Below are 57671 nucleotides of genomic sequence, written 5' to 3'. Positions count from 1 at the left end.
TGTCGGAGCAAGTATAACCGCCGTACAATCAGTTAAATCAGATAAAATTATAGCATTTTTTTCTAAATAGTTATCCTCTGAAACATAATCACCGCTTATAAGTTCCTTTAATTTTTCATTATCATTATTAGTAAGCTCATATTCTTTCTTTATATAATCTACATAATAACGATAACCTTTTTCCGACGGAACACGCCCTGATGAAATATGTGTTTTCTTTATCAACCCTTCTTTCTCAAGTTTGCTCATATCGTTTCTGATAGTCGCCGAACTAAAATCGATATTCTCAGCTAGTTGCTTAGATCCAACAGGTTGATTAGTAGTTATAAAATTTTCTACTATAGATTGAAGAATAAGTACTTGTCTGTCTATTAACATTTTCATCACCTATCTTCATTTGTGATTTTAGCACTCAAGACACTCAAGTGCTAATCACATTATTAATATATCATTTTAGTCAAAAAAAGTCAATAGATTTTCGAAAAGTTTTTTTGACTTTTTTTGACTTTTGTTTTTTATGCAACAAACACTTGAAATAACTGTTCTTGTAATTTTAATTTATATTATTAAATTAAAGTTAAAAAGTAAATTAACGTTTTAACTTATTATTTTCACTTATTATTTTCACTTATTATTTTAGTGTGATATAATGGATACTAATACAATAGAATAAGAGGTGTTATAATGAAAAAAATATTTAAATTCTGTGCCTTACTTTTATCTGTTGCACTATTATTAACAGCTTGTGGTAGCAAGGAAAAGACAAAAGTTTATACAGAAACAAGTAATAATCAAGAACATGTATCTACTATTTATTATAAGGGCGATACGGTAAATAAAGTCATTACTGTTTCAACTCTAAATAATAATGTTTCAAACCTAGATAGCGCTCTAGAAACAGTCAAAAAATCTTTTTTAAAGAAACCAAATTTCGATGGATATACGCGCTCTGCTGAAATTAAAGATGGAAAAATTGTTCTTACTACTGAAACTGACTACAATAAACTAGATTTTGAAACATATAGAGGAAGAATCCATCTATCAGGTTCTGCTACACTTGAAAATGAAAGAAAGTTAAGTAATGTAGAAAATAACCTTAAAAAAGAAGGCGCTACTGAGAAAAAATAATACAAATTATATTGAGGTGAAAAAATGAAAAAAATATTAAAATTAATTACACCATTACTTGCAACACTATTCTTGCTTACAGCATGTTCTAGCGAAAAAACAAAAGTATATACTACAACTTTTGGAAATGGTCAAGAAAATGAAACAACTATTATTTATAAAGGAGATGTCGTAAACAAGATAAAAACTATATCTAATATTAAAGATCTTGGTGCGGATAGTAATTTTGCTTTTGAATCTATCAAAAAATCAATTGATGAAAAAAATAAAGATATCAAAGGTCTTACGTATAATGTAGAGAAAAAAGACGACAAAGTAGTAATTACATGGGATTTAGATTTTGATAAAGTAGATTTTGATAAAGATAAAGATCGTCTACATCTTAAAGGTTCTTCTTTAGGTGAAGAAAGAAAATTATGCTACGTTGAGGAAAATATCAAAAAAGCTGGTGGCGTAGAGAAAAAATAACAATTTATTAGCGTTTGAAAAGTTAGAATTAATAGTCTAATTTTTTGAACGTTTTTTATTATATAAGTAAAAATGGTTTTTATTCTCAGCTTTCTTGTATATTCAGAGAAATTCTTGTATAATATTAAACGAAATACAGTGAGGTAAACAAATTTGGAACTTATAGAACTTAAAAAAGAATTGGAAGAAGTAAATAAACAAATATCAGAGTTCAAAACTTCATTAAAGATAGAAGAAAAAGAGCAAAGAGTAGCTGAAATAGAAAATATGATGCTTGATGCTGATTTTTGGAATGATAGCGAGACTGCTAGTACATTAGTTACTGAATCAAAAAGTATAAAAAAAGAACTTGACGAATTTAGCACAATGCTTGACTATCTAAATCACTCCGAAGAAATGATAGAATTTTTAAATGATGAAGATGATGAAGAAATTTATCAAGAACTTATAGAAACTGTTCGAGACTTGAAACAACAGGTAGAAGATTTTAGCTTTAGACTATTATTCGCTGAAGAATATGATAACAATACTGCCATCTTAGAAATTCATGCAGGAGCTGGCGGAACTGACGCTACAGACTGGGCAGAAATTATGCTTCGTATGTATGAACGATTTTTCTCAAAACAAGGACTTACATACAGTTATCTAAACTATCAATCTGGTGATATTACTGGTGTTAAGTCTGCCACATTAAAAATAGAAGGTGATTTTGCCTATGGTTTATTAAAAGGAGAAAAAGGAGTTCACCGTGTAGTACGTATTTCTCCTTTCGATCCATCAGGCAAACGTCATACATCATTCGCCTCAATCGATGTTATTCCAGAATTCTCTGATGAAGAAGCAAATATTGAAATTAATATAGAAGATTTAAAAATAGATACCTATCGTGCACAAGGCGCTGGAGGCCAGCATATCAACACGACAGACTCTGCTGTCCGTATTACTCACCTACCTACTGGTATTGTAGTTCAATCTCAAGCAGAACGTAGCCAAATAAAAAACCGTGACTTTGCGATGAAAAACTTAAAATCAAAATTACATCAACTGGAATTAGAAGAAAAAGAACGCGAGCTTGCATCTATCCGTGGTGAACAAAAAGATATTGGTTGGGGCTCGCAAATACGTTCTTATGTATTTACCCCATATACGATGGTTAAAGATCATAGAACTAACTATGAAGTATCTACCATAGATAAAGTAATGGATGGAGAAATTATCGATTTTATTGATGCTTATCTTCACTACAATATGAAACAAAAGGAAATATTATAAAAGTATAGACCTCTCTGATATTGAGAGGTCTATACTTTTATTTTTTCTCAGTGAACCCTTGTTGCTTAAGCAGTTCTTCTGATTTTTTCATACTTACATCTTGGCCATCTTCTGCTTCTATAGTTATACCAGGTATTCCTTTTAATTGACTTAACTTAGCTTTTGTATAATCTATAGTTAAATTCTCTACTACTTGAGTCTCTTGGAAATCTAGCTTATCCTCTAAGCCTTCTATTCCTTGATATTTTTTAGCAACTGGATCTAATTGTTTTTTCACCTGCTCTTTAGTTAGACCTAAATCAGCATAAACAATAGTATTTTTTGAAGTTTGTTTTACCACTTTATCACCTTTGTAATAAAATGTTAATTCCATCGTTACACCTTTTTGTTGTTTAGTGTAGACTTTTGTTTCTTCTTTAGTTCCAGAGCATCCTACTAAAAACGCAAGTAACAAAATAGAAATTGCCTTTAATATTCTTTTCATGAGTAAATCCCCTTCCTTGTGTTATATATATTTTAAGTATAACACTCTTTTTTGAAAAAGACAATTACCACAAGAAATTTTACATAAAAGAAGAACAATATAAAGTAACTTCTTTATATCGTCCTTTAATATTTATTATAGTTTTTCGTATTCTGCTGGTACGTCAAATGGATTTTCTTTGTTAATATGATCATAAAACATTATACCATTTAAATGGTCTATTTCATGTTGGAAACAAATTGATGGTAAATCAGTTAATGTTAAAGTTATTTTTTCATCATTTTCATTATAACCAACAACCTTAATTTTAGAATATCTTGGTACATATCCTTGTATTTCCTTATCTACCGATAGACATCCTTCCCCTCCTGCTAAATAACATTTAGCTACAGAATTTGAGATAATTTTCGGGTTATACAAAGCATAAGATACTGTATTTTCTGGATTTTCATCATCTGGAATATGAACAGCAATCATACGCTTAGAAACATTAATTTGAGGTGCAGCTAACCCTATTCCTGGTTTCAACCCTAATTTTTCCGCTTTTTCATCATCTTGAGAAGCAATAACATACTCCAATAAACCTCTCAGAGTCGCTTTATCTTCGTCTGAAATAGGCGCTTTTACTTCTTCAGCTCTTGCACGCAAAGTATCATGTGGATCTATAATTATATCTTTTGTTGTAATCAAAATTTTTCTCCTTTATTTCTTTTTACTATACTAAATACTTCTTTATATCATAGTACAATTATTTCATAAATAACAATGAATGTCAAAAGGCAAAGATTTCATTATTAGGTTGCTGCTAATAATGAAAAGTTGGAACATTACTTTCGACTACTTCAAAATCAAAAATATAATTCCAACTATAAAACTTACTTTATATACTTTTCTACCCTGAAAATTCATTATCCTAATTATTATTAATATCTAAATCTTCTGCATTAAAAATAGCATATCCCACATAATAATAACTCGTATTTAATCCTTTTATAAAAATTTTCCTACTATATTACAAAAAAAATTAACTACTCATTATTCTTTATGGTATTACTTATTATTTATAAATCTCCTGAAAGCTATTTTTGTGTTTTTTCACCTTTCATGGTATCATAATAATATTGATAATTAATAAATTAATTTAGGAGGTTGATTATGACTTTTGAAAATTACCAATATACTAGACCTAATGTAGAAGACGTAAAAGTTCAATTATCTAATCTTATAGCTCGTCTTATCTCAGCTAATAGTACAAAAGAAACTTTAGAAATTTTTTATGAATACAATAAACTTCGTGAACACCTAGAAACTATGTCGACATTAGTAGAAATTCGTGCTACTATTGATACAACTGATAAATTCTATGAGGGAGAAAGAGAATTTTGGGACGAATTCTCTCCTGAACTATCATCTCTACAGAGTAAATTCAATAAAGAAATGTATAATTCTAAATTTAAAGATGAATTAAAAAAAGAAATTGGTGAACATTACTTTAATCTTATTGAAACTACATTAAAAGTATTTAGTGATGAAATCATCGATGATTTAAAAGAAGAAAATAAACTTTCATCAGAATATACAAAACTTACATCAAGTGCAAGAATCCCGTTCGATAATGGTGAACATAATCTAAGCGCAATGGCTAAATATACACAAGATGCTAATCGTGAAGTTCGCCATGCAGCAGCAAAAGCAGTTGCTAAATTTTTCAAAGACAACTTAGAACAATACGATAGTATTTATGATCGCATGATTAAAGTTCGTACACGAATCGCTAAAAAACTTGGTTTTGATAACTTCGTTGAAGTAGCTTACCTACGCCTACGTCGCACTGACTATAACGCCAAAGATGTTGCTAATTATAGAAAGCAAATTTTTGAAGAAATAGTTCCGTTAGTAGAAAAAATCAAAAAAGACCAAGCTAAGCGTTTAGGTTTAGAAAGTTTATCATTTCATGATGAAGGTGTTAACTTCAAATCAGGCAATCCTACTCCAAAAGGAGACCGCCCTTACTTAGTTAATGCCGCAAAAACAATGTATAAAGAATTATCACCAGAAACTGATGAATTCTTTACATTTATGACCGAAAACAATTTATTAGACCTTGATACTAAACCTGGAAAAGCAGGTGGTGGTTACTGTACCTTCCTTGCAGATTATAAAGCACCATTTATTTTTGCAAACTTCAATGGTACTCCACATGATGCAGAAGTATTAACTCATGAAGCAGGACATGCATTCCAAGTTTATGAAAGTCGCAACTATATGCCAGATTACATTTGGCCAACATTCGAAGCATGTGAAATTCATTCTATGAGTATGGAATATTTAACTTGGCCTTGGATGGACTTATTCTTCAAAGAAGACACAGAAAAATTCAAGTACTATCACCTTACAGGTTCTCTTAAATTCCTACCTTACGGTGTAACAGTAGACGAATTCCAACATATAATTTATGAAAATCCAGAGCTTTCTCCATTAGAACGTCGTAAGAAATGGTTAGAAATAGAGAAAAAATATCTTCCTTCTCGTTACTATGAAGATATTCCAGAACTTGATGAAGGATTATTCTTCTATCGCCAAGGACATTTATTTGGTATGCCATTTTACTACATTGATTATACACTTGCACAAGTTTGCGCCTTCCAATTTTGGAAAAAAGCAAACGACAATCGTGAGAAAGCATGGAAAGAATACTTACACCTATGTAGACTTGGTGGTACAAAACCATTTACAGAACTTGTAAAAGAAGCAAACTTAGAAAATCCATTCGAAAGTGGCACAATCTCAAATATCGTTCCAGAGCTTAAAAAATATATTGACTCTGTCGATACATCAAAATTCTAAAATAAACATGGGGGATGGTATTAACCTTGCCATTCCCTTAACTATAATTAAATTAACTGAAATAAAATAGAAAATATAAAAAGTTAGCACTTGATATATTTAAAACTTTTTATTAAGGAGATGAAAATATGAATGATAAAAAAATAGCTGCTTTCTTCGATATAGATGGTACGTTGTATAGGGATTCGTTAATGACTGAACATTTTAAAAAATTAATCAAATATGAAGCAGTCGATGAACGTTACTGGATAAACGGAGTTAAAGATACTTATATTAACTGGGATAAGCGCTTTGAAGACTACGACAACTATCTGTTTGACGTGTCAAAAGCGTATGTAGAAGCCATAACCGGACTAGATAAAAAATATATCGACTTTGCCACTGAACAAGTGATAAAACTAAAAGCTGACCGCGTTTACAAATATACACGAAGTGTCATAGAAAAACATAAAAAAGAAGGATATCTGATTATCTTTATTTCAGGAAGTCCCGACTACCTTGTAGAAGCAATGGGGAAAAAACATCATGCTTTCTTAGCCATCGGTAGCACATATATAATGAAAAATAATAAATTTACTGGCGAAGTAATTCCAATGTGGGATTCAGACAGTAAAAATAAAATGATTAATGAACTAGTTAATAAATATAATATCGACCTTGACCAATCCTTTGCGTATGGAGACACAAACGGGGATTACAATATGCTTAGAAGAGTTGGAAATCCAGTCGCTATGAATCCTAGTCATGAACTTCTTAACAAAATAAAAGATAATGAAGAACTATCAAAAAAAGTTACTATTTTAATAGAAAGAAAAGATGTAATCTATAAATCAAAAGCTGATATAGAAATATTAGAAGTATAAAAAATAACCTCGAGAAAAAATTCTCGAGGTTTTCTTTATGTTCTATATAATAATTCTGAACCTTCACTGCTTGACACACGAACAGCTGTTACAAGTCTATCTTTTACTCTTGCATAAAGCTGTGCCTGAGCTGTGAATTTTACTGATTTTCCATTTGCTTTTATAAGTCTAAATGATTTCCCAGAGGAATCCCATTCTATAGAATTACCATCATATTTTCTTAATAAATATCCTTGATAACGATTAACCATCTCTTTATTCAACTTAATAATTCCTGCTTCATCAATAGCTCCACCTATTCCTTTTGCATCAGCTGGTAATGAATTGCTATCATTTAATAGATCTGGATTAGGTCCGCCTAACTCAACATCTGATTTTTTCTTTTTAGCTTCTTCTGCGGCTCTTTCGGCAGCTTCTTTTTCTTTTTTAGCTTTCTCATCAGCTTTTTCTTGAATCTTGTTTCCAAGTTCTTTTAACGCTTGTTCTAGCGAATTATAGTTAAACTTATATTTTTCTAAAATTTGATTAACATTTTTACTAAAGTTAGAATCTTGTTTTAAATTATTTATTTCATCTTCAGCTTTTTTATAATTATCGATATCACTACGCAACCATTTCTCAGCATCAGCGAATGTCTTAGATGTGTCTATTTTTTCCACTCTATCCAAACTTTCTTTCGCATCATCGACCTTTTTATCTTCTAGGCTAATAGATGTATTTTTTAATTCTTTAGCTGCTTTTATATCTGATTTTATAGTTGGAATTAATTTATTAGCGGTGTCTGTTGTCATCTTATCCAGACCTTTGCTTCCAGCATCAAAATTATGATTTATATTAATCATATCAACATATTTTTGATACTCTTCCTTAACTTTTTTGTCACTACCTCCACCGAACATGAAGTAATAACCAATAGCACAGGCGATTAAAAAGACTGCTAGCACTGAAATTTTTCCTATCGTTGCCTTTTTCATAAAAACCTCCTTAAGAGTGATTTTTTCTTAACTAACAACAATATTATCTCATAAATTAAAAAAATTTACTAGAGGAATATTTTAGCTATTCTTTAATATATGAATATAAAACTTTCGCTAATAAATTATATGCTTCATGTGATGAAATGAACTTAGACTTTTTCTTTCCTTACTTTCCTAACTCTCTTAGATTATATGGAGTCTGTTGATATACCTGATTTAACCAGTTATGATAAAATAAATAAGCTATCCCTCTCCATCTATTTTTAGGCATTTTTGTATCATCATTTCCCGGATAATAATTTGCAGGGATTCCTATAGGCAAGTTACTACTTTTATCTCGTATATATTCATTATGAAGTGTATCCGCATCATACTCGATATGGCCTGTTACAAATATTTTTCTTAAATCTTTAGTTGCTAAAAGAAACGTTCCAACATCTTCTGACTTAGCTAATATATCTAACTCAGAGATATTAGGTAATTTCTCTTCTTCTATTTTTGTATGTCTAGAATGCGGCGCTAAAAAAGTATCCGTAAATCCTCGTGTTAAAACATGATTTTCAATAAGAACATCATGTTCAAATACTCCAAACACTTTATCTTCAACCTGCTCTTTTTTTATCCCAAAGTGATAATATAAACTAGCTTGTGCCGCCCAACAAATATTTATTGTTGAAAATACATGCATTTTACTCCATTCAAAAACCTCATTCAACTCAGCCCAATAATTCACCTCTTCAAACTCTAAATGTTCTATAGGTGCACCTGTAATAATAAGTCCATCATAATACTTATCTCTCACTTCATCAAAAGTATTGTAAAACTTTTTCAAGTATGATTGAGTTGTATTTTTCGCAATATGGCTGGTCATATGTAAGAATTCTACAGTTATTTGAAGCGGAGAATTTCCTAAAAGTCTTAGTAATTGACGTTCAGTTTCTTCTTTTTTAGGCATTAAATTTAAAATCAATATTTTTAAAGGCCTAATATCTTGATTTTTAGCCCTATTTTCCTCTATTACTACTACTCCCTCTTCTAATAATTTATTTTTTACTGGCAATTCATTTTGTATACATATTGGCATTTTTTCGTTCTCCTTAACTTTTCTAAAATAAAAAACTCGTCCCTATTACAATTAATTGCAATAGGGACGAGTCTATCGTGTTACCACCCATGTTTATGAATATAAATTCACCTTATTCGATACTAATTCATATCGTTGTGCTATATCGTGCACCTACGTAATTATCTATTAGATAACTATTGCTCTAAGACCATTTTCAATTATATCTTTTCTTACTTTCTTACACCAGCCGAAAGTTCTCTGTTTTGAATAAATAATAACTTACTTATCTCTTCAATGCTTTTTGATATTAATTTACTTAATAGTATAAAGAATCTAATAATATTTGTCAACAGAGATTCTTTTTAAAATTGTAATTTTATGCGACGTGATTTTTAAAAGCATGCTTATATAATTTTCAAAATAACAAAAATCTTATAAAATTTTATTATTTATTAAATTCTATAAGTTCAAACTTATCCCCATCATATTCAAGAACACTAACTGAAGTATTTATAATCACTCCACGTCCTACTTTTTTAATTCCTTTTTCTGTTAAAAATGAACGAATTAGTCCACCATGACACACAGCCAATATAGTCTTATCAGGGTTCTCTCTATATTTTTCTTTGAAAAATTCTTCTACTCTATCCGCCGCATCAGCATCTAACTCCATTCCACGTGTTTCTCCATTTTCTAATCCTGCTGCATATTCAGTAAATGATATTCCCTCATAGTCTCCATATGATTTTTCTATTAAACGTTTATCTTTTATGACGTCTAATGCTTTATTTACCTTGTTATTAGAATTATCCAACATATATCTAGCAGTATCAAAAGCACGCCCCAATGTACTGCTATAGGCTACATCTATATTGTAATCCGTTATTTTCTTCCCCGCTTCTTTCCCCTGTTTTATTCCTTCTTCATTTAACGGTATATCGCTATGACCTTGTACCTTTTTGTTTTTATTATAATCCGTTTCTCCATGTCGTGCTAAAATTATACGCATATTAATTTCTCCTTCTATAATTAACTATACACCTTATTATAAAATATTCATTTTTAAAAATAAAGCTTAATCTGTTTATATTTATAATTATCGTTAAATATAGATTTCAGTATAAATTTTTATTACCGAAAAATAATAAGAGATACTTGTAATTTATAAAGTATCTCTTATTTATTATATTATAAACATTATTGATTTTTAGTTTCTACGTCTAGCAATCAACAGTGTTCCTAACAACACTAATACTCCAACTATTAAACTTAAAGCCCCTGATGTAAGCCCTGTTTTAGGCAATATACCAAAATTATTTTTTGAAATATTATTATTTTGATTTAAATTATTGTTTTTGTTATTATCAAAATTATTATTTCCACCGTTGTTAGGTTTATTATTGTTATTATTGTTATTATTATTGTTGTTATTGTTGTTATTGTTGTTATTAATTTTAGATTTTACAATAGTAAATGTACTAAAGTGATTTGTAAAGAATGTTAATTTCCCATCTTTATAAGCGCTCGGTATAAATTCTAGAGCATTGTTATTAACATAGTAAACTTCTACTTTTTCATCATCACTTTTCTCAACATCTAGAGTAACTGCTCGTGTATCCCCATTTTTTGCAATTCCATTATTATTTTTATCAACAAGATGAATATCAAAAGTATTAATGATTGTTGCCTGCGCTGATACCTTACTTGCAACAAGTTTTTTTACTTTATCAACAATATCTACACTTGAATTTTTCACTACAACTTCGTTAGCTTTAATAACTGAATTATCAAGTGATGCTGTAATATCCTTATTATCCAGTTTTGCAGAAAGTTCATCTTTAGAAGTTGCTTTTTCTATTATATCTATCAACCTTGCTTTCTCTTCTATAGAAATGTCCTGTTTATTAGCAACCTCTGTTTTTGCTATTTTTTTCAACTCGTTAAGCTTCTCTAATTTTTCTCGTTGACGCGCATCTTCTTCATCACTAGGAACTTCTGGACGTTCTATTTTTGTTGAAATAACTAATTTGGCTTCCGGTCTAGCTGTTCCCATACCATCATTGGCAACTCGGATATTATAAGTATTTTTAACATCTTTTTCCAACTCCACCAATAGTTTTTTCTTAAAGTTTGTTATTTCTCCAGTTAATGAACTGATGTCATCATATTTATTTACCACATGATAAGGTAATTTTTCTTTATCAATTTCACCTTTAAATACATCTAAATCAAGTAAGTGTGCATGTATTTTCCCAAAAAGCATAGTTTTTAAATCAATATCTAAGTATGTTTTATTTGGTGTATAAATAAGTTTTGCTTTATTAACAAATACATTATTCGCCATAGATGTATCTTCTGGATTATAGAATTTTTTCACCGAAAATTCTACATCTTGTGTAGGATACTTGTATTCAAGGTTATTAAGTTCATTTTGCAATTCTTTTATATTCTTAGCTAGTTGTTCACCATCATTGTAAGAAGAATTTACTTTGTTTTTTAAATTTTCAAGCTTCGCAAGTTTTTTTGATGTCAATAAAGAATGTAAAACATCAGAGTTTACGATACCGATAAGTGATTTGGCATTATCTTGTAGATATTTTAGATTAGCTGTCTTATTCGATTTTATAGCTTTAAGATTAGTATCTAAAACTTCCAGATGCATAATAATCGTATTTAAGTTTGGTTTTGGTCGTTTAAGTGTTTTTTCAATCTTCACTAACTCTGCTTCTAAATTCGATTTCGCAACAGAAACATCTGAAGTTTCTGAAATAACTTTTTTCACTTCACTAACTTTATTTTTTAGTTCGCCTATTTTTTCTTTTGTAAGTGTTTCGGTATTTTTTTGCGCTATAATAAAGTACGCTTCATCACTATTAACATTAAATTCATAATCAGAATTACTTGTGTTAGATGGTATTAATCTCAAACGACCATTTTCGTAAATGTATGTATGTGTATTTTTGTCGGCTGAAAAATTAGATAATTTTAACTTAAATATTGGATTTTCTGAAATATTCCATCCTTCTTTGTCAATAGGAGTAAACTTAGAACCATCTTTTTTAGTAATATTTAGTTTAAATGTTTTGGCATTAGAAAGCCCCAAATCCATAATTTGACTTTCTAATATTTTATTTAAGCTTTCTTCATCAATATTAGAAGTTTTTACACTAACATTATCATCTAATAAGAATTTTTTGTTAGATGAAAGTGTTGCATTATACTCTTTCTCTGATATTGTAATCTTAGAATTAACGTTATCTAAAGTCATCTTATCAAAAGGAAGCTTATATGTTTTAGTTTCGCTAGAAATACTACCATCCGCATTGAAACTTTTCACTTTAAGAGTTAGTTCCCCACCTTCCGCGGGCACTTTTGATTCGTCAGAAAATGGATTTATCGTTAAACTATAATAAAATTCTGGTTTATACGGATCTGCATTAGCAAATCTTATTGTAGCATCTTTAGAAGAAAACGTCGGTTCACTTCCATCAAGGGTATATTTAATATGACGTGTTTGTGTATTAATAAGATTTTTTCTCTCAAAAGCAACATCTATATTAAAGAAATAATTATCAGCTAACTTAAATTTATCACCATTGATACCATTATATGGTGAATAAGAAATTCCATTTTTAGAAAAATCAAGCGGTTGTTTCTTATCTCCTGCTTTCTTAATGGTAACCCCTCGTAAAACTGGTTTAATAGCTACTAAGTTTGGAGCGTCAACAGTTGTATCTTTTTGAACAATATTTTCTTTATCACTCCAAGTAATTGTCCCGTATTGTGTCACCATTCTTGCTGGATACTGAAAATCCCCAAATATAATCACTTGTTTTTTCCCTGTTACAGGTATTTTAGCCTCAGAAATTTCATAAACAGTATCATTTTCTCCTTTGGCAACAACTGTTTCTAAGACTTTTGTTTCAGGCGTTTTTCTGTCACCCTGGCTAGCATTTTCAGAGAAAGCATATTTTATATTCTGCAATCCATCATTATTTCGACCTTCCCCAACTTTACTATAATATTTTAACAACAAGTATTGTTCATTATCTTTTGTAACTAATTGTCCAATAGTATCAACATTTTTACGTACTTTAGGTGTTGTTACTGTATCATCCTTAACCTTTATTTCTACATATTTACTTTTTTCAGTATTTGGTACACTAGGTTTCTCATCTAACTGTATAGTTTTAAGATTATTAAAATCGTATGTAAGAGTAACGTTTTGTGTCCCTGAGCCAAGAAATTCCATAACAGGTACAAAAACTTGTCCATATGTAGTCAATTTCTTATTGTTATCAATTTTCCCTTTATCTACTTGATACTCAATAGTTTTTGGATAAGCTGTACGATCTGGATATTTTTTCTTGTATGTTTCAAAAAATTCATCCTTTTTATCTGCAGAATAATATTCCTTTATTGTCGTCTCTTTAAATTCATCATCACGAATATCATCTAAAGGATTTTGATGCTTTCCTCCTGTTTTATCTCCATAATAATACTTAAGATTACCCAAATATCCAGTAAGATTGTTTAATGTAATAGGTTTAAAATTTAAACTAACTGTATACTTTCCATCTTTCACAGTTAACGTTGCACTTTCTGAAACTGCGGCATTAGCCATAGAAGGTCCCCCTGTGTAAAAATTCGTCAAATTCACAGGTACAGAGTATTTTCCGTTTTTAAGATTTTTTACGTCTACTTCGCCCGTTTCTACTTTTTCAACATTATTATCCAATAATGTTTCCGAGCTAGCTGCAGCTGAAGATTCTAGATTTGTTTTTTGAGCAAATGCTATATTATGATTAGAAATAGACTGTGGCATCGATGTAATAATAACTCCAGCAAATATCATGAGTAATATATTATTCTTTTTCATGTTTTCACCTCTTATAAATTATTTGAAAAGACTATTTAGCAACCCTTTATATCCCTGATAACAATAAAAATTTAATTGATAAAGATAACTATTATCAATGTAAAAGGCTAAAAAAAATTGCTATAGGCTCCCTTCTATTCTATCATATTATAAAGGTAGTCGCAACAAAAAACAAAAATTAGTTAATATAGTACGCTTTATCCGTACTATTACAACAAAAAAAAGCTCTAATGCAATATATTACAGAATAATATATTGTTTAGAACTTTTTATTTATATCAATTTTAGATATTAAACTTTTCTAATACAAAGTGACTTCCATCAAATCGTAAAATATTCAATGCCGTATTTTTTATAAGCTCTCTTGTTTCAGGATATAAACCTAATTCTCGTAGAAAAATACGTATCAAAGCTCCATGACAGACTACAAGTATCGTTTTATTATTGTAATCTTCATACTTATCTAAAAAGAAAGAATGTGCTCTCTTATAGACATTTTCTTCTTGTTCAATTGTTTCTAAGTTTGAACCTGTATCTAGCGCTTTGAAATATTCATCGAATGTTGAACCTTCAAAATCTCCAAAATACTTTTCAATTAACCTTGAATCAGTTACTAAATCTAGACTTTCATTTTGGCTATTGTTAGAATTGTCAAGCATAAGACGTGCTGTTTCCAGCGCTCTTTTTAGCGGACTACTAAAGACTGCATCAATATCAAAGTCGGTGATTTTTTGCCCAGCATTTATAGCCTGCTCTTTCCCCGTTTCATTTAAAACAATATCACTATGACCTTGAATAAGTTTATTTTTATTAAAGTCGGTCTCACCGTGCCTTACTAATAATATTTTCATAAGTACGATCTAATTATTCGAAAATAAAATCTTCGTCTTCGATTGACTCAACGTTCATACTAACTACATATCCGTCTCCTTTAACACTAAAGAAGTCGTGGTTTTTAGTAGATGTATTCATAGCATTTTCGATAATTGGGTTGATTTCTTTGTCTTCAAAGTATCCAGGATATCCTAGATTTGCTAAAGCACGATTGGCATTGTACTCAACATAGTCTTTGACCTCTTCGAATAAACCAATTTCTCCATAAATATCTTTTGTATATTTAAGCTCATTTTCGTATAAATCAAGTAATAATGTGTACATTTCTTTATTAGCTTTTTCTTGTTCTTCTGGTGTTAAAGTTTTGAAAATCTCTTGTGCATCAAAACCTGTAAAACTTCCATGAATAGTTTCATCTAATAATATCTTACGGATAATTTCTCCAGATGTTGTAAGTTTCCCTTGCCCAGCTAGATATAATGGATAGAAGAATCCACTGTAGAAAATATAACTTTCAAGGAAAACAGAAGCAACACGTGCCATATATAAATCATAAGTCGGCACTTCTGGTTTAAATAATTTTAGATAATAACTTTCGATAAGTTGTGCTTTATATTGAAGTTCTTCGTTATTTGGAACCCACTCATCTAATAAATAATCTGTTTCTTTACTAGGAATAAGTGATGTAAAGATAGTTGAATAACTTTTCGCATGCATTTGCTCCATCATTCCCATAAAGCTATAAACAGCTTGTTTTCTCATATCTTCTGTGTGAAGAGATACTAAAGGCATCCCTTTATCCCCTTGTTGAGTATCTAATCCTGTTAGACCTGCAAGAACTTTTTTATAAGCATCTCTTTCTTTATCGTTTAAGTCTTCGTTCCAGCTTTTAATATCTTTTGATACTTTGAACTCTGTATCTACCCAAAATTGAGCGATATTTTGACGCCAGTACATAAATGTTAGGTCGTCTTGTTTATTCCAGTTTACTGCTTTCATAGTTAATAATAATTCCTCTCTTTTCTATATCGAACATGATGTACATTCTTCAACTGAAAGAAGTTTGTTTCTTGTGTAGTATAGTGATTTCAATCCTTTGTGATGAGCATAAATGTAATATCTAGCTAACTCTCTTGTTGTAATATCAGAATTTACATATAAAATTACAGAGATACCTTGGTCAATATGTTCTTGGATTACCGCCATTAGGTCGATAAGTTTCATTTGATCCATTGTAAATGCTGATTTATAGTACCATTGTGTTTTTGGGCTAAGGTATGGCATTGGATAGAATGTTTCGGCATTACCATAACTTCTGCGTTCAATTTTGTCAACAATCGGTAGTACACTTGATGTTGAGTTTTGAACGTATGATATACTTTGTGTTGGAGCAATCGCCATTCTATACGCATGGTATAATCCATTTTCTTTTACTCTATTTTTTAGACTGTGCCAATCTTCTTTTGTCGGAATATAAATTCCCTCAAATAATTCTTTAACTTTCTCTGATTTTGGAAGATAATCATTTGTAATATACTTAGTGAAATATGTTCCATTGTAGTAATCAGATTTTTCGAAATCTTTAAATGTTTCTTTACGTTCTTTAGCGATTTGCATTGAGCGTTCTATAGTGTAATAGTTCATCATCATAAAGAAGACATTAGCAAAATCTTTTGCCTCTTCACTATCATAAGCGATTAAGTTTTTCGCTAAGTAACCGTTTAGGTTCATCGCCCCAAGCCCAACAGAGTGGAACTCTTCGTTTGCTTTTACTACACCAGGTGCATTTTTAATTTTTGTTGAATCACTAACAAATGTTAAAGCATCCATGCCTGAATAGATTGACTCTTTAAGTTTTTTGCTTTCCATTACATTAACAATGTTTAATGAAGCAAGGTTACATGAAATATCACGTTTGATAACATCACTTTCGCCATAGTCTTTAATTACAGAAGTTTCTTGAAGTTGGAAAATTTCTGTACATAGATTACTCATTTTAACTTGACCAATTTCGCGAAGTGCATGGTTTTTGTTTGCATTGTCTTTGAACATTAAATATGGATATCCTGATTGTAATTGTGTTTGCGCTATAAGGTTAAGCATATCACGCGCATCAAATTTACGCTTAATAATATTTTCATTAGCAACGAACTCATCATAGTATTCTGCGATATCAATATCATCTAATACTAAACCATACTCTTCATAAATAGAATGTGGCCCGAACATATAAAATTCTTTGTTCTCACGTGCTAAATCAAAGAATAATGACGGTACAATAATACCTGTAGAAATAGTTGGTAAACGTAATTCTTCATCGGCATTAACTTTTTTCGTATCTAAAAATTCTAACACATCATAGTGGAAGATATTTAAGTATACCGCTCCTGCTCCAGGGCGTTGTCCAAGTTGATCTGCATAAGCAAAACCTTGTTCTAATGATTTGGCCACTGGAATAACACCTTTTGCTACCCCTTTTATACCTTTAATACTTTCACCACGCGCACGAAGTTTTGATAGGTTAATCGCAACCCCCCCACCAATTTTTGAAAGTTGTTTCGCTGTTGAATCAATGTAGTTGATAGAATTTAACGAGTCTCCTACTTCTAATAAGAAACAAGAAACTAACTCTCCACGACGGCTTCTTCCAGAGTTTAGGAATGTTGGTGTTGCTGGCTGTAATCTTTGTTCAAGCATTGAAATCATAAGTTCTTTAGCTAATGCTGTATTTCCATCACCAAGATACATTGCTACAATAAATACGTGTTGATTAAAGTTTTCTAAATATTGTTTTTTATCGTTAGTTTTTAATGCATAATCTTTGTAGAACTTACTTGCTGCCATATAGCTCTTAAACTCAAATTTGAAATTTTTAGCAAGCTCTAGACATTCTACTATTTCATCTTCAATATATTTATCAAAAATATTATAATAGAAGTTTTCTTCTACTAAATATCTTAATCTTTTCATTTCTGAACTGAATTTTACAGTTTTATAGTCAACTTCACGAAGAAATTCTGCAATAGCTTCTTGGTCTTTTTCTAACTTGAAAAATCCATTTTCTCCTCTTTTAGTTACTTCATTATTAAGCTCTATATGATTAAATTTCTCCATTATCAACACTCTCCAAATATATTTTTCTAAATTTTATTAAATCTTTTGTATTCCCATGTAATTCTATTTTCATCAGTAGCGGGACATTATATTGCTCACTTATTATTTCAGCAGCTTTCGCAAATCTATTTCCCCAATTTTTATTTCCACTTCCCACTACTCCTTTTAGGTGCTTGTGATTTTCTCCTAAGAATCTCTCAACATCTTCTGGGACTTTTCCAAAACCAATAGTTGGCGTTATTAGTATATAGTCAAAATCAACCTCATAATCGATTTCCCATAGGTCTATAACATCTTCTTCTGGTAGTTTACACATCTCCACAAATCTTTTGCAATTGCCTGTTAATGAAAAGAAAATTACTTTCATCTTTCTCACTCTCCCACAAAAAATATTTCCGAAATATTTCCCGGAAATTTCTAACTCAATAATAATTATACACTCTATTATTCTTTTTTTCAATAATTATTTACTTATTTTTTTTACTTTTTTTATTTTAAAAATTTATTATTTTTTTTAAATATTACTATTGTAAATTACTAGCCTTTTTCTTTTAAATTGATAGAAAATATTAAGACAAAGAATTTAAAAAAGATTTTAAGAAGATTCTATCCTCTTAAAATCTTTTTATCTGACATTTAATTATTTTTATTTGATGTTCTACGCGCAAACTCTGAAAAATAAAAGTTATCTACTCTATGGCGACTCTCATTGTAATGTAAAAAATCTGTTCCCTCGGTATAAACATCGCTTCTCAAAACTGCTATATGATGATGACCATTTAAGTCAATATACTCATGATCTTCACCATTTACAGGCTCAATTTTAAAGTCTTTATTTCCATAAGAAATTTTAATCCCTAAATCTTGTTCTAAATATTCATATAAAGATTCTTCAACACGTTTAGTAGGAAGATTCCCTATTGTATTTTTTCTAATATAATCTTTATCCAAAATTACCGCCTCACCATTGATAATACGTTGACGCAACAAGTAAGTAAGCTTTTCTCCAGGTTGAACAACACCTAACTTAACTAAAAATTCAGGAGCTTCAACTTCTTCATTTACTATTACTTTTGTCCTTGCTTCTAAACCTTGGAATTGATGACGTTCTTTAAAACTTAATATCCCCGTTACTGGTAATCTATATCTATGAACATCTAAAACTATTGAACCCTTTCCTTGTATTTTATGAATATAACCATTTTCTAAAAGCAATAGCAAGGCTTTTCTTATAGTTTCCCTAGAAACATTATATTTTTTAGCTAATTCATTCTCACTTGGTAAAATGCTATTAGCTTTGTATTGCTTATTTTCTATTTGTTCTCTTAATTCTAAATAGATCTTAAAAAACTTATTCATGATTTCCCCCAAAATAAATAATTATGTGTATACATTTTAACATAATTTTACATAATAGCAAACGGTTTTTACTCAAAAATTCCTATTATTTAAACTATTTTTCGTTATTTGCTGTAAATATATAAATTAATAATATTTTCAACAATTTATTAGCCAATATATTTTTTCTTTTTACACATTTAATTGGTATGTTATAATATTTATTGTGGAGGTACAACTATGAAAAACTTTTTCACTTATAGTATTATTACTATTCAAAACTTTGCTTTATTTATATTCAGTATTTTAGCAATCATTTTTTATACTTGTTTTAATCTTGATTTTTATAAAAATTTCTATGAAAAGGAGAATTTGGCACCTTCTATAAATACAACTAACTCTGAACTAATAGATAACACAGAAAATTTGCTAGCATATTTAAAAGGTAATGCTTCATTAAATAAAAATTGGTTTTCTGATAAAGATATACTACACATGGTTGATGTTAAACATCTTTATGATGTTAGTTTCAAGGTGATGATTATTTGCTTGATAATCTTTTTTATAACTACGATAATCATTATAATTACTAAAAAAACTAAAACTTTACTTTATATCACAAAAGCATTTAATAAAACTTTAACCATATTTATCTTGTTAATTGCTATACTTACCGGTATTATTACTTATAACTTCAATTCGTTTTGGATTAAGTTCCACACTATCTTATTTTCAAATGACCTGTGGTTACTTAGTCCAGATGAATCTAATTTAATAAAAATGGTCCCTGAAGAATTTTTTATAAGTTTAATTACTAGAATAATCATTCATATTTTTATAGTGTTTTTCTTATTGTTAATAACAAATATTGTTCTTAAAAGAAAAATTGTGTCTAAATAAGCTATTTAATTATATTCAACATAGGTCTGTTCTTATTAAAATCTTGTGTTTTAAAATTTTATTTATTTATAGAATGTGATATAATTGTTTTTATCTTAATGCAATAATAAATTGATGAAAGGAAATATAATGGCTAGAAATGATAAAGATGTAGTTACTGAAGACAAAGTAACGTTTAGAGTATGTGATGCCTGCCTAGGAGTTAACCTTAAAACTTTGATTCCTAAGCTTAAGAAAAAAGCTCCTAATGCTGAGTTCATTATAGGTTGTCAATCATACTGCGGTCCCGGTAGAACTCAAACATTCACCCTTGTTAATAGTAGAATTTGTATTGCCGATACTGAGGTTGAGCTTATGCCTTTAGTGGATGAAAAACTTCGTGATAGAATGAGCGCCGAAGATGAAGAAAAATATAGAAAACGTCTTGAACGTCGTCTTGAAAGAACATTTTATTTTATTGTTCCTGAAAATACTTCTATTAAAATAGGAGAAGAGATAGATATAAGTTCTAATGGCGTTATTGCCCGTAAAGCAGGAAAATCATATCTTGATGAACTTATTATAGAAGGACAAGTAGACAATACTACCCCTGGAACTTATGATATTATTTATAAAATAAATATTGATGGTAAGGAGCACAAACGAACTCGTACTATTACTGTAACAGATGAAAACAGCTAATATGTTTTCCAAAGAACATATAATTAACCCTTTTTTTAGAATAATAATCTAAAAAAAGGGTTAATTTATAGCTCTAAACGAACTAAAGTTATTTTATTTTTTTTGAAAATAGCGTTTACTTTTTGTGTAAATGTGTTATAATATAATTAAAGATAAATAGGTTGGAGGTTTTAATTATGGAAAACAAATATTCTAAAATACTAGTTGCTGTTGATGGTTCTAAACAAGCTGAGTGGGCTTTTAAAAATGCCGTAGCTATAGCACAGAGAAATGAAGATGCAGAATTATACATTGCCTCTGTTATTGATGCGACAATTGCTACTTCTGGTTTATCAGATCCATATATCTTCAACTCATTCTACAAACGTACTAAAGAATTAGTTGATAGTTATGTTGAATCTGCTAAAAAAGATGGGCTTACTAAAGTCTTTGGTATTGTTGAACAAGGTATTCCAAAAATCGTGTTAAGCGAAGACATCGTTGATGAAAAAGAAATTGACTTAGTAGTTTGTGGATCTTCTGGTTTAACAGGATTCAAACGTATGCTTATGGGTTCAGTATCTGAAGGTATTGTTAGATACGCTAAATGTGATGTAATAATCATTAAACAACGTTCTATCCCTGAAGATTTTGAAGCTACTATCGCTAAAAAATTCCAAGAAGATCAAGATAAATAAAATAATTTTAATACCCTTAGATGAAAATTTATCTAAGGGTATATTTTAATTTCAAAAACAAGCTACTATTCTATAATAGTAACTTGTTTTTTGTTTCATATAATTATTAGTTATTTTCTTTTAAGAATTCAACAGTTTTTTGGATGATTAACTCTCCACGAAGATCTTCAACGCTAATACGTGTTCTTACACCTTCTTCTGTCATATTATACATAGTTGCAAGTTCTTTTACTTCTGCATCGATATCAGCATCTGTTACTTCAACTTTCTCAACTTCCGCAATTTCACCTAATACGAATGAAGTTTTGATTTTATTTTCAGCGTCAGAACGCATCTCTGCTTTAAGCTCATCAGCACCTTTACCTGTGAATTGTTCATATAATTCAAATGATAATCCTTGACGTGATAAGTTCCCAGCGAATTGTTCGAACATAGAATTAACTTCTTGATCGATTAGTTTTGTCGGTACTGTTAATTTTGCATTTTCAACAGCTGTAGAAATCACTTTGTCAGAATAAGCTTTTGCAGCCGCTTCTTCTTTTTGAACTTTGATTTCTCCTCTTAATTTTTCTTTGTATTCAGCTACTGTTGAAGCTGCTTCTTTTGAAAATTCTTTAACAAACTCATCTGTTAACTCTGGTAAAACTTTTTCTTTTACATCGTGAATTGTTACTTCAAATTTTGCTTCTTTTCCTGCTAAATCAGCTACTTGATAGTTTTCTGGGAATGTTACATTAACTTCAGTATCTACTGGGGCAACTTTCCCTTCTAATTGATCTTCGAATCCTGGGATAAACGAACCTGAACCTAGCTCTAACTCATATCCTTTAGCTTCTCCACCTTCGAATGCTTCATCTCCGATGAATCCTTTAAAGTCGATAACTACGATATCTCCTTTTTTAGCTTCACCTTCTTTAATTTGCCATTCAGCTTGGTTGCTTAGTAGTCTTTCTAATCTTTCTTCTACATCGGCATCAGTTACTTCCACTTCTTCTTTTTTAATTCCTAAGTGTTTATATTCACCTAATTCTACATTTGGTTTTACAGTAACTACAGCTTCAAATGAAACTCCATTTTCTTTGCTAATTTCTTTAACATCGATATCTGGCATAGCTAATGGTGAAACTTTTAACTCATCAATAGCTTTAGTATAAGCAGCTGGTAACACTGCATCTACTGCATCTTGGTATAATGCTTCTTCACCATACATTTTGTTAAATACGGCTCTTGGTAATTTACCTTTTCTAAATCCAGGCGCATTAACGCGTTTTACAGCGCGTTTGAATGCACTATCTAATCCTTTCGCAAACTCTTCTTTTGATGCTGAAAATGAAATAACTACTTTTCCATCTTCTTGATTTAAAATTTGTGACATTTATTCTTCCTCCAAAATACTTTTTAGTATTACAAAAATATTAGTATAAAATACTAAAAACTCTTGATTAATTATATAGTAAATGTAGTAAAAAGTCAATTGTTAGTGTTGGAAAATGTACTCTCTAAAAGTTTTCTCAATATATTCTTCAGCAAATCAGGTACAATATCTAGCGCTTTTTCTAATACACTAAAAAATAATAACTTCAATTAACTATATTTTTACTATTATCTCCCATTTAGATATTTATTAAAGTCTTTTATCAATATATCGTTTTGTCTATATTCAGGATAATAGTATTCTAATAATTTGTAAAATCTAGGAGTATGATTAATTTCTAAAAGATGTGTTAATTCGTGAACTACGATATGTTCAAGACAAGATATCGGATATTTTACAAGTTCTTCATTTATCCATATGCGCTTAGCTTCTAAATTACATGTCCCCCAACGTGTTTTCATTTTTTTTATGCGTAACTCATTCGCCTTAACATTCATTATTAGTTCATATTTTTTTATAAAATAAAGGCTTTGCTGGCGAAGTTTTTCTCTTATACCCTTTTGAAATATTTTCTCTCTATCTTGGTTTTCATCTTTTACAACTAATACTATTTTTTCTTCTGTTATTATCAAAGTGTTTTTATTAGAATTTACAACCTCTACAGGCAGCTCTTGCCCGAAAACAAAATAAGTTTCCCCTGTTTTATACTCTCTTTTTTTAGGTGAATTGTTGATAATATTATTTTGACGTCTTTTTAGTTCGGCTATATTATCATGTATCAATTTTTTTATTATATAATTTGGCATTCTAAGAGGAGCTTTGACAACTATATCACCATTTTTTTCTACTCGAAGATAAATATTTTTCATACCTTTACGGTATTTTATAGTAATATCTAGCCCTTCTACTACTAATTTTTTATTCACAATAATAAGCCTCCCTTCGTCTTATTATTTCAACTCATTCCCTACTAGCGCTGTTCCTATTCTTATATGGGTTGCGCCTTCTTCAATCGCTATTTCGTAATCATTACTCATCCCCATCGATAAAAATTCACACGGAGCATATTCTAAACATAAACCTTTTATTTCATCACGAAGTTCCCTTAATTTTCTAAAACAACTGCGCAATGTTGCCTCATCTTCTAGAAATGGAGCCATTGTCATAAGTCCAACAACTCTAATTTTTGGGTATTTTTCTAAACCTTTAACGAACTCTAATACCGCTTCAGGTGTTAAACCATGTTTACTTTCTTCCCCAGATGTATTAACCTGTACAAAACAATTAATTACGTGTTCTGCTCTTTTTTCTATTTCAACCGCTAAACTCTCACGATCTAAAGCATGAAAGTAATCTACTTTATTTATTGCGTCTCGCACTTTTCTTGTTTGTAAACTACCTATCAAGTGCCAAGTAGCTTCAGGAAACTTTTCTTTTCTTTCAATATAATTAACAGCTCTATTTTCTGCGAAATTGTGAACACCTGCTACTTGTGCTTCTTTCACACGCTCATCACCAACATATTTTGTTACAGCTATTAAGGTAATATCTTCAAAATTTCTACCGCTTTTTTGACAAATATTTTTTATATCGTTATTAATTTTCTCTAAATTGTTTTTTACATTCACCTTTATTACCTCTAAATTTAGTCTATAATATCATCTTACCATATTTTAAGCAAAAATATAAGGAGCAGGCTAATTGCACTAGACCCTTTCTATCACCAAAATGCCTAGTACTATAACTCTACTCCTTGTGTTTATTATTTTATTTTTTAGCGACTAACTCCAAAGTTTTTCCTTCTATCTTTCCTATAGTTTCAGGTGTATATTTTCCTTCTACCCAATCAAGAACTTGGTCATTATAATAATCACTCATAAAGTGGCCACTTTGTCCTGGACCAACTACATGATATCCTACTTTTGTATCGAAATCATAAACAAATCTCCAAGAAGCACCATGATTTACCAAACCATCGTCAGTTTGTTTAGCTGCTTGGACAGTTACTTTAGATCCTGAAATCGGATATTCTTTTGGATTTAAGAAATACGCCAATATATCTGAAGATTTTGATAATGGATGTCTAAAACCTAATTTGTGATTAGCTCCCCACTTCCATGAATTTACATTTTCACCATATTTTGTTTTAAGTTCTGATATAGCTGTATTTAAACTTTCTTCTAAAACCTTATTAAGTCCACCTTTTTCTTCAATAAGATTTATTTTCTTACCTGTAAGAGCATCTCGTAAAATCTTATCAACATAGCTTTCTTTATGCGGCATAAATTTATACGCTTCAGGACTCATCTTATCTTTTAGGATTTTTTCACGAATAACTCGCATCCATGTATCATATATTAACGGTGCTGCTTCATCTTTATTATCCATGTAATCCCAACTATTTAATTTATTATATACATCTTTGTTAGAGACTGATGTGTTTTTCAATAAATCTTTTAAAAATTCCTGTGCATATAGATTTTTGGTATCCATTTGGAGATTTTTCATATCATCTACTGTTAAATCATTCTTAGCTTTTAACACTTCATCAATTCTTGCTTTTCTATACGGTTGTGCCCAAACGTTTGAAGTATGATAATCTGTTTTATATGTTTCTGTATTGGCAGTCGCAATAAAACCTTCTTCTGGATTAATAACTTTCGGTAATTTATCAAAAGAAATATAACCATCCCATCCGTATTCACTACTATATCCTGGAACTGGTAAATTCCCATCACCTTTTTTGCGAATAGGGACATTACCGTTTGATTTATAGCCAATATTACCTTCCTTATCTGCAAAAACAAAGTTTTGAGCTGGTGCTTTAAAGTCTTCTAATGCTTTTTCAAACTCTGTCCAGTTTTTAGATTTATCAATTTTTAAAATTGCTTCTAATTCTTGTGTTGACTCTAAAGCTGTCCATTGCATAGAAAAACTCTTATTAGTCTCTCCAAGAGGTTTTAATAATTCATCAATAATTGGACCATGTTTTGTTCTTACTACATCAAATTTTTCATCATTTCCATTTTTAACTTTTATATTATAAGAATCTACCTGTGCATCGTAGTACTTTCCATCATATTCAAAACGATGTGGGTTATTTGCATCACGTTTTTCTATGTATAAATCTTGAACATCAGGACCAAAATTAGTAACACCCCAAGCTATATGCTCATTATGACCTAGAATAATTCCTGGGATACCTGGGAAAATAACACCAGAAACTTTGTTGTCAGGAGTATTTAGATTCATTTGATACCATACTGACGGTGTTGCAAGCCCTAAGTGTGGGTCATCAGCTAGTAAAGGTTTCCCTGATTTTGTCTTCTTCCCAGAAACTACCCAGTTATTACTACCATTTTCCATAGGTGGACGTTCTGTATTAGCTACCTTCTCATCTACTTTAACATCTATACCTAGGTTAGCTTTAATAATATCTTCATTATCTTTATTTTTCGAAAAGCTTTCCGGCAATAATTGTTTTAGATTTTCTTCTCCTAAATTATTTAGAACCCAAGAGTTAAATCCTAAGTGATCCCAATGTCCTCCAAGGTCATAAGCCATATACTTCCCAATTGTTAGCGAATCAATAGCTGTCCATTTTTCTGGTTTATAATTTAATAAAGAAAACTCATATGATAATTTATTATTTTTTACCGCCTCATCAATATAAGCGTTAACTCCTTCTGCATAATCCTCCAAGATTTTTTTAGCCTCATCTGAATAGCCTGCATATGAATCCTCTGCTGCTTTACGCAATGAAAATACTAAAAACTTTTTATCTGTTTCTAAAGCGGCTTTCCCTACAATTTCAGATAATCTACCACTCGCTTGTCTACGAGCTAAATCCATTTGAAACAACCTATCTTGAGCATGAACATATCCTTGTGCTCGATATAAATCTTTTTCATTTTGTGCTTCTATCGTCGGAATACCTTTGTTATTGCGAGTTACTTTGACATTATTTTCTAAAAAATTCACCTCGACTTTTCCTTCTATCGTCGGTAATGACTTATTCACAAAATAATATCCATAACCTGCACCAATAACTAAAAGTGCCAATAATCCTATTACTAATCTTTTAATAATTTTAAATACTTTTTTACTCATAATACCTCCTACTATTTTCTTATGAACTAGTATATTTTTCAATTATAGTAATAATATTACTGTTTTGCAAATGGAGTTTTCTTAAGAAATATACGCTTAATACATAGATATTCTATATTAAACTTCTAATTTTTATATATAATGGATAAAGTATATCTTTTATTTTTTTACAAATCAATATTTACTTTTTATATTCATTCTTTCTACTCATCATTTTATTTTTAATGTTTTTCATATTTTACAAATATAATCTTATCGTTCTCCTTTAATTTAATTATATTTTTATAAAAATTTTTAAAAAAGGTTTGAAGTAAAAATACTTCAAACCTTTTTAAACACTATTATATTTTTGTGAATTCCTCTTTAATATTATTCTAACACCTAAGAAGAAGTATATAATACAACTTATAAATAAAATTCCTAAGCTAAAAATAAGTAATAAAATGCTATATACTAACAATAAAAATGCAACAACATTATGATTAATATTTTTCTTGAATAACACATATATTAATAATAAAAATAGTACTATTAACAATGCAAAATATGGCCAAGCAAGTTGTCCCATTACTTGAAAAATAAAATGCATATCTTTTGTCGAAACATTAGCACTATCTTGTGTTAATCTTGTTTGCTCACGAATCTGATTAACAATCTTTATTCGTAGATATTCATTTCCTACATACTCTTTAAATATACTTATCATTCCGCCAATAAAGACTACATAAGCAATATACACAATACTTGAAATAACTAATAAAGTTTTTTCTGATTTTTCAAAAAACATTATTTATCACCTTTTGTCTTGCATTTAGCACATATCCCATAAAACGATAATGAATTATCTTGCACTTCAAAAGAATATTCTTTCTTCATATATTCGATAAGTTTATTGAAAATCGGATTTGAAACTTTTTCTATCGTGTTACAGTTAGTACATATTAAATGATGATGTAGTTGACCATCAACACTTTGTCTTAAATGATACTTAGAAACACCATTGCTGAATGATATTTTTTCCAAAATTTTTAATTCATAAAAAATATCTAATGTTCTATATACTGTTGCTATACCAATATCTGGTGTTTTCTCTTTTAAGATAAAATACAATTCCTCTGCACTCAAATGCAGCTCGCTATTCTCTACTAAAATCTCAACAATTTTCTCTCTTTGTGGTGTGAGTTTATATGGAGATTTTTGAATAATTTTTATTATTTCATCATAAATATTCATATATTATTTCGTGCCTTTCCTATTTTTTAAGTACGCTAATGCCAACATAGTCTTACTGTCAGTTATAATATTTTCATCAAGAAGTCTAAAAGCTTCATCTAATGGGTATTTTTTTAAATTAATAAATTCATCATCATCAGGATTTTGTTCTCCTGCATGTTCTAAACCATCTACAAAGTAAATGGTAATCAACTCTGAACTGTATCCTAACGCTACATGAACATCACAAAGCTTTTCTAATCTATCCTCAGTTACCAGATATCCTGTTTCTTCCTGTAACTCTCGTATTGCAGAAAGCTTTTTATTGTCTTCTCCAGGTTCTAATTTTCCTGCCGGTATCTCTAACGTTACAGCTTCAATTGCTTTTCTATATTGTTCAACTAAAATTACTTCATTATCTTTTGTCAACGCAAGAACTGCTACTGCTCCCCTATGATTTATAAGCTCACGTTTTGACACTTCTCCATCAGGCAAACTTACTGTATGTACCTCTACATCAAGAACTTTACCTTTAAAAATTTTCTCAACAGATATTGTTTTTTCTTCTAAATCTTTTCTCATAACTTCCTCCAATTACTTATAAATTATATTCAGCAAGATCATGGGCAATTGATACTTTAATAGTTTTATCTATTTTTTCTACCACGCTTTTTTCTGTATCAACATCATATCTTGCACTTATATGCGTTAAAAATAATCTTTTTACTGTACTCTCTGTAATAAAGTTTTCTATATCCAAAATACTTAAATGATAATTTTTCCTAGCATGATGTGCATCTTTTTCATCTAAATAAGTACACTCTGAAATAATAATATCACTATTTTTCACAAACTCATTTAGCTGTGGAAAATATCTCGTATCTGAAATAATTACAATTTCTTTTTTTGGTTTATCTTCCGATAAAAACTCAGAAGAATTATATGTAGTTCCGTTGTAAACAAAACTATCCTGTTCTTTTATATTTTTATAAAATGGTCCCGGCATTATCCCTAATTTTTTTAATTTTTCCGCATCTAAGCTTCCCTTTTGATTTTTAAAGATAATTTTATAGCCAAAACACTCTATATTGTGGTTTAGAGGATAGGCGGATACTACTACAGTTTTATTATCTATTATACACTGTTCGCTAGAAAATTCAACGTATTTAACATCAAAGTTAAGTGAACAATGTGTGAACAGAAGATTTTGTTCAACAAATTGCCTTATTCCTACTGGACCATATATTGTTACTCCCGATTCCTTACTGTCTAAAAGAAAATTACGCGAAGATAAAAAGCCGATAAGACCTAATATATGATCAGCATGCAAGTGACTAATAAATATTTTTGTTATTTTAGTTGGTTTAATATTCGTTCTTATAATTTGATGTTGTGTTGCTTCTCCGCAATCAAACATCCAACACTCCTTTAGCTCTTGCATAAAATTAAAAACCAAGCTTTGCGTATTTCTAAATTTTGCAGGGAGTCCTGCTCCTGTTCCTAAAAATTGTAGTTTCATATGTTCTATCCTCCTTTCAAATTATTCAGATTTGATATTATTACCTTGTTCTTTAGTATACTCTGTAGAAAAACTTCAGAGTGGAAATACTATCTTCTCTGAAGTTTTCTTTTTATAGTTTTACTACAAAAACCTGGGCATCTTGTAAACAAGTAATAACATGCTCAACCCCTGCTGGTATTTCTAATAGTTCAAATTCATTAACTATTTCTACTTGTTCATCATAAGCAACTGTGATTTTACCACTAATATTTAATAATAATATTGTTTTATCATTGCTATATGAATCAGTTTGATTTCCTGTTTTCAGGTTCATATGAACTACTTGATAGCGTTCATTTTCTAAAATTATTCCACCTAATAATGTATTTTTATCTAATTTTACTTTTTTCATAATAATTATCTTCCTTTACGTTTATATAATCCATCTTCTTCTATCATTATCAATTTATTTTTAAATAATCTTCCAACCGCTCGTTTGAAACTTCCCTTACTCATGCCAAGCACAGCTTTAATATCTTCTGGTGACGATTTATCAGTAAATTCGCAGTAGCCATTATTTTCAATATAGTCCATAATAGCTTGACCGTCACTATCCATTCTTTCATGAGCACGCGGTAAAAATGAGCCGTTAACTTCGCCATTATCTTTAACCCCAATAACACGCAAAGTAACTTTTTCTCCAAGTCGTGGTTCACGTTCACGTTCACTTTCATGAACAAAAATCTTATAACCATCTTTCGATAATAGGAATGTCCCTATACGCATCAAACGATATGGATATGCCTCTATATCTTTATTTTTCAAACTCTTTGGTGCTTTTGAGTAAAGAGAACTTATAATAGTTTCTGTCGCAAGACGCGCAAACAATTGTCCACTAAAATCACGGCGTAGAGTTATGAATAATTCATCCCCCTCTTTTGGCCAAACACTCTTTAATTTTGGTAAATCTTCTCCTAGAAGAGGAATTTCACGAGAAAATCCAATATCTAATCCTACTCTATCTTCTTCTACTTTTACAACTTTACTAAAAGCATAATCACCATAGATAACTTCTGGAATATTTGGTGTTGCGAATAATTTTCCACTTCTTGAGGGATAAACAAACATAGAATATTCTTCGCCAACTTCATAGTCATCTAAACTCTCTACATCTGATTCATTACAACTTATTTCTTCATCGCTTGGCCCTTTAAAAACTAATGACGAACTCTTTTTCTCCACTAGCTCCAAAAAGTGAATTTCTCCTGTTATATACTTAATATCTTCTTTTTCCATCTAATACCTCTTTCTTTTATATTTTAACTATTATTCTAGATTTATTCAATTACTTATATCAATTCATACTTCTATTTATTTCATAAAAAAAAGGCTGACACCCAATATCAACCTTTAAATCACGCGGTAAAAGCAGTATCAAGGTGTACTTACTTAACCATATTCTTTATTTGTTCTAATTGATTTACTCTTATCTCCTTAGGGAGGAACCTTCTTATTTCATCTTCATTATACCCTACTTGTAATCTTTTATCATCTACTATGATAGGTCTTCTAAGCATCCCTGGATTATCTTGAATAACTTTATACAACTCTTGAATCGACATACTCTCAATATCTAGATTTAATTTTTGGAAAGTTTTTGATCTAAAAGAAATAATATCCTCTGTACCATGCTCTGTAATAGATAAAATATTTTTAATTTCATCCGTTGTCAGTGCCTCAGAAAAAATATTTCTCTCTACAAAGTCAATATGGTTTTCTATAAGCCAAGCTTTTGCTTTTCTACAAGAAGTACAACTAGGCGATGTAAACAATGTAACAACCACCAGCACTCACACTCCTTTATAAAAATAACATTAATATTTTTATAATTCTATATACTATTATATTATACTACATATATACTCCTTTGGCAATATAATATTGAAGAAATATTTTACTTTGCCAACTGAAAACACTTAAATAATATGTCCTTAATAATAAATGTTTTTAATAAATTAATAACTAGTTTTTTTAGCTATTTAATTAAATATTTCATTAAATAATTTTATCATATAGCATAAAATTTCCGATTAAAATTCTAGTAGATTTGTATGACAAATTATCACTAACTCCTTGACCTATAATGTGAAATTGACAAACAAGTATCCATGTGTTAATATATAACTATGCCAGCATGGCGGAATTGGCAGACGCACTGGACTCAAAATCCAGCGATGGCAACATCGTGCCGGTTCGACCCCGGCTGCTGGTATAATGATTAAGACAAGGTTTTTTAAACCTTGTCTTTTTGTTTTTTATACTTTTTTGAAATGAAAATTACTAAAAATTACTACTTTATAATAACTCATCTAATTTATTACCTCCAGCTATTTTGCTTTACAAGGTAGCGGGTTTGTGATACTATTATGTATAACAAGATAGTTCTTTCAAATAAGATTTTTCAACTCGTTGAAAGGAGATTTTTAATGGAGATTAACACTTCTCAAATATTAAAAGGAACTTTAGAAGCATGTATACTTCAACTAATAAAAAATAAAGATATGTATGGTTATGAAATTACGGAACAACTTTCCAAATATGGTCTAGATATAGTTGCTCAAGGAACTATTTATCCATTACTTATGAAATTAGAAAAAGAAAATTTGGTTGTTAGTTATTTAAAAGAAAGTAACTTTGGGCCTCCTAGAAAGTATTATTCGATTACTGAGGAAGGTAATAAATATATATTTAATTTTAAAGACGTATGGAAAAATATAAGTACAACAATAACTGAGATTTTAAAAGATGATTAAGATAGGGAGGAATTACTATGAACATCGGAAACTTATTAGAATATAATAATAAACTAAGAATGCAACTTAATGAAGAAAATAAAAAATATTATGAAAAACTTTTGATTACCTGTCGAACGAAAGCTATAGCGGCTAATGAGACTGCACTAGAAATTCAATTATTAGAAATATTACAAGATTTAATTACATATCAAAAGCAAGGAAAAAACTTTCCTGAAACTTTTGGTAATGATATAAACAAACTATCTGATTCGATAATTAAATTATTACCAAAAGAGAACAAAACAACTACATATCGATTTATGTTATCCTATATCTTAATTTTAATAATAAGTCTTTTATTTCCTTCAATTTTCACTAAAAGCATCCAACCGTACTTAACAGTATTTTCTATTTTGGTACTAATTTTAGGATCTGGTATGTGCATTTATCTACTACTTTATAAAAAAACAGAAAAAAATAAATGGCTAATTTACTTTACATCTCTTGTATTATTTGAAATATCTTTATTCTTAGTCACAATATTAGAAAAATTAAATGTATTTCCTTATTATCTAACTGTAAGAATTGAACTTTCAAATAACTTTTTATACCTCTATGCTACCTTTAGTATGCTAGCAATTACTTATGTTTATTTAACTTTTAAAAAATACTATTCTAAAAAATTATAATCTATTATGCTCGACAACAATTCGTCGAGCTTTCTTTTCTGAAAAAGTTCACCTATAGCAAATAATTTTATTTTAAAAATAACATTTTTATTCTTGAATAATTTTTTTAAACTTGTTATAATATTAAAACAATGATACAGGAGGTGAGATTATGCATAATTCTATTTTTGACAACTTAAAAAAGGCGGAACAAGGAGCTAAACTAAGTATTTTATCATACTTATTCCTTACTATATTAAAATTAGGAGCTGGTTTTATCTTCCGTTCTTCTGCACTTGTTGCTGATGGAATAAATAACGCAACAGACGTAATTTCTTCGATTTGTGTTCTTGTAGGTCTAAAAATTTCTCGAAAACCTGCAGATGAAGATCATCTTTACGGTCACTTTAGAGCAGAACTTATTTCAACACTTATTGCCTCATTTATTATGCTTTATGCCGGAATAGAAGTTGTAATTTACGCTGTAAAAAAAATTATAACTAATAGTTATGAACAACCTAATATATTATCAGCTATTGTTGCTTTTATAGCGTGTGTTATTATGCTTGGTGTTTATTTTTATAATATTCGTCTATCGAAAAAGTTAGGTAGTAAATCTTTACAAGCTGCAGCTTTAGATAATCTTAGTGACGCTTTTGTTTCTCTAGGTACTCTAATCGGAATTGTTGCAACATATTTAGGTTTTCCTATTGCTGATTCTATAGTGGCTATTATTGTAGGAGCGCTTATCGTTTGGACCGCAATAAATATTTTTAAAGAATCTACCTATGTTCTTACCGATGGCGTTGACACCGAAGTAATCGAAAAAGTTAATGATCTTGTCAAAGATATTGATGGTGTTATTTCTATAGTTGATACTAAAGGACGTACACACGGGTTATTGTATTTTATTGATATTACAGTTACGGTTAGCCCTACACTTAATGTTAAAAAGAGTCATGAAATCACCGCCAATATAGAGAAACAACTTGCAAGTGAATTCTATTATTGTGAAACATTAGTTCATCTCGAACCACATGGTATAGATTGTCATCCTACATTACAAGACCAATCGTAAACTACTCTCAAAAATAACTTATTATTTTTAAAGGGTAGTTTTATTTTTTTACTAGCTTCACTTGTTTGACAAATCTCACTGCTAAAAGTATAATTATTGTACATATAGAAGTATTTAGAAGCATTTAAATATTAATTTATTTTAATATAATTATTGTAAAAATATACATTGAGTTTAACTGGAGTTTATAAAATTTATGACACACGCTAAAGCAATTTTTTTTGGAGAACACGCTGTTGTTTATGGTTATAAAGGAATTACTATCCCTTTACCACAGATGACCGTTGATGTTGAACTTAAAGAAACAAATATTATACAGGAACGAGATGAAATTATATCATTTATATCAGATGTTTGTGATATTAATGACCGAACTGAAATTAATATCAATAGCACTATTCCCGTCGGTCGCGGACTTGGTTCTTCTGCTGCCCTTAGCATAGCTATAGCACGCGCGAAAAAACTAACTAACATACGTGAAATTGCTGATAAATGTGAAAAATTTATCCATGGAAATCCTAGTGGTATTGATGTTAATCAAGTTTTAAGCGATACTCCACTTTTATTTTCTAAAAAAGATGGTGCTATACCTCTAGACTTCAATCTAGACAGTTATTTACTTATTATCGACACTGGAGTCATTGGTATTACTAAGGAAACTTTAAAACATATTAAACAAAATTTTGAAAACTATAAATCATACATAGATGAACTTGGGGAAATTACTGAAAAAGTTATTGAACCATTAAAGAAAAAAGCAATTGAAATAGTAGGAGACTATATGTATAAAGCTCATAACCTACTTCAAAAACTTGGTGTTAGTCATGAAAGTAATGATGATGTAGTTAATATTTGTAAAAATAACGGAGCGCTCGGAGCTAAGCTGACTGGTGGCGGAGCTGGTGGTTGCTGTATTGCTCTAAGTAAAACAAAAGAAAATGCCGAAAAAATTCAAAATGAACTTGCAAAGAAAGGATATAAGTCATGGATAGTTACAGTTTAGGTTATGCTAATATCGCCCTAGTAAAATACTGGGGAAAAAAATCAAAAGATCCAGTCTTACCTTTTAACCCTAATATTTCATTAAGGTTAGACAACTTATTATCAAAAACAAAAATTGAACCTAGTTTAACAGATGAAGATGAGTTTTATATCAATGACGAAAAACAAAGTCAAGAAGAAGTAGAAAAAATAATGAAGTTCATCGCTAAATTCACACCTGTTGAACGTGAAAAAATTTGTATAAAAAGTTATAACACTGTTCCCACTGCAGCTGGTTTATCATCTAGTTCTAGCGGAACTATGGCTCTTGTTTTAGCTTGTAATGAATATTTTAAGTTAAATAAGACTGCTGAAGAACTAGTAGAAATCTCAAAAGAAGGATCAGGTTCTTCATGTCGTAGTTTCTACCGACTTGCCGCATGGTTAGAAGATGGTAGCGTAGAAGAACTTAGCTGTGATTTAGATTTCGGTATGATGGTACTTGTTGTTAACGAAGATCGCAAAAAAATTTCTAGCCGTATCGCAATGGAACGCTGTGTTCAGACATCCACAACTTTTGATGCTTGGGTAGAAAAAGCAAAAGAAGATTTTGTCGATATGAAGATAGCCTTAGAAAATGCAGACTTTGAAAAAATTGGAGCAATAACAGAAGAAAATGCCCTTGCTATGCACGCAACAACGACAACATCAACACCAAGCTTTACTTTCTTAACTGGTGAAAGTTATCGTGCTATGGAAATTGTTAAAACTTTACGAGAAAAAGGATATCGCTGCTATTTCACTATGGATGCAGGACCTAACGTAAAAGTTCTTTATTTGAAAGAAGATCAAGAAAAAATATATGAGGAAATTTCTAAATTATGGCAGAAAAAAATAATTTTGTGCATGGAATAGCTTATGGCAAACTCTATCTTGCAGGTGAGTATGCAATTTTAGAAGATTATTCAAAAGCACTTATTACAAGTGTAGATAAAAAAATAATCGCTTTTGTCGAACCAGCTAATGAAATTACAATTTTCGATACTGTTCATAAAATCTCAATAGGACTTTATGAAAAAAATGATAATTTCAAACTTATTCAGGAATTTCTTATATTCCTGCAACAATATACACAGAGCAAAAAAACATTTGCTCTTACTATTTACAACGAGCTACATAGCGAAGAAAAAAAATACGGACTAGGCTCTTCTGGGGCGGTCCTAGTCGCTATCGCAAAAGCTATTTTGAATTTCGAAAAGATAGCTTTTGATAATACAATCATTTTTAAGCTAGTAACACTATTTAACATTACTCATAACATCAGTGGTTCTATGGGAGATGTCGCTGCCAGCCTTACAAAAGGTATTACTTATTATCAAAAATTTAATAGTTCATCTGTTAAAGAATTAATAGCAAATCATTCTATTGTAGAAATTATTAACGCTGATTGGGACGGACTTATAATTAAAAATGTAGTGCCTAAAGCATCTATAAATATTTTTGCACGTTGGACTGGAGAATGCGTCGATACAAAAGAACACGTAAAACTTTGGAAAGAAAACAAAGATAATTTTAAAGAAGAATATTCCAAATTTGTTTCAAAGTCGAACTCTTTAGTAACTGACTTAGCAGTAAATCTATCTGATGGCAATACTTCTGAAGCACTCGAAAATTTTAGGCAATTACGAAATAACTTGCACTATCTAGAAAGTTTTTCGAATATTCCTATGGAGACTATCACAATGAAAAAGTATATTGATACTTATCCTGCTGGAAAACAAAGTGGTTCTGGTAGTGGTGATATTGTTCTTGGCTTTGATAAAAGTGATGCGCAGTTTAATTTAATATTGAATTTAGAAAAATTATAAAAATATATGATAATCAAGAAAGGATTACTATGAGAAAAAAAGATCATATCCGTCTAGCTCTTCAAGACAAAACAACCGCAACTAGTCTTGATAACTACGCAATAGACTACAACAGTATTCCACGTTTTGGACTAGCTGATATAGATACTTCAACTACAGTTTGTGGCACGAAATGGGACTTTCCATTTTTTATAAATGCTATTACCGCTGGAGGAGAAGACTGTAATAAAATAAATAACGATTTTGTTGAAATAAGTAAAATCACAGGTATCGAATTTTTCCCAGGGTCTTATTCGCCTGCATTAAAAAATGAAGAAGACGCCAAAGCTTATCCAAAAGGTTATTCTGTTAATCTTGGACTTGATAAAGAACCTTCTCTTATCTTAAAAGCTATTACTGATACAAATGCTCGTTACCTACAAATGCATACTAATCCTCTCCAAGAAATAGTTATGCCGGAAGGGGATCACAACTTTGAATCTTGGTTTACAACATTACAAGAAGTTAGTGAAAATTCACCTATCCCTGTAATATTAAAAGAAACTGGTTTCGGTATTAATGAAGAAACAATAAAACTTGCACTTGATTTGAAGCTAGCTGCTGTTGATGTTAGCGGTATGGGTGGAACAAACTTTGCACGAATAGAAAACGGGCGTCGAGATAATAAATCGGTATATTTAGAAAATATCGGTTATACTACTGCTGAAAGTCTTGAAAATGTATATCCTTATCGTGATAAAATTGATATTATCGCTAGCGGTGGTATTCGTAATCCATTAGATGTTGTGAAATGTTTAGCTTTAGGAGCGAAAGCTGTTGGGGTTTCTAAAATCTTTTTAGACATCCTAGTTAATGACGGAAAAGATGCCTTAATCGCTGAAATAGAAAAGTGGAAGAAAGAAATCAAGTTCTTAATGATTTTAATGAATGCTAAAACTATTCAAGAATTAGATGGAAAAATTAGAAAGTTAAATTAAAAAACTTATCGAGAAAATCACGATATTCTTATATCATTTTCTCGATAAGTTTTTATTTTTCTTCAAGTAATGCTATTCTTTTAATTGCTTTATTTAAATCATCTTCCAAACTATTAATTTTAGTTTTATTCTTTTGATTTTCTGCAATTAAATACCAATAAGAAATTAATAGCATAACATTCAAACAAATTATTGCAAACATAACTTCTCCTAACTTTATAAAAAAACCTCATCACGAAGATGAGGTTCTTGTCTTAAATAAATCTAAAAGAGGGAAAATTTTAGATTTTATTAATAAATGGTATATATTTTAACAATTATTAATATTTACGTTTTCTAGCCGCTTCAGATTTTTTCTTACGACGAACGCTTGGTTTTTCATAAAACTCACGTTTACGAACTTCTTGGATAGTTCCGTTTTTAGAAACAGCACGTTTAAAACGACGTAGTGCATCTTCTAGTGATTCATTTTTACGAACTACAGTTTTTGACATTGGATTTTCCCTCCCTCCGATATTACGAAATCTAATTTAAATGTAATCAAATGCTTAAATACAAAATAAATACAAAACATTTAATTAGTAAAAACTGCTCTATGAGCAATCCACTTAAATATTGTATTATATTATTGCGACATTGTCAACCTTAAACAAAGTTAATTTACTAATTTTCCAATGTTTTTTTATTAGGTTGTATCTTTACTCTTAAATCATTATTTCACGGTTAATTACTTGCTTTCAAGCCAACTATTAAATTCCTCAATAAAACTCGCATAACCTGTTTTATTTTGATAACTTGGAACTTCCGCTAAAAAGACTTGACTAGGTAATTTTTTCTGTCCTTTTTTAGTTATTAAAATAAGAGCTTTAGCCTGAGAAGAATTTTTAAACATTTCCTCCGGTAGCGTAATAACCGCATTTAAATTAATCTCTTCTTCTAAAAATTTTTTAAAATTATCTTCTAATTCCAAAATTTGTTTCGGAACAACTAACATTCCTACACCATCTTCTGTTAAGTAATTTGCCACTTGTTCAATGAATAATAAAGCATTAATACTATATCCTTCACTACTACATAGTTTATAATTTAAGCTGTTATCCTCATCTGCATAATAACCAAATGGCACATCACTAATAATAACATCTTGTTTTTTGATATTTAGAGGTTTTAAGACGTCTTGGTTAATAATTTCTGCAGGAACTTCTAATAGATTAAAAATATTTTGTTGTAATTTTACATAATTACTATCAACATCAATAGATGTAAAGTCTTTTTCTCCTTTGACCAAAGCCGCGATATTAATTAGAAAGCTACCACTACCACTAGCAAAATCAGCGATAGAAATCTTCTCTTTCCCATAAATACATTCAATTAAATGACTCACATACATCGTAATAACTTCCGGTGTAATATCATAACTTGGATTATTTAATTCTTTCAATGCTTTTAATAGTAAGAATTGATACACTTTTCTTATTGTCTCTTTGTCATAGTTATCAACAATATCAAAATAATCTTTATCATTTTCTAATGTTAAATACTTTGTCAAAGCTTCAAAATATAAACCTTGCCCTTTAGTCTCTTCTACTTGCTTATCTATTTTAAAAAATAATTTTTCTAAATCTGACATGGTGCCTCCTATTTGGATAGTTTATTCAAATACTTATTTATTATATCACGAATAAATGAATAATCAATATTTTAGTTATTCTAATCATTGTATTCAATTACAATAAAAGACGATATTTCTATCGCCTTCTCCTTTTATAGTTTCTTAATTAATCGTTTTTGAGTTTTATCACATACGTAACCAATACTTTCGTAGAACTTATGTGCTTCTTTACGGCAAACATTTGAATTAAGTCTGATAAAACTAATATTATTTTCCAAAGCATAGTCTTCTACAGAACTCATAAGTTTTTTTCCTATTCCTTGCCCTTGAAAATTGCAATCTACTGCTAATGCAAGTATATTTAAACCCGCCTCCATATATAAGCTTTCATAAGACTCTGCATGGACAAACCCTATTATTTTTCTTGTTTGTTCATTTTCAAAACCTATTATTATATGATGGTTATTATCCTTAGTTAATTTTTCTATTTGTTTTTTCACAATGTCTAGATTGACATCATACCCCAACTCATAATCACTTATTTTTTGAATCTCTTTTGCATCTAATATAGTAATATTCCTTAGCATTTTACTTACCTAAAACTATAATTTTTAAACTTACTTCGTTACTTCTTCTAAAGCAGCTTTTACTATATCAAATTCTCTTGTGCGTAATGTACGCATATCAAGAATAATACTATTATCTTTAATACGTGTGATTATAGGAATCTCAACTTCTAATAGTCTACGTTCTATTTCTGTTGCATGAAGTTTTCTATGAGTAAGTTTTACAGCGACACTTTCAAGATAACTAGCTGGATAACTTCCTCCTCCTACTTCTGCTTTATCTTCTTCTATCCTAATATCAAAATCAAGACTACTTAATTTTGTTTTTAGGACATCTGCTTTTCCAAATAAACGTTCTTTAGATAAAGAAATCATATGTAATGTTGGTATGTGTTCTAAAGCATCTTTTTCATCTAGGTATAGTTTTAATGTTGCTTCTAGTGATGCTAGAGTCATTTTATCTACACGCAATGCACGAGTAAGTTGGTTTTTTTTCATTTTTTCTATATATTTTTTCTTACCAACAATTATTCCTGCTTGAGGTCCACCTAGTAGCTTGTCTCCACTAAATGTTACAATATCGATACCACTATCTAATATTTCTTTTACCGTTGGTTCATATGGTAAGCCAAATTTTGAAAAATCAACAAATTGTCCACTTCCCAAGTCATTAATCGAAACTAATTCATTCTCACGTGCTAAATATGAAATTTCCTCATTTGATACGCTCTCAGTAAATCCTAAAATTTTGTAATTACTTGTATGAACTTTAAGTAAAGCACCTGTTTCTTCAGTAATTGCATTCTCATAATCTTTCAAATGCGTTTTATTTGTTGTACCTACTTCTACCGGTACTCCTCCACTAAGTTTGATTATCTCAGGAATTCTGAATGCTCCACCTATTTCTACCAATTCTCCACGTGATACAATAATTTCTTGATCTTTTACTAAAGTGTTCAATGTTAATAAAACTGCTGCCGCGTTATTATTAACAACAAGAACATCCTCTGCGCCTGTTAATTTTTTAATAATATCTATAAGGTGAACATAACGACTACCACGTTTTTTATTATCAATATCAAATTCAAGATTTGAGTAATTAAAAGCAACACTTTCTATATTTTCCTTTATTTTTTCACTTAATAAGCTTCGTCCTAAATTTGTGTGTAGTATTGTTCCAGTTGCATTTATCACCCTACGCAGTGAATTTTTATCTTCTTTTTCTACTATTCTTGCTACTTCTCCTACTATTTTACTAAGGCTTGGCACTTCTGATAATTCTTCATTCAAAATAGCTTGTTTAATTTCTTCAATATATTGTTTTATTGCTGATTTTATCGCTACTTCTGTATAAGTATTCATTAGTTCTTTTATTTCATCTAATAACAATATCTTATTTATTGCTGGTATTTGTGAAAGTAAGTGTTTTGACATAGTGTCTCTCCTTTTATAGTTCTTTTGCTATGCTCTTAACCGCATTTATAGCATAGTCGACTTCTTCTTCTGTATTCATACTAGAAAATGAAAATCTAACTATTCCTTGATCTTTAGTCCCTAGTGCTTCATGCATTAATGGTGCACAATGCGCCCCTGGTCGTATCGCTATGTTATATTGTTCTGAAAGTACATCAGCTACATCAGCGGCAGGAATATCTTTGAAATTCATCGCAACAACTGCTGTTCTTTCTTTTGTAAAATCTCCATAAAATTCTAAACAATCAAGGTCTTTTAACTCATTATAAAATCTATCGGCAAAACCTATTTGTTTTTTGTAAAGATTGTTAATACCTTTTTTGTTTATATATTTTATTCCCTCATGCAATCCTAAGATTCCCGCTGTATTTAGAGTTCCTGCTTCTAGACGTAATGGATATTCTCCAGGATGTTCTTTGTCAAAAGTACGGACACCACTACCTCCAACTTTATAACGACGAATTTCTGGTTCTTTCAATCTTATGCAAAGTCCACCAATACCTTGTGGTCCGTAAAGACTTTTATGTCCTGTAAAACACAATACATCAATGCCCAACTCTTCCATATTTATCGGTATTACTCCCGCTGTTTGCGAAGCATCTACAACTGAAATAATATTATGTTTTTTGCAAATCGTCGCTACTTTTTCCAGGTCGATAATATTTCCTGTTACGTTAGAACTATGCGTAATAGCAAGCATCTTAGTATTAGGTCTAATAGCCGCTTCTAAGTCTTCATAGCTTATCATACCTGTTTTATCACCGTATACTATCGTATAGTCACACCCAATAGTTTCATGAGCTAAATAAATTGGTCTTAAAACTGAATTATGCTCCATAGATGTTGTCACAACATGATCTTCTTTATTCAATAAACCGAAGATTGCAATATTTAAACTTTCTGTTGAATTAGAGGTAAAAACCATTCTATCTTCTTCTTTTAATCCAAAAAAGTCCGCTACTGCTTTACGTGCTTCATAGACTTCACGAAAGGCGTTGTTCGCTTCATAATAGCTTCCTCGTGAAGCATTGGCATACTTCCCAGAAGATAATACTTCATAAACTTTATCAGCAACTTCTTTTGGTTTTTTTAATGATGTTGCACCATAATCAAAATAATAACTCATACCTTTTTCGTACTTTAGTTAAAATAATTTTATTTATTATTCCAACCTGCTCCCTTCTTTATTTTTTTGCTAAAACTCTGTAATTTTCTACTCGACGTGTTACTCCCAATTTGTCGATATATTCTAAAATCGCCATTGAATATTTTCTACTTGAACCCGTCATATCACGGAACTCTGCAAGGGCCATCTTGTCATTAGTTGAAAAATGTTCTTCCACTTTCTTTATTGCTTGATCTAACATATCTTTATGTAGTACTAAATCAGCGTCTAATCGAATAATTGTATTATCTACTAATGAATCTAATAACTCAACACTTGCTTTTACTCCATTTGTTAAATCTTTTATAGTTGGCGGCGTGAATCCTCCTTGAAGTAATTCGCGTTCAATACGCGCTTTTTCTGCCAGTTGTTTTTTATCATAATTTACTACAAAATCTTTTTCTGCAACTAGATTTCCTTCTAGACGTACTTCATTATTTTTTATAAACAAATCTATCATCTCTAAAACTTCTTTTTGAGATAATTTAAATTTAGAAATAACTTCAATTTTCGGTATTCCTACTTTTAATTTATAACGTTTATGATAGTCGATTAAAAGTTTTTTCAGTTTTTCTAAGACTTCTTCATATTTTTTCTTGTGAATATAGCCTATTTTTGTTTGATAAATAAGTCCCTCTTCTAATAACTGCGCTATATCAGCTTCAACCTCATTTACTGGAAGTTGCAACTCTTTTACTATATTATCTTTAGCCACTAAATAATCTTGGTGAGATAATAGATAATTAGCTATTAAATCACTAGAATTTCCTTCTAACTGAACTTTTAATTTTTCTAAAATTTCTTCATTAAATCGACTATGTTTTTTAGGATTAGCATCTAAGATAACCCCTCCACCAATAGTAATCATTGGTGAGTACGTTCTAATAATAAATTTATCATAATTCTTCACAGCTATTTCTTCTTCTAAACGAAGTTGAGCAAACCCATTACCCCCGGCTGCTAATTCTTCTGCTCCAAGAGGTACTACACGAGCCATAATTTCTTTAGTTCCTATATAAACGCGCACTCTATCCCAAAGCTCCAAATTAGCACTTTCATCATTTATAAGTTTAATTTCAGTATCAATCATATATGTTTTTGTTAAACTTCCCGCTGTTGCTAATGTATCTCCACGTTTAATATCATCAAACTTGATATTAGCAAGGTTTATAGCTGTTCTTTGACCCGCTGTCGCTTGTGTTACATCTTGAGCATGAACTTGGATATTTCTTACTTTAGTTTTTATCTCTTTTGGATAAATGACTAATTCATCTCCAACATTTATTACACCTTCTGTTAAAGTCCCTGTTACTACTGTCCCAAAACCTTTTACTTGAAACGCACGGTCAACATTAAGGCGTGCATTTTTTTCAATATTTCTTGTTTGAATATCTTCTGTTTTTTTATCAATAGTTTCTAATAAAGTATCCAACCCTTTTTTACTAATTGAATCTACCTCTATAATCGGTGCATCCTCAAGAGGAGTACCTGCTGTAAACGCACGAATATCTTCTTTTACCAGTTCGCGATATTCTTCTTCAACTAAATCTATTTTTGTCATAACGATAATATAGTTTTCTATACCAAGAAGTGTTAGAATATCGAAATGTTCTTTTGTTTGTGGCATAATACCTTCGCGTGAATCGACTAAAAGTAATACTAAGTTAATTCCACTAACTCCTGCCAACATATTTTTTATAAATCTTTCATGTCCTGGAACATCTACCACTCCGCATCTTTTCCCACTTGGTAGGTCAAAATATGCGAACCCAAGGTTTATAGACATCCCGCGTTCTTTTTCTTCTTGTGTTGTATCTGTTTCAATACCACTCAATGCTTTTATTAACGTTGTTTTTCCGTGATCAATATGACCTGCAGTTCCAATAATTACATTATTATTCATCTAATTCCACCTTTTATATTAAAAGTAGAGACTATATTTACTTTTATCTCTACTCTTAAAATTTATTTTATTTGATAGTCTTTCAATTCTGTTACTACCCTTTTTATTCCTGCTTTTTTTGAATAGTACAAGCCTTTATATTCAATTTTCTCAGCTATTAATACTTTCACAACTACATCAAACTTTTCCCATGCTACCTTTAGCATAAATCCGCATCCAGCACTTATAGATGGATGTGTCGGAATTAATGATGCCCCTAAATCCTTTGTAGCGCAAATATCATCCGCTTTTATCGCATCATGTGTGCTATTAAAAACCACTAGTCCCTCTTCTATCATACTTCCTCCTATGGCTGAATTACTCTATTTGCTTTTCTCATGTCTTCCACAATAAAGTACATGTTTGTTGGATTACCTACAGCTAGGTCTATCTTGTTATAATCTATACACGCACCACAGCAAACAATTTCTACACCATTATTTTCTAGCTCTCTTAGTTCATCAAGAACATGACTTCTTGTTTTATCTACTAATAATCCACCGCCATTATAGAAAATAATTTTCTTAGGTAATACTTCTTGTTCACTAAGTGCATATAGATACGCTTTAATCAAACGTTTCCCTAATTCTTCACTACCATGCCCCATTTGACTTTTATTAATAACAACTATGTAGCTCTCATCTTTAACTACTGGCAATTCTTCTTGTGTTGCTACTTCTTTACGCGTAATCTCTACTTTAAATCCTTCTTCTATAGTTGATACTTTAATTTCGTGATTATTCTTTTCTGCAAATTTTTCTAAGCTATCCACATGTTCTTGAAGTCTTACCAATAAAGTTACTTTTGGCTCTTCTTCTAAAGTTCTTTTCGCTTGAGTTACTGGAACAACACATTTATCACAAAGAGTATCTATTACGACACCTTCTGTTACTTCCCCTTTTGATATAGTAACAATATATTTATCCTTCGCTTCTTCTACCATTTCAAAGTTGTACCCTAATTGATTTGCCATTTTTTCTAAATTTTGAGTCGCTATAAAATTATCAACTGTAGTTTCAACTACATCATTTTCTAATAATAGTTTTTTAGTTTGGATAACTGGTAGTGGACATGCTAACCCTTGAGCATTTAATTTTTCTTTTTTCATATTTGAATATCTCCTTTTATTGTAGTATTTTCTACTTCTGTATTTTTTAAATTTATTTTACTATTACAGCTTTTTCTTGTTTTTTAATAACTCTTCCTACGATTGCGCTCTTTATTTCTAAAGTGTTTAGTTTTTCTAAAAGTTGTTGAGCTTCTTCTTCAGGAATAGATATTAATAGACCTCCTGAAGTTTGTGGATCATACATTATCTCTTCCAATGCAAAGTCTTTTACCTGATAATCAACATTAGGTTCTACATATGTTCTATTTAATTGGCCTCCCGCTGTAATAACAAATTCATTTGCACATTTATAAGCTTCTTCTATATAAGGAATATCTTTAATATTAATCTCTGCAGAATACTTACCATCTAACATTTCTACAAGATGTCCTAAAAAACCGAAGCCTGTAATATCTGTACAGCTATTAACATTGAATCCTTTCATCATATCAGCAGCATATTTATTCAAAGTAGTCATTTGTTTGACGCTTTGCGCGAATGCTTCTTCTGAACATTCTTTTACCATATGCGCTGTATTAATAATACTAATCCCTAGTGGTTTAGTAACGATAAGCATATCTCCTGGTTTACAATTATTATTTTGTAAAATTTTATCAGGATGTACTACTCCCGTTACAGATAATCCGTACTTAGGTGTTGTATCATGAATAGAATGCCCACCAGCAAGAACTCCTCCAGCTTCATGAACTTTTTCTGCTCCACCTTTTAATATTTGGTGTAAAATCTCTAAATCCATATTTTCTGGGAAGGCTACAATATTTAATGCCGAAATTACATCGCCACCCATAGCCCACACATCGCTTAGTGCATTTGTTGCCGCTATTTGACCATAAAGGTAAGGATCATTTATCATTGTTGTGAAGAAATCCAACGTCTGGATTATAGCCTTATCATCAGAAATCTTATAAACTGCTGCATCATCTGACGATTCGTATCCTACTATTAAATTTTCATCATATTTCTTTGGAAGATCTTTTAATATATCTGATAGAGCCCCCGGCCCTATTTTTGAGTTTCAACCTCCACAAACAATCATATTCATTTTCTTTTCTGTCATGCTTACCTCCTGCACTATTATATAATATAATTATACTACCTTACGTTGATTTTTAAAAGTATTATTTAGTTTTTTAATGTAAAAGAAAAAGAAAACTTAAGTGAGAATTCACCTAAGTTTTCTTCTTGTTAAATATCTTATATTTTAGTATCTTTTACCATCTAAGTAAACTGATGGAATTGGAGTTATTCCTTGGAATGCTCCGCTATTATTTTGGTGGTGTACTAATGCTACTCTTCCTCCAGAAATAGTTATTCCTACACCAATTTCAGTAGCTGATTTTGCTAAAAGCGTATTTCTATGACCATAAGGGAATGCTGTAGTTACATTTCCAATTTCATGGTATAAAGTATCTAATAATCTTTGCGCTACTTGATCTGGAGTCCCACTATTTGTGTTAATAGCAACGTTATAAAGAATATGTTGTGCTCCTGGATATCCAGCTTTCGCTGCCGCTGCTTTTTCATACGAACCTGCTGGTCCATGAATAGCTGCATTAAATGCGGTTTGTAGTACTGTAAGCGAACGCGCTTTTGTTCCTGCGTTTAATGCTGCATTTTCTTTTAATACGCTTAAGCCATTCATTGCACGTAAGGCATTTACTTTACTAATATATGCTTGTCTAATTTGCTCTTCACGAGTTGTTGCTTGTGGCGCTGGTGCTGCAGCCTTTGGTGTAGCTGCTGGTTGTGCCGCTTGTTTTGGAGCTTGTTTTGGAGCTTCTTGTTTCTTCTCAGTATTCGTTACTTTTGGTGCTGCTGGCGTTGCATTGTTCATAATTGTTGGAGCTTTTGGCGCAACTGCTGCTGGTGCATTTAAGAATGTTGCTGCTCCTGCTGGTTTATTAGAAGGTTGTGCGTTACCTGTTTCTGGTTTTGGCACTGTATTTTCTTTTGGTGCTGCTGGCGTTACAGGCTTTGGAGTTTCAGCAGGTTTTTCTGTTTCTTTTGGTTCTGCTTTTGGTTGTCCTTCTTTTCCATTAGCCGAATTGTCTGCATCAGTGCCTTTTTTGTTTTCTTCTTGTCGTGCTTTAACTTCTGGTGTCGCTATTTCGTAACGAACAGAAATTTTAAATTTGTATCCACCAGCTTCTACTGTAGTATTGATAGTTTTTCTTTCTACTGCTGTATGTGGTAATTTTTTAGTAGGTGTTTTAGATTTTAAATCCAATTCTACTTCTACCGCTTCTCCAGGCTTTATTATATCTCTTTTAATAACAAATTCAGCTTTGCTTTCTTCAACAACAATGCGTGCTACAACATTTGCTACTTCTTTTTCTGATGTTAAGCGCGCATAATAATTACCATTTTTTTCATATACACTTACTTTTACTTCTTTAACGTTTACATCTACCGCTGCATTATTCACATCTAATGCATTTGTTGGGAGTGCTGTTACTCCTGTTAACAATACTAGCCCTGTTAACACTTTACTCGTTATCTTTAATCCTTGTTTTCTCATCAAAATATTCTCCTTCATCAATTTATTAATTTTAAACTTTTAATAGTCTCCTATATTATACTCCCCTTAAGTTACAAACTTCAATAGATTTTCCAATTTGTAATGCAAATTCAATGTTGTAACACTGTTGAAACATTTCTTACAAAAAATAACAGTTTAGTTACTTATTAGTAAAAAATTAAGGTAATTAGTTTTAAGGACTAAATTTTAAGTATAATTTTAATTATATTTAAGGTTCAGTTTTTATAATGTGTATATAACTAGTAAATAGTTATAAACTTCATAAACTTTCCTTTTCTATAAAAGGCCGAGACAGATGTGCTCGGCTCTTTTTTTTATAATTTTTTGAATTGAAAAAGGAGAATTAACCATAAATTTATGGAATCCTCCTCTTTAATTTTACTTCATCATCGCTTGAATTTTTTTAGGAATCATAACCACTTCGGTAATTAAATCTTTCGAACCAAAACTTGGATCAATGCACTGTTCCCAGTACTCAAGATGCTTTTTATCTATTTCATGATTAGACGTCTCTACATTTTCTCCTTGCTCTCCTTGGACAGAGTACCAATATAAATATTCTTCTCCATTTAATTCTTCTCGAAAAATAGTTTCAACATACATTTTTTCACGTTCTAAAGTTAAAAGAACACCTTCCATATTATCATTCAGAAATTTTAACCACTCATCTACTTTGTGACTCATCCCCGGTTTTACTCTAAATCTAGTAAGTTCTACAATCATAAAAACCCTCCTTAATTTCTTATTATTCCACTTTCTATATAAAAATTTTCTTGATTATTTATAACTATCTTCTTCTAATTGTTTACTTTGCTGAAACAGCATGCTACCATCTTCATTTATAATAACAATGTTTAATTTCCCTCCATAAACACAGCCACCGTCTATATTTATACGATTTTCTCGAATATCATAATAAGGTTCTTCCCTAATTGGACTGTGCCCATGAAAAATCTTTTTATCGTACTTTTTATCACTACTTAAATACGGCTCTCTTATCCAAATTATATCTCTATGTTCTTGATTCCAAAAATTTTTATTAAAATCTACTCCCGCATGAACAAAATAGTAATCCCAAGACTCATAGCGTGTCTGAAGTTTTTTTAACCATAGTCTTAATTTTTTATATTCTCTAGCAAATTTTTTAAAATAATATCTTCTATTTTCTATTGTTGCTTCTGGATAAAATGACTGTAATGTTGTTAATCCATTATTTCTAAAATAGTGGTCTTGGCGCCGATTATCAAGTACGTTATATCTCGCTTCTTTTAGTGCGAGATTAAACATATCTTCATGATTTCCCAATAAAACAACATGGTGAGAATAGTCTTTCTGTAAATTGTAAAAATATTCCCACACTAATTTTGTATTTTTTCCTCTGTCGCACATATCCCCAAGACAAATAAGTTTATCTTCTTCAGGATTGAATTTCACTTCATCTAACAGTTTTTTCATAGTATAATAACTACCATGAATGTCTGAAATAATAATTTTCCTCACAAACTCACCTACTTTATAAACTCTCTCTCGTATATTCCTTATAATTAAAATATATCCTCTTTTATCACATTAGTTTATTTTAACTATTTTTATATCATGTATTCTGGCTCTATATCACTGTCTCTTATATCTTTTTGATACCATACTACATCATACCAACGATTAAACTTATAGCCCACATTTTGAAAATGTGCTACTTTTCTAAAACCATGTTTTTCATGAAACGACACACTTCCCTCATCTGGATAAGAAATACAAGAAGTTATTCGACAAATCCCTTTATCATATAATCTTTTTTCAAGTTCATTATATAATTTATCTCCTATACCTTCTCCTCGCACTTGTTCATCCAAATAGATTGTAATCTCTGTTGTCCATGCATAGGCTGCCTTTGGATAAAATTCTCCAGCATAGGCATATCCCAAAACTTCTCCATCTTTCTCTGCTACTAAAAATGGATATTTTTGAAGTGTATTACTAATCTTCTCTTCAAAAAAATCTACACTTGGGACTTCGTAATCAAAGGTTATCGCTGTATTTTCTACATAAGGGCGATATATGTCAGCTATTCTCCCAGCATCTTCTAAGTTTACATCTCTTATTAGCATAACAACCTCCTACTATAACTTTTCTTTTTTTATCTTTTCAAGTAAAGCTTCACACCCCTGAACTACATCGCGATATGTCGCTTCAAAATCACCTGTATACCAAGGATCATCTATAATATGATTACGTCCAGCATACTCTAAAAGTTTTCTTACCTCTCCTGCTTGTCTACCACGAATAAATCTTTTAATATTATCAATATTACTATCATCCATTCCAACGATATAGTCAGCCATAAGGTCATTATCGTTTAAAGGACGTGAATACATCCCCTCAACACTTATACCTACTTCTGCTAATTTCTCCCGAGTTCCATGATGAACGGGATTTCCATGTTCCCATGATGATGTCGCTGCTGAATCTATTTTTATTTTCTCGCTTAAATTTTCTTTTTCTACCATATCGCGAAATACCGCTTCAGCCATAGGAGAGCGACAAATATTTCCTAAACAAACAAATAACACTTTTACCATAATATTACCTCTTCCTCTTATACTCATATAATTATAACATATCTATTTTAAAACTAAAAAATATTCTTTATAAAACTGCTCTTTAAGAAACTTTATAGCGAACTATAATATACTAAAAAGTATTGATTATCTTTATATTTTAATTATTTTTACAAACAGCTCTAATTTCTTTAGTTTCTTTCAGATATCATTTTTATTTAATTCCTCCTCATGATATAATATATTAAAAAGTATCATTTAGTAAGGAGCAGTATATGGAACATAATCTACTTTGTTTTAAACTTACATCTACCCTTACTGCTCTTTCATTACCAAGAGAGTATCGGGAAGGATTTTATACTAAAAGCGGAGTTTGGACTAAACTAATAATTATAAAAGGGAAAATGAAATTTGTTTTCCTCGATGAACAACTACAAAGTATAAAAGAATTAAACTATAATAAAAAAACTGATACTGGTTTTATAGAACCTAATAGCATTTTTCGTATAAGTCCAACATCAACAGATTTACAATTTCATATTGAATTTTATTGTGAAGCACAGGATTACTTTTTCAATAAATATGACTTAGGCACTGCTCATCCCGAAGTTGTTAATGCAATGGATTATCTATCTCCATGCAAAGTTTTAGACTTAGGGGCTGGTCAAGGAAGAAATTCATTGTATCTTGCCTCTCTTGGCTGTCAGATTTCTGCGGTTGATACTAATGCAAAATTCTTGCAAGATTTGGTAGATATTTCTGTAAAAGAAAAACTTAACTTAAACATATTCAAACACGAAATAAATGAAGCTAATATAAAGGATACTTATGACTTTATTGTAGCCACAGATGTTTTTATGTATCTTAACCCCACACGTATTTCTAGTGTTATACACAATATGCAAAAACAGACTAGTATAGGTGGTTATAATCTTATTGTTAGCGCACTTAATACTATAGGCGTTCCAACAATACCATTCCCATTTACATTTATAGAAAATGAATTGCTAGAATATTATGATGGTTGGGAAATTATAAAATATGAAGAGTATAAAGAAATAACAAAAAGCTCTCCATATCCTTATGTAGTACTTTTTGCTAAAAAAAATTGAAACTTAATTATTGTACATCAACTCTATATTTTTTTTAAAAACTTCAAAGGTTTATATTTACCTTTGAAGTTTCTCCTTTTATTATTTCAAACTAACTTTACATCTTGTTCTTCTTAAATTCAGCGATAGCCTCTTTTGCCAATTTATCAACGCGTTCATTTAATTCCACACCCGTGTGTGCCTTGACTTTTACAAAATTAACTTTTACCCTAGTTGATACTTTATCAGCAAATTCCTTATAATTTTTGGTATAATCAAGATTTGTTTTCCATTTACCCGTTGCCCATGATTCTATACCTTGGTAATCATAGAATAATGTTATTTCTGAAATTTTTTTGTCAACTGCATACCACATAACAAATTTTGCTGCTTCTAGTTCACCAGCTACGTTGTGTAATTCAGCATATTCTCCTTTATTGCCAGCATGCTTATATTCATAATGTTGATCTCCATCAACAATAACAACACCAGAACCATAAATGCCATTTATCCTATCATAACTACCATCTATGTAGGCATAAACTCCTTCGACTTTCTCTAGTTTTTCGCTGATAATTTCACGTTCATTCAAATATGCTTCTGCTTCTTCTTTTGTTTTAAAACTTTTGTATATAGCACCTTTAAAACCTACCACTTGCTTTTGACATTCTTCCCATGTTGAGAAAATTCCTACTTTTCTTCCATTTTTCACTGCATAAAATTTCGCCATAATAATCCTCCTAAGATTCCACTATACACTCTACTTCACTCTCTTACAAACGATTATTTTCTATTAACAATTATCTAATTTTAAATAATATCACTATATAATAAAAAAAATCGATGCGTTGCACCGACTCCATCTATAATTATAAAGACTGGCGGGAATGTGTGGGAATCGAACCCACCCAAGAGGCTCTTAACCCCTCATACTAGTTTTGAAGACTAGAGAGCACACCAGAACTCATCCACTCCCATGAACAAGATTTATTATACAATAAAATATATAAAAAAGCAATAGCTTACCGTGGAAAGCAAACCATCTTAATACTACTTTCTCTCCACTTACCTTATCTTCTTTACCACTTACTGAAAAACTATTAATTTTCTTTCAAATATGTAGTATGATATACATATAAGAATAAAGAAAGGAGACAATATGAAAATTAATATTAAACTTGATTCAAATATTACGGATATAGAAGTTGTTATAAAATCTCCTGAGTTAAGTAATGATGTTATTGCGATAAAAGATTTAGTGGAAAAAGCTCTTGCAAGTACCCAAAAAATTATTTTTTATAAAGATGACACAGAATATTTTATTCCTCTTAGTGATATTTTATTTTTCGAAACCGATGATAATAAAGTTTATGCACACTCTTATGATAATTTTTACGAAGTGAAATACAAACTTTATGAATTAGAAAGTATAATTCCATTTTATTATTGTCGAGTTTCTAAATCTGCAATAATAAATCTTCAAGCAATTTACTCGCTTGAAAAATCTTTTTCAGGAGCGAGTACCGCATCCTTTTCAAAAAGCAAAAAAACTGTTCACATATCAAGACATTATTACAAAATTGTTAAAGAAAAATTAAAAGAAATGAGGTAAAAACTTATGAGAAAAAAAAGTCTAATAGGTTTACTATTTATTATTTTTGCAATATCAATCGCATTTGGCGAATTAAACTTCTTTCCATCAGGAACTATATTTCTAACTTTAGGAACTATTATTTTAGGGTATTTTATTGTAAGAGGGTTAACTGATTTTGATGTTTTTGGAACTATGTTACCAGCTGCATTACTATTTATTATTTATAACAAACACTTCCATTTTGCAGCTATATCTACTGGAAAAGTAATTTGGATTGCTATTCTTCTTAGCATAGGTATATCAATGCTATTTCCTAAAAAGTTAAAATATAGCTTCCAACGTAAAAAAGATAGATTCCGTGGATATACTAAAAAAACAGAAACTCAGGATTATTCTAACGTTACTTTCGGTGAAAATGTCCGCTATATCAATATTAACGAACTAGATTATTTCAGATCAACTACAACATTTGGCAGCACAAATATTTACTTTGAAAAATTAGATACTTATTCTATCAAAGATGTTCATATAAGTATTACAGCAACATTTGGAGATGTAAAAATATTCGTTCCTAAAGAATGGTCTGTCGAGAATAGGATCTCTTCGATTCTTGGAGAAGTTAATACTCCATTTGCTACTCCAAATACTAATGATGTTAAAATAATTTTAACTGGAAATGCTACTTTTGCTGAAGTAAGTATAATTTACATATAATAAATTAACGGTTAAACATAAAAAAATCTCTTTAAGACATAAAATTAAACGTCTTAAAGAGGTTTTTCTATTCTTGTTCTTGAGATTTTTTCTGTTGTTCTCTTTTTTCCACTAGTTTTGATAAGTAGATTGAACCTACAGTTAATAGTATCACTAGTAATGAAGCGATTAAAAATTCTTTACTAAAAACGTTAGAACTAGTTGCCCCAAAGTTTAAGAAAACAATCGTTCCTGGTACAATACCTAGTACACTCGCTATCATATATTTTGTTAAACTTATATTAGTAAGTCCATATCCATAGTTTATCATATTATATGGAACTAAAGGAATAAGTCGTAATATAACTAAACTCACCATTAACTTTTCATCACTCACTCCAAAAATACGTGCATGTTGTTCTGGCTTCATCTTTCTCGCTAAGTAATTACGAACCCAATCACGCCCAAAACGTCTTGAGATAACAAACATTACATAACAATTTATAGATGCTCCTAAGAATGTTAATAAGCTACCTTCTACAAATCCAAATGCAAGTCCTCCAGCTACAGCCAAAATTGGGACTGGAAAGAAAAACACCGGCAGTATCGCAAACATCAACACATAGACAATTGGTGCAACAACACCAAAACTTTGTATAAACTCCGTCATAATATTCTCCTTTTATACTTTCTAATTAAAATACTTTGAAATCTTTTCTAAAAATTCATAACTAATATAAGATGAAATTTTCTTGAAAGTAAACTCATCTGTCAACAGCTTTGTACTTTCACTATATTCTCTGTAAGCCATCGAACACCAAGTTACGCCTCGTAAACAATTAAAAATCAAATATCTATCAAAGCGAGCACGATCATAGTTGCGATATTGGCTATAATCTTCTAAGAAATCATCAATCTCTTTTGGTGTTAAAACTATATCTGTTTTCCAAAACGTCGTTGTCGGTGCTAAAAAGTGTGCAAGGTCCTGCTCGCACTCTCCTATTAAAGCTTTTTCCCAATCGATAATACAACTATCTTCCTTGCTATTTCCAATCAAAAAGTTACCAGAATTAAGCTCTGTATTAATAATACATGGATTTTTTATTTTGTACTCCGGTGGAATAAGCTCTTTACAAATTCTTAAAAAATCTTTAATATATTGCGAAGCTTTGTCGTCTGCATTCTCCCAAGTTAAATATTTACTTGCCATACTCTCGCACTCGTCATACATAAGTTGGAATGGATTTTCTGCTTTAATAAGATTATTCTCATCAAATGCTGTATTGTGAACTTTACTAAGTAAGTAACTCGCAATCTTCATGTCCTTCGTATAATCTAATGCGACACCTTTTAAAAATTCCATCGTCAAATAATTATATGGCAAATACTCGGTAGTTGTCACAAGTTTATATGGTTTAGGCGTAACTCCACTATCTTTTAATAATTCCAAAGTCTCAAATTCGTATTCTATTTGATTATCCAAGTTCATTTGGCTCTTCATATTTAAACGAAGAACTTTCTTCATATTATCTTCATCGAATGTAAAGTTAATATTATACTCTCCAGCCCCTAATAGTTTGATATTTTTATAGCCTGTTTCAGCATAAAGCAAATCTTCTTTTATATCAATATCAAGAGCAGCTCTACCTAAATAATAAGTAAGATTATTTTTCTCTAAAACTTTAATTAAATTTTCTAAAACTGAACTATCCCCATAACTCGGTAAATCAAAAACTTCTTTTATAGCCTTCTTCATACCAATTAAGAAATATCCACCATCTTCACTTGGGTTAATAACAATATCATGTGTTTCAAGTTTTTCAAAAGCCTCTTCTATTATATCTTTATCCAAGTTGAAAATATCAGAACCAAGTAAAATAACTTTACTATCCGAGATGACCTCCTCTAATGCGTTATACATTTTATCACCTAGGTTATCACCCTTTTGATAATAAAATTTATCACATGAAATAAGTTCTGCCATTTCTTTGTCATCTGAACTATTTCCATCATGGCAAACAAGTAGTTCTCTATTAGTTTCTGCTAATAAGTCATAATTTTTCTTCAACAATTTCTTTTGAATATTTACAGCTTCTGTTGGTGGCATAAAGTCATAAAGACGCGTCTTCGTAGTCCCTATCTTCGGCACTCGCGTAAATAGTATAATTTTTTCCTTCATAAAATATTACAAAAGGGGAAGACTATTCTCCCCCTTCCTTTCATTAATTAATGATGATTATGTCCTGAATGGTCGTCCTTCTTATCAGAACCATGATTATGTCCTGAATGGTCATCTTTTTTGGCAGAATCATGATTAGCATGCCCTTCATGAGATTTTTCTTAACCTTTTGTTTTCTCACTAGGTTGTTTACAACAATCTGCTATTTCAAATTTATAATTGTGTTCTTTTTTTCCATCTAATGCATTAAAAACATTTTTATACCCTAAATCAATAAGTTTTTGTGCAATTACCGATGAACGATTACCAGTATAACAATAAACGTATATCGGTGTATTTTTATCTTCTGGTAATACAGATTGAAGGGCATCTAGATTTTTTGAATCTACATTTTTAGCTCCCATTGCATGACGTTCTTCGAAATCTTTTTTATCACGTGCGTCCAAGAAGAAGTTATTAGCATTATGATCTAATAGTGCATCTTGGAATTTAGCACCATTTAATACTGTATATTTAACAAATTCATACTTATACTCTTTTGTGTTTTGAGCGATTTTTACATTTTTAAATCCTTGTTTTGTCAATTTGTCTAGCGCTTCTTTTGATTTATTGTTGTCATCACTATAAACAACAACTTTTTTCTCACGCCATGAGCTTATTGCTTCAATACTTTTATCAATATTTGCAACTGGAATATTAATAGCATATTTTAAATGTCCTTCTTTATAAGCTGCTTCATCTCGAACGTCTATAACAAGATAATTTTCTTTTTCCTGTTCATTTTTTTGGATATTCATTAAGTCATCACCTTTTACTGAATAAGCTGATCCTGAACACCCCGCTAATGTTAGTGATAATACCGCTGCTATACTAGCAGTTAAAATTTTATTTTTTTTCATTAAACCTATTTCCCTTCATACCTCTTTATTTAATAAAAGACAAGGTGAAACGTAAACTTTTATTAACACCTTGTCCTTTTAGTATACCCTAAAGGCCTATTATCTCCTAATAATTAACACTAATTTATTATTCATTAG

Annotated in this window: 61 protein-coding genes, 2 tRNA genes, 1 pseudogene and 1 other annotated feature (2 of these 65 only partly in view); of the genes and pseudogenes, 20 read left to right on the top strand and 44 right to left on the bottom strand. The window is 30.3% G+C overall.

Annotation, left to right across the window (positions count from 1 at the left end; genetic code table 11):
- A protein-coding gene (gene hrcA / locus DQN46_RS01390; protein ID WP_224207426.1) for a heat-inducible transcriptional repressor HrcA crosses the window boundary here: on the bottom strand, positions 1-378 show its 5' end (the start). Its footprint begins 636 nt before the window's first position; only the first 378 of its 1014 coding nucleotides appear in the window; its start codon is at positions 376-378; its stop codon lies off the left edge, out of view.
- Between the two features lie 306 nt (positions 379-684).
- Here hrcA and DQN46_RS01385 point away from each other — a divergent pair, with 306 nt between their 5' ends.
- The 3 genes from DQN46_RS01385 (at position 685) to prfB (ending at position 2868) form a co-directional block, all read left to right on the top strand.
- Entirely contained in the window at positions 685-1128 is a 444-nt protein-coding gene (locus tag DQN46_RS01385) for a DUF1307 domain-containing protein (protein WP_111742738.1), read from the top strand.
- 24 nt (positions 1129-1152) lie between these two features.
- Positions 1153-1596, top strand: a complete 444-nt coding sequence (locus DQN46_RS01380; RefSeq protein ID WP_111742737.1) for a DUF1307 domain-containing protein — start codon at positions 1153-1155, stop codon at positions 1594-1596.
- Between the two features lie 153 nt (positions 1597-1749).
- Positions 1750-2868: a peptide chain release factor 2 gene (gene prfB, locus DQN46_RS01375; RefSeq protein ID WP_111742736.1), complete on the top strand. Its 1119-nt coding sequence runs from the start codon at positions 1750-1752 to the stop codon at positions 2866-2868.
- Between the two features lie 37 nt (positions 2869-2905).
- Here prfB and DQN46_RS01370 read toward each other — a convergent pair whose 3' ends face one another.
- Together DQN46_RS01370 and def are read right to left on the bottom strand one after the other, a co-directional pair.
- Positions 2906-3352: a YehR family lipoprotein gene (locus DQN46_RS01370; protein WP_111742735.1), complete on the bottom strand. Its 447-nt coding sequence runs from the start codon at positions 3350-3352 to the stop codon at positions 2906-2908.
- A 135-nt stretch (positions 3353-3487) separates the two neighbouring features.
- Positions 3488-4042: a peptide deformylase gene (def, locus tag DQN46_RS01365; RefSeq protein ID WP_004633201.1), complete on the bottom strand. Its 555-nt coding sequence runs from the start codon at positions 4040-4042 to the stop codon at positions 3488-3490.
- A gap of 465 nt (positions 4043-4507) precedes the next feature.
- Between def and DQN46_RS01360 the strand changes: the two genes are divergently transcribed.
- Positions 4508-6199, top strand: a complete 1692-nt coding sequence (locus DQN46_RS01360) for a M3 family oligoendopeptidase (protein ID WP_111742734.1) — start codon at positions 4508-4510, stop codon at positions 6197-6199.
- A 128-nt stretch (positions 6200-6327) separates the two neighbouring features.
- A complete protein-coding gene (locus tag DQN46_RS01355) occupies positions 6328-7062 on the top strand; it encodes an HAD family hydrolase (RefSeq protein ID WP_111742733.1) in 735 nt (244 codons plus the stop codon).
- Between the two features lie 35 nt (positions 7063-7097).
- Here the strand turns inward: DQN46_RS01355 and DQN46_RS01350 are convergent, their stop codons facing one another.
- From DQN46_RS01350 to treR, 9 genes are all read right to left on the bottom strand, one after another.
- Positions 7098-8036 (bottom strand): hypothetical protein, encoded by a 939-nt coding sequence (locus DQN46_RS01350; protein WP_111742732.1) that lies wholly within the window; start codon positions 8034-8036, stop codon positions 7098-7100.
- Between the two features lie 169 nt (positions 8037-8205).
- Positions 8206-9123, bottom strand: coding sequence for a homoserine O-succinyltransferase (locus tag DQN46_RS01345; protein ID WP_111742731.1), 918 nt, complete (start codon positions 9121-9123; stop codon positions 8206-8208).
- A 59-nt stretch (positions 9124-9182) separates the two neighbouring features.
- Positions 9183-9409: a binding site (T-box leader), on the bottom strand.
- A gap of 141 nt (positions 9410-9550) precedes the next feature.
- On the bottom strand, positions 9551-10114 hold the full coding sequence (locus tag DQN46_RS01340) for a histidine phosphatase family protein (protein ID WP_111742730.1): 564 nt from the start codon (positions 10112-10114) through the stop codon (positions 9551-9553).
- 198 nt (positions 10115-10312) lie between these two features.
- On the bottom strand, positions 10313-13984 hold the full coding sequence (locus DQN46_RS01335; protein WP_111742729.1) for an NEAT domain-containing protein: 3672 nt from the start codon (positions 13982-13984) through the stop codon (positions 10313-10315).
- Positions 13985-14268: 284 nt separating this feature from the next.
- Positions 14269-14835 (bottom strand): histidine phosphatase family protein, encoded by a 567-nt coding sequence (locus DQN46_RS01330; protein ID WP_111742728.1) that lies wholly within the window; start codon positions 14833-14835, stop codon positions 14269-14271.
- A gap of 13 nt (positions 14836-14848) precedes the next feature.
- Positions 14849-15817 carry a class 1b ribonucleoside-diphosphate reductase subunit beta gene (gene nrdF, locus DQN46_RS01325; protein WP_004633218.1) on the bottom strand — a complete coding sequence of 323 codons (969 nt, stop codon included), beginning with the start codon at positions 15815-15817 and terminating at the stop codon, positions 14849-14851.
- 24 nt (positions 15818-15841) lie between these two features.
- Positions 15842-17932: a class 1b ribonucleoside-diphosphate reductase subunit alpha gene (gene nrdE / locus DQN46_RS01320; protein ID WP_111742727.1), complete on the bottom strand. Its 2091-nt coding sequence runs from the start codon at positions 17930-17932 to the stop codon at positions 15842-15844.
- Positions 17919-18299: a class Ib ribonucleoside-diphosphate reductase assembly flavoprotein NrdI gene (gene nrdI / locus DQN46_RS01315; RefSeq protein WP_004633221.1), complete on the bottom strand. Its 381-nt coding sequence runs from the start codon at positions 18297-18299 to the stop codon at positions 17919-17921. The genes nrdE and nrdI overlap by 14 nt, the downstream gene beginning before the upstream one ends.
- A gap of 269 nt (positions 18300-18568) precedes the next feature.
- Positions 18569-19291, bottom strand: coding sequence for a trehalose operon repressor (treR, locus tag DQN46_RS01310; RefSeq protein ID WP_111742726.1), 723 nt, complete (start codon positions 19289-19291; stop codon positions 18569-18571).
- 219 nt (positions 19292-19510) lie between these two features.
- Between treR and DQN46_RS01305 the strand changes: the two genes are divergently transcribed.
- The 4 genes and pseudogenes from DQN46_RS01305 to DQN46_RS01295 all read left to right on the top strand — a co-directional run bounded on the left by DQN46_RS01305 (position 19511) and on the right by DQN46_RS01295 (position 21528).
- The gene (locus tag DQN46_RS01305) at positions 19511-20170 is read left to right on the top strand and encodes a TIGR01906 family membrane protein (RefSeq protein WP_111742725.1); all 660 of its coding nucleotides are present in this window, start codon (positions 19511-19513) and stop codon (positions 20168-20170) included.
- A gap of 129 nt (positions 20171-20299) precedes the next feature.
- Positions 20300-20614, top strand: a pseudogene (locus DQN46_RS08905) (YuzB family protein); the annotation flags it as partial.
- 12 nt (positions 20615-20626) lie between these two features.
- A complete protein-coding gene (locus DQN46_RS08900) occupies positions 20627-20851 on the top strand; it encodes an immunoglobulin-like domain-containing protein (protein ID WP_373105317.1) in 225 nt (74 codons plus the stop codon).
- Between the two features lie 176 nt (positions 20852-21027).
- Positions 21028-21528, top strand: coding sequence for a universal stress protein (locus tag DQN46_RS01295; protein WP_004633228.1), 501 nt, complete (start codon positions 21028-21030; stop codon positions 21526-21528).
- 106 nt (positions 21529-21634) lie between these two features.
- Here DQN46_RS01295 and tig read toward each other — a convergent pair whose 3' ends face one another.
- The 11 genes from tig to spxA form a co-directional block, all read right to left on the bottom strand.
- Complete coding sequence (gene tig / locus DQN46_RS01290; RefSeq protein ID WP_111742723.1) at positions 21635-22903, bottom strand: trigger factor; 1269 nt, start codon at positions 22901-22903, stop codon at positions 21635-21637.
- A gap of 227 nt (positions 22904-23130) precedes the next feature.
- Positions 23131-23829 carry a M48 family metallopeptidase gene (locus tag DQN46_RS01285; protein ID WP_111742722.1) on the bottom strand — a complete coding sequence of 233 codons (699 nt, stop codon included), beginning with the start codon at positions 23827-23829 and terminating at the stop codon, positions 23131-23133.
- A 24-nt stretch (positions 23830-23853) separates the two neighbouring features.
- On the bottom strand, positions 23854-24531 hold the full coding sequence (locus tag DQN46_RS01280; RefSeq protein ID WP_111742721.1) for a YggS family pyridoxal phosphate-dependent enzyme: 678 nt from the start codon (positions 24529-24531) through the stop codon (positions 23854-23856).
- A 139-nt stretch (positions 24532-24670) separates the two neighbouring features.
- Positions 24671-27013 carry a penicillin acylase family protein gene (locus DQN46_RS01275; protein WP_111742720.1) on the bottom strand — a complete coding sequence of 781 codons (2343 nt, stop codon included), beginning with the start codon at positions 27011-27013 and terminating at the stop codon, positions 24671-24673.
- A gap of 331 nt (positions 27014-27344) precedes the next feature.
- Positions 27345-27800 carry a DUF4064 domain-containing protein gene (locus DQN46_RS01270; RefSeq protein ID WP_111742719.1) on the bottom strand — a complete coding sequence of 152 codons (456 nt, stop codon included), beginning with the start codon at positions 27798-27800 and terminating at the stop codon, positions 27345-27347.
- Positions 27800-28246 carry a Fur family transcriptional regulator gene (locus tag DQN46_RS01265; RefSeq protein WP_111742718.1) on the bottom strand — a complete coding sequence of 149 codons (447 nt, stop codon included), beginning with the start codon at positions 28244-28246 and terminating at the stop codon, positions 27800-27802. The genes DQN46_RS01270 and DQN46_RS01265 overlap by 1 nt, the downstream gene beginning before the upstream one ends.
- Before the next feature lie 3 nt (positions 28247-28249).
- Positions 28250-28807: an NUDIX domain-containing protein gene (locus DQN46_RS01260; protein WP_004633239.1), complete on the bottom strand. Its 558-nt coding sequence runs from the start codon at positions 28805-28807 to the stop codon at positions 28250-28252.
- 16 nt (positions 28808-28823) lie between these two features.
- Positions 28824-29744 carry a ribonuclease Z gene (gene rnz, locus DQN46_RS01255; protein WP_111742717.1) on the bottom strand — a complete coding sequence of 307 codons (921 nt, stop codon included), beginning with the start codon at positions 29742-29744 and terminating at the stop codon, positions 28824-28826.
- Positions 29745-29856: 112 nt separating this feature from the next.
- A complete protein-coding gene (locus DQN46_RS01250) occupies positions 29857-30138 on the bottom strand; it encodes a hypothetical protein (protein WP_111742716.1) in 282 nt (93 codons plus the stop codon).
- Between the two features lie 5 nt (positions 30139-30143).
- Entirely contained in the window at positions 30144-31022 is an 879-nt protein-coding gene (locus tag DQN46_RS01245; protein WP_111742715.1) for a CvfB family protein, read from the bottom strand.
- 149 nt (positions 31023-31171) lie between these two features.
- A complete protein-coding gene (spxA, locus tag DQN46_RS01240) occupies positions 31172-31570 on the bottom strand; it encodes a transcriptional regulator SpxA (protein ID WP_004633246.1) in 399 nt (132 codons plus the stop codon).
- A gap of 344 nt (positions 31571-31914) precedes the next feature.
- Between spxA and DQN46_RS01235 the strand changes: the two genes are divergently transcribed.
- From DQN46_RS01235 to fni, 8 genes are all read left to right on the top strand, one after another.
- A tRNA-Leu gene (locus DQN46_RS01235) sits at positions 31915-31998 on the top strand.
- Between the two features lie 214 nt (positions 31999-32212).
- Complete coding sequence (locus DQN46_RS01230; protein WP_111742714.1) at positions 32213-32539, top strand: PadR family transcriptional regulator; 327 nt, start codon at positions 32213-32215, stop codon at positions 32537-32539.
- A 17-nt stretch (positions 32540-32556) separates the two neighbouring features.
- Positions 32557-33210 (top strand): DUF1129 domain-containing protein, encoded by a 654-nt coding sequence (locus DQN46_RS01225; RefSeq protein ID WP_111742713.1) that lies wholly within the window; start codon positions 32557-32559, stop codon positions 33208-33210.
- A 151-nt stretch (positions 33211-33361) separates the two neighbouring features.
- Positions 33362-34267: a cation diffusion facilitator family transporter gene (locus DQN46_RS01220; RefSeq protein WP_111742712.1), complete on the top strand. Its 906-nt coding sequence runs from the start codon at positions 33362-33364 to the stop codon at positions 34265-34267.
- 196 nt (positions 34268-34463) lie between these two features.
- On the top strand, positions 34464-35270 hold the full coding sequence (gene mvk / locus DQN46_RS01215) for a mevalonate kinase (RefSeq protein ID WP_111742711.1): 807 nt from the start codon (positions 34464-34466) through the stop codon (positions 35268-35270).
- The gene (gene mvaD, locus DQN46_RS01210) at positions 35252-36163 is read left to right on the top strand and encodes a diphosphomevalonate decarboxylase (protein ID WP_111742710.1); all 912 of its coding nucleotides are present in this window, start codon (positions 35252-35254) and stop codon (positions 36161-36163) included. Before mvk ends, mvaD begins: the two co-directional genes overlap by 19 nt.
- On the top strand, positions 36130-37116 hold the full coding sequence (locus DQN46_RS01205; protein ID WP_111742709.1) for a GHMP family kinase ATP-binding protein: 987 nt from the start codon (positions 36130-36132) through the stop codon (positions 37114-37116). Before mvaD ends, DQN46_RS01205 begins: the two co-directional genes overlap by 34 nt.
- 29 nt (positions 37117-37145) lie before the next feature.
- On the top strand, positions 37146-38093 hold the full coding sequence (gene fni / locus DQN46_RS01200; protein WP_111742708.1) for a type 2 isopentenyl-diphosphate Delta-isomerase: 948 nt from the start codon (positions 37146-37148) through the stop codon (positions 38091-38093).
- A 52-nt stretch (positions 38094-38145) separates the two neighbouring features.
- On the opposite strand, the gene DQN46_RS01195 is transcribed toward fni, so the two are convergent.
- The 15 genes from DQN46_RS01195 to DQN46_RS01125 all read right to left on the bottom strand — a co-directional run bounded on the left by DQN46_RS01195 (position 38146) and on the right by DQN46_RS01125 (position 51098).
- Positions 38146-38295, bottom strand: coding sequence for a cytochrome C biogenesis protein (locus DQN46_RS01195; RefSeq protein ID WP_111742707.1), 150 nt, complete (start codon positions 38293-38295; stop codon positions 38146-38148).
- A 118-nt stretch (positions 38296-38413) separates the two neighbouring features.
- Positions 38414-38587, bottom strand: a complete 174-nt coding sequence (rpsU, locus tag DQN46_RS01190) for a 30S ribosomal protein S21 (RefSeq protein WP_003147339.1) — start codon at positions 38585-38587, stop codon at positions 38414-38416.
- Positions 38588-38820: 233 nt separating this feature from the next.
- A complete protein-coding gene (locus DQN46_RS01185; protein WP_111742706.1) occupies positions 38821-39723 on the bottom strand; it encodes a class I SAM-dependent methyltransferase in 903 nt (300 codons plus the stop codon).
- A gap of 134 nt (positions 39724-39857) precedes the next feature.
- Positions 39858-40292, bottom strand: coding sequence for a GNAT family N-acetyltransferase (locus DQN46_RS01180; RefSeq protein ID WP_111742705.1), 435 nt, complete (start codon positions 40290-40292; stop codon positions 39858-39860).
- Positions 40293-40322: 30 nt separating this feature from the next.
- Positions 40323-41705: an L-seryl-tRNA(Sec) selenium transferase gene (gene selA / locus DQN46_RS01175; RefSeq protein WP_111742704.1), complete on the bottom strand. Its 1383-nt coding sequence runs from the start codon at positions 41703-41705 to the stop codon at positions 40323-40325.
- 13 nt (positions 41706-41718) lie between these two features.
- Complete coding sequence (locus tag DQN46_RS01170) at positions 41719-42870, bottom strand: aminotransferase class V-fold PLP-dependent enzyme (RefSeq protein ID WP_111742703.1); 1152 nt, start codon at positions 42868-42870, stop codon at positions 41719-41721.
- A 58-nt stretch (positions 42871-42928) separates the two neighbouring features.
- Complete coding sequence (selB, locus tag DQN46_RS01165) at positions 42929-44812, bottom strand: selenocysteine-specific translation elongation factor (RefSeq protein WP_111742702.1); 1884 nt, start codon at positions 44810-44812, stop codon at positions 42929-42931.
- A gap of 62 nt (positions 44813-44874) precedes the next feature.
- Complete coding sequence (locus DQN46_RS01160; RefSeq protein WP_111742701.1) at positions 44875-45150, bottom strand: putative Se/S carrier protein; 276 nt, start codon at positions 45148-45150, stop codon at positions 44875-44877.
- 8 nt (positions 45151-45158) lie between these two features.
- Positions 45159-45959, bottom strand: coding sequence for a sulfurtransferase-like selenium metabolism protein YedF (yedF, locus tag DQN46_RS01155; protein ID WP_111742700.1), 801 nt, complete (start codon positions 45957-45959; stop codon positions 45159-45161).
- 52 nt (positions 45960-46011) lie between these two features.
- Positions 46012-46986 (bottom strand): selenide, water dikinase SelD, encoded by a 975-nt coding sequence (selD, locus tag DQN46_RS01150; protein WP_197712540.1) that lies wholly within the window; start codon positions 46984-46986, stop codon positions 46012-46014.
- A gap of 195 nt (positions 46987-47181) precedes the next feature.
- Complete coding sequence (locus tag DQN46_RS01145) at positions 47182-48498, bottom strand: CAP domain-containing protein (protein ID WP_111742698.1); 1317 nt, start codon at positions 48496-48498, stop codon at positions 47182-47184.
- Positions 48499-48897: 399 nt separating this feature from the next.
- Positions 48898-49242 (bottom strand): DUF6176 family protein, encoded by a 345-nt coding sequence (locus tag DQN46_RS01140; RefSeq protein WP_111742697.1) that lies wholly within the window; start codon positions 49240-49242, stop codon positions 48898-48900.
- Positions 49243-49296: 54 nt separating this feature from the next.
- Positions 49297-50019 carry a metallophosphoesterase family protein gene (locus DQN46_RS01135; protein WP_004633282.1) on the bottom strand — a complete coding sequence of 241 codons (723 nt, stop codon included), beginning with the start codon at positions 50017-50019 and terminating at the stop codon, positions 49297-49299.
- An 89-nt stretch (positions 50020-50108) separates the two neighbouring features.
- Positions 50109-50627: a GNAT family N-acetyltransferase gene (locus DQN46_RS01130; protein ID WP_004633284.1), complete on the bottom strand. Its 519-nt coding sequence runs from the start codon at positions 50625-50627 to the stop codon at positions 50109-50111.
- 12 nt (positions 50628-50639) lie between these two features.
- A complete protein-coding gene (locus tag DQN46_RS01125) occupies positions 50640-51098 on the bottom strand; it encodes a low molecular weight protein-tyrosine-phosphatase (protein WP_004633286.1) in 459 nt (152 codons plus the stop codon).
- A gap of 254 nt (positions 51099-51352) precedes the next feature.
- On the opposite strand from DQN46_RS01125, the gene tehB reads away from it, so the two are divergent.
- Positions 51353-52189 (top strand): tellurite resistance methyltransferase TehB, encoded by an 837-nt coding sequence (gene tehB / locus DQN46_RS01120; RefSeq protein WP_111742696.1) that lies wholly within the window; start codon positions 51353-51355, stop codon positions 52187-52189.
- Between the two features lie 97 nt (positions 52190-52286).
- On the opposite strand, the gene DQN46_RS01115 is transcribed toward tehB, so the two are convergent.
- Positions 52287-52898 carry a ribonuclease H1 domain-containing protein gene (locus DQN46_RS01115; RefSeq protein WP_111742695.1) on the bottom strand — a complete coding sequence of 204 codons (612 nt, stop codon included), beginning with the start codon at positions 52896-52898 and terminating at the stop codon, positions 52287-52289.
- Positions 52899-53047: 149 nt separating this feature from the next.
- A tRNA-Sec gene (locus tag DQN46_RS01110) sits at positions 53048-53144 on the bottom strand.
- Between the two features lie 183 nt (positions 53145-53327).
- Between DQN46_RS01110 and DQN46_RS01105 the strand changes: the two genes are divergently transcribed.
- Together DQN46_RS01105 and DQN46_RS01100 are read left to right on the top strand one after the other, a co-directional pair.
- Positions 53328-53780 carry a LytTR family DNA-binding domain-containing protein gene (locus tag DQN46_RS01105; protein WP_111742694.1) on the top strand — a complete coding sequence of 151 codons (453 nt, stop codon included), beginning with the start codon at positions 53328-53330 and terminating at the stop codon, positions 53778-53780.
- 6 nt (positions 53781-53786) lie between these two features.
- Positions 53787-54476: a LiaF transmembrane domain-containing protein gene (locus DQN46_RS01100; protein WP_111742693.1), complete on the top strand. Its 690-nt coding sequence runs from the start codon at positions 53787-53789 to the stop codon at positions 54474-54476.
- Between the two features lie 67 nt (positions 54477-54543).
- Here DQN46_RS01100 and DQN46_RS01095 read toward each other — a convergent pair whose 3' ends face one another.
- The 4 genes from DQN46_RS01095 to DQN46_RS01080 form a co-directional block, all read right to left on the bottom strand.
- Positions 54544-55125, bottom strand: a complete 582-nt coding sequence (locus DQN46_RS01095) for a TVP38/TMEM64 family protein (protein WP_111742692.1) — start codon at positions 55123-55125, stop codon at positions 54544-54546.
- 21 nt (positions 55126-55146) lie between these two features.
- The gene (locus DQN46_RS01090) at positions 55147-56634 is read right to left on the bottom strand and encodes a TIGR04282 family arsenosugar biosynthesis glycosyltransferase (RefSeq protein ID WP_111742691.1); all 1488 of its coding nucleotides are present in this window, start codon (positions 56632-56634) and stop codon (positions 55147-55149) included.
- A 161-nt stretch (positions 56635-56795) separates the two neighbouring features.
- Complete coding sequence (locus tag DQN46_RS01085; RefSeq protein ID WP_111742690.1) at positions 56796-57533, bottom strand: rhodanese-like domain-containing protein; 738 nt, start codon at positions 57531-57533, stop codon at positions 56796-56798.
- Positions 57534-57667: 134 nt separating this feature from the next.
- Positions 57668-57671, bottom strand: the final stretch of a protein-coding gene (locus DQN46_RS01080) for a rhodanese-like domain-containing protein (protein WP_111742689.1). The gene runs 722 nt beyond the window's last position; 4 of the gene's 726 nt are visible here — the last part of the coding sequence; the start codon falls outside the window, past its right edge — the gene reads right to left on this strand; its stop codon occupies positions 57668-57670.

Origin of the sequence: Gemella morbillorum (genome assembly GCF_900476045.1) — a bacterium.
Lineage (GTDB): Bacteria > Bacillota > Bacilli > Staphylococcales > Gemellaceae > Gemella > Gemella morbillorum.
This window is presented reverse-complemented; position numbering and strand designations above follow the sequence as displayed.

Bases quoted from the DNA above. Each gene is read 5' to 3' on its own strand.
- DQN46_RS01250 (WP_111742716.1), bottom strand. From the start codon at position 30,138: ATGAAAAAAGTAAAATTAGATAAAAATACATTATTAGGTGGAATAATT.
- DQN46_RS01100 (WP_111742693.1), top strand. From the start codon at position 53,787: ATGAGAAAAAAAAGTCTAATAGGTTTACTATTTATTATTTTTGCAATA.
- DQN46_RS01105 (WP_111742694.1), top strand. From the start codon at position 53,328: ATGAAAATTAATATTAAACTTGATTCAAATATTACGGATATAGAAGTT.
- nrdF (WP_004633218.1), bottom strand. From the start codon at position 15,817: ATGAAAGCAGTAAACTGGAATAAACAAGACGACCTAACATTTATGTAC.
- DQN46_RS01220 (WP_111742712.1), top strand. From the start codon at position 33,362: ATGCATAATTCTATTTTTGACAACTTAAAAAAGGCGGAACAAGGAGCT.
- DQN46_RS01225 (WP_111742713.1), top strand. From the start codon at position 32,557: ATGAACATCGGAAACTTATTAGAATATAATAATAAACTAAGAATGCAA.
- DQN46_RS01130 (WP_004633284.1), bottom strand. From the start codon at position 50,627: ATGCTAATAAGAGATGTAAACTTAGAAGATGCTGGGAGAATAGCTGAC.
- mvk (WP_111742711.1), top strand. From the start codon at position 34,464: ATGACACACGCTAAAGCAATTTTTTTTGGAGAACACGCTGTTGTTTAT.
- DQN46_RS01345 (WP_111742731.1), bottom strand. From the start codon at position 9,123: ATGCCAATATGTATACAAAATGAATTGCCAGTAAAAAATAAATTATTA.
- DQN46_RS01245 (WP_111742715.1), bottom strand. From the start codon at position 31,022: ATGGAAAAAGAAGATATTAAGTATATAACAGGAGAAATTCACTTTTTG.
- fni (WP_111742708.1), top strand. From the start codon at position 37,146: ATGAGAAAAAAAGATCATATCCGTCTAGCTCTTCAAGACAAAACAACC.
- rpsU (WP_003147339.1), bottom strand. From the start codon at position 38,587: ATGTCAAAAACTGTAGTTCGTAAAAATGAATCACTAGAAGATGCACTA.
- DQN46_RS01195 (WP_111742707.1), bottom strand. From the start codon at position 38,295: ATGTTTGCAATAATTTGTTTGAATGTTATGCTATTAATTTCTTATTGG.
- DQN46_RS01170 (WP_111742703.1), bottom strand. From the start codon at position 42,870: ATGAGTTATTATTTTGATTATGGTGCAACATCATTAAAAAAACCAAAA.
- DQN46_RS01140 (WP_111742697.1), bottom strand. From the start codon at position 49,242: ATGATTGTAGAACTTACTAGATTTAGAGTAAAACCGGGGATGAGTCAC.
- DQN46_RS01385 (WP_111742738.1), top strand. From the start codon at position 685: ATGAAAAAAATATTTAAATTCTGTGCCTTACTTTTATCTGTTGCACTA.
- DQN46_RS01260 (WP_004633239.1), bottom strand. From the start codon at position 28,807: ATGAGAAAAGATTTAGAAGAAAAAACAATATCTGTTGAGAAAATTTTT.
- DQN46_RS01370 (WP_111742735.1), bottom strand. From the start codon at position 3,352: ATGAAAAGAATATTAAAGGCAATTTCTATTTTGTTACTTGCGTTTTTA.
- DQN46_RS01095 (WP_111742692.1), bottom strand. From the start codon at position 55,125: ATGACGGAGTTTATACAAAGTTTTGGTGTTGTTGCACCAATTGTCTAT.
- DQN46_RS01305 (WP_111742725.1), top strand. From the start codon at position 19,511: ATGAAAAACTTTTTCACTTATAGTATTATTACTATTCAAAACTTTGCT.
- DQN46_RS01115 (WP_111742695.1), bottom strand. From the start codon at position 52,898: ATGGCGAAATTTTATGCAGTGAAAAATGGAAGAAAAGTAGGAATTTTC.
- nrdE (WP_111742727.1), bottom strand. From the start codon at position 17,932: ATGGAGAAATTTAATCATATAGAGCTTAATAATGAAGTAACTAAAAGA.
- nrdI (WP_004633221.1), bottom strand. From the start codon at position 18,299: ATGAAAGTAATTTTCTTTTCATTAACAGGCAATTGCAAAAGATTTGTG.
- mvaD (WP_111742710.1), top strand. From the start codon at position 35,252: ATGGATAGTTACAGTTTAGGTTATGCTAATATCGCCCTAGTAAAATAC.
- DQN46_RS01270 (WP_111742719.1), bottom strand. From the start codon at position 27,800: ATGTTTTTTGAAAAATCAGAAAAAACTTTATTAGTTATTTCAAGTATT.
- DQN46_RS01145 (WP_111742698.1), bottom strand. From the start codon at position 48,498: ATGAGAAAACAAGGATTAAAGATAACGAGTAAAGTGTTAACAGGGCTA.
- DQN46_RS01265 (WP_111742718.1), bottom strand. From the start codon at position 28,246: ATGAATATTTATGATGAAATAATAAAAATTATTCAAAAATCTCCATAT.
- tig (WP_111742723.1), bottom strand. From the start codon at position 22,903: ATGTCACAAATTTTAAATCAAGAAGATGGAAAAGTAGTTATTTCATTT.
- DQN46_RS01355 (WP_111742733.1), top strand. From the start codon at position 6,328: ATGAATGATAAAAAAATAGCTGCTTTCTTCGATATAGATGGTACGTTG.
- DQN46_RS01185 (WP_111742706.1), bottom strand. From the start codon at position 39,723: ATGTCAGATTTAGAAAAATTATTTTTTAAAATAGATAAGCAAGTAGAA.
- DQN46_RS01085 (WP_111742690.1), bottom strand. From the start codon at position 57,533: ATGAAAAAAAATAAAATTTTAACTGCTAGTATAGCAGCGGTATTATCA.
- DQN46_RS01125 (WP_004633286.1), bottom strand. From the start codon at position 51,098: ATGGTAAAAGTGTTATTTGTTTGTTTAGGAAATATTTGTCGCTCTCCT.
- selA (WP_111742704.1), bottom strand. From the start codon at position 41,705: ATGTCAAAACACTTACTTTCACAAATACCAGCAATAAATAAGATATTG.
- rnz (WP_111742717.1), bottom strand. From the start codon at position 29,744: ATGAAACTACAATTTTTAGGAACAGGAGCAGGACTCCCTGCAAAATTT.
- DQN46_RS01340 (WP_111742730.1), bottom strand. From the start codon at position 10,114: ATGCGTATAATTTTAGCACGACATGGAGAAACGGATTATAATAAAAAC.
- DQN46_RS01160 (WP_111742701.1), bottom strand. From the start codon at position 45,150: ATGATAGAAGAGGGACTAGTGGTTTTTAATAGCACACATGATGCGATA.
- DQN46_RS01205 (WP_111742709.1), top strand. From the start codon at position 36,130: ATGGCAGAAAAAAATAATTTTGTGCATGGAATAGCTTATGGCAAACTC.
- tehB (WP_111742696.1), top strand. From the start codon at position 51,353: ATGGAACATAATCTACTTTGTTTTAAACTTACATCTACCCTTACTGCT.
- treR (WP_111742726.1), bottom strand. From the start codon at position 19,291: ATGAATAAGTTTTTTAAGATCTATTTAGAATTAAGAGAACAAATAGAA.
- DQN46_RS01295 (WP_004633228.1), top strand. From the start codon at position 21,028: ATGGAAAACAAATATTCTAAAATACTAGTTGCTGTTGATGGTTCTAAA.
- DQN46_RS01275 (WP_111742720.1), bottom strand. From the start codon at position 27,013: ATGAGTAAAAAAGTATTTAAAATTATTAAAAGATTAGTAATAGGATTA.
- DQN46_RS01380 (WP_111742737.1), top strand. From the start codon at position 1,153: ATGAAAAAAATATTAAAATTAATTACACCATTACTTGCAACACTATTC.
- DQN46_RS01335 (WP_111742729.1), bottom strand. From the start codon at position 13,984: ATGAAAAAGAATAATATATTACTCATGATATTTGCTGGAGTTATTATT.
- selB (WP_111742702.1), bottom strand. From the start codon at position 44,812: ATGAATAATAATGTAATTATTGGAACTGCAGGTCATATTGATCACGGA.
- DQN46_RS01330 (WP_111742728.1), bottom strand. From the start codon at position 14,835: ATGAAAATATTATTAGTAAGGCACGGTGAGACCGACTTTAATAAAAAT.
- DQN46_RS01090 (WP_111742691.1), bottom strand. From the start codon at position 56,634: ATGAAGGAAAAAATTATACTATTTACGCGAGTGCCGAAGATAGGGACT.
- DQN46_RS01350 (WP_111742732.1), bottom strand. From the start codon at position 8,036: ATGAAAAAGGCAACGATAGGAAAAATTTCAGTGCTAGCAGTCTTTTTA.
- DQN46_RS01230 (WP_111742714.1), top strand. From the start codon at position 32,213: ATGGAGATTAACACTTCTCAAATATTAAAAGGAACTTTAGAAGCATGT.
- DQN46_RS01180 (WP_111742705.1), bottom strand. From the start codon at position 40,292: ATGCTAAGGAATATTACTATATTAGATGCAAAAGAGATTCAAAAAATA.
- DQN46_RS01360 (WP_111742734.1), top strand. From the start codon at position 4,508: ATGACTTTTGAAAATTACCAATATACTAGACCTAATGTAGAAGACGTA.
- yedF (WP_111742700.1), bottom strand. From the start codon at position 45,959: ATGAAAAAAGAAAAATTAAATGCTCAAGGGTTAGCATGTCCACTACCA.